42 protein-coding genes (2 of these 42 cut by a window edge) are annotated in these 57671 nt (G+C 32.7%); 20 read left to right on the top strand and 22 right to left on the bottom strand.

Going from position 1 to position 57671, the window contains the following annotated elements; genetic code table 11:
* Positions 1 to 179, top strand: partial view of a membrane protein insertase YidC gene (gene yidC / locus JE46_RS08955; RefSeq protein ID WP_031454933.1) — the final stretch only. The gene continues 1732 nt to the left of window position 1, outside the view; only the last 179 of its 1911 coding nucleotides appear in the window; its start codon lies beyond the left edge, outside the window; its stop codon occupies positions 177 to 179.
* 81 nt (positions 180 to 260) lie between these two features.
* Here the strand turns inward: yidC and JE46_RS08950 are convergent, their stop codons facing one another.
* Together JE46_RS08950 and JE46_RS08945 are read right to left on the bottom strand one after the other, a co-directional pair.
* The gene (locus JE46_RS08950; RefSeq protein ID WP_031454932.1) at positions 261 to 1391 is read right to left on the bottom strand and encodes a GNAT family N-acetyltransferase; all 1131 of its coding nucleotides are present in this window, start codon (positions 1389 to 1391) and stop codon (positions 261 to 263) included.
* Between the two features lie 47 nt (positions 1392 to 1438).
* Positions 1439 to 2482, bottom strand: a complete 1044-nt coding sequence (locus JE46_RS08945) for a transporter (protein WP_031454931.1) — start codon at positions 2480 to 2482, stop codon at positions 1439 to 1441.
* 123 nt (positions 2483 to 2605) lie between these two features.
* On the opposite strand from JE46_RS08945, the gene JE46_RS08940 reads away from it, so the two are divergent.
* From JE46_RS08940 to JE46_RS08920, 5 genes are all read left to right on the top strand, one after another.
* Positions 2606 to 2890, top strand: coding sequence for a DUF4834 family protein (locus JE46_RS08940; protein ID WP_031454930.1), 285 nt, complete (start codon positions 2606 to 2608; stop codon positions 2888 to 2890).
* A gap of 51 nt (positions 2891 to 2941) precedes the next feature.
* A complete protein-coding gene (locus tag JE46_RS08935; RefSeq protein WP_031454929.1) occupies positions 2942 to 5401 on the top strand; it encodes a YfhO family protein in 2460 nt (819 codons plus the stop codon).
* Between the two features lie 56 nt (positions 5402 to 5457).
* Complete coding sequence (locus JE46_RS08930; RefSeq protein ID WP_031454928.1) at positions 5458 to 6741, top strand: glycosyltransferase family 4 protein; 1284 nt, start codon at positions 5458 to 5460, stop codon at positions 6739 to 6741.
* Between the two features lie 94 nt (positions 6742 to 6835).
* On the top strand, positions 6836 to 8305 hold the full coding sequence (locus tag JE46_RS08925) for an oligosaccharide flippase family protein (RefSeq protein WP_031454927.1): 1470 nt from the start codon (positions 6836 to 6838) through the stop codon (positions 8303 to 8305).
* Between the two features lie 425 nt (positions 8306 to 8730).
* Positions 8731 to 9030 carry a hypothetical protein gene (locus tag JE46_RS08920; protein WP_031454926.1) on the top strand — a complete coding sequence of 100 codons (300 nt, stop codon included), beginning with the start codon at positions 8731 to 8733 and terminating at the stop codon, positions 9028 to 9030.
* A gap of 80 nt (positions 9031 to 9110) precedes the next feature.
* Here JE46_RS08920 and uvrA read toward each other — a convergent pair whose 3' ends face one another.
* Positions 9111 to 11909: an excinuclease ABC subunit UvrA gene (gene uvrA, locus JE46_RS08915; protein WP_031454925.1), complete on the bottom strand. Its 2799-nt coding sequence runs from the start codon at positions 11907 to 11909 to the stop codon at positions 9111 to 9113.
* A gap of 187 nt (positions 11910 to 12096) precedes the next feature.
* On the opposite strand from uvrA, the gene JE46_RS08910 reads away from it, so the two are divergent.
* From JE46_RS08910 to JE46_RS08870, 10 genes are all read left to right on the top strand, one after another.
* Positions 12097 to 14898: a triple tyrosine motif-containing protein gene (locus tag JE46_RS08910; protein WP_244881874.1), complete on the top strand. Its 2802-nt coding sequence runs from the start codon at positions 12097 to 12099 to the stop codon at positions 14896 to 14898.
* A gap of 241 nt (positions 14899 to 15139) precedes the next feature.
* On the top strand, positions 15140 to 18175 hold the full coding sequence (locus JE46_RS08905; protein ID WP_031454923.1) for a SusC/RagA family TonB-linked outer membrane protein: 3036 nt from the start codon (positions 15140 to 15142) through the stop codon (positions 18173 to 18175).
* 11 nt (positions 18176 to 18186) lie between these two features.
* Positions 18187 to 19674 (top strand): RagB/SusD family nutrient uptake outer membrane protein, encoded by a 1488-nt coding sequence (locus JE46_RS08900; RefSeq protein ID WP_031454922.1) that lies wholly within the window; start codon positions 18187 to 18189, stop codon positions 19672 to 19674.
* Between the two features lie 8 nt (positions 19675 to 19682).
* Positions 19683 to 21308: a PKD domain-containing protein gene (locus JE46_RS08895; RefSeq protein ID WP_031454921.1), complete on the top strand. Its 1626-nt coding sequence runs from the start codon at positions 19683 to 19685 to the stop codon at positions 21306 to 21308.
* An 11-nt stretch (positions 21309 to 21319) separates the two neighbouring features.
* On the top strand, positions 21320 to 22987 hold the full coding sequence (locus JE46_RS08890) for a glycoside hydrolase family 16 protein (protein ID WP_031454920.1): 1668 nt from the start codon (positions 21320 to 21322) through the stop codon (positions 22985 to 22987).
* A gap of 78 nt (positions 22988 to 23065) precedes the next feature.
* Positions 23066 to 23821 (top strand): glycoside hydrolase family 16 protein, encoded by a 756-nt coding sequence (locus JE46_RS08885; protein WP_031454919.1) that lies wholly within the window; start codon positions 23066 to 23068, stop codon positions 23819 to 23821.
* A gap of 315 nt (positions 23822 to 24136) precedes the next feature.
* Entirely contained in the window at positions 24137 to 24721 is a 585-nt protein-coding gene (locus JE46_RS08880) for an RNA polymerase sigma factor (protein WP_031454918.1), read from the top strand.
* A 50-nt stretch (positions 24722 to 24771) separates the two neighbouring features.
* The gene (locus JE46_RS24260) at positions 24772 to 24915 is read left to right on the top strand and encodes a hypothetical protein (protein ID WP_167343425.1); all 144 of its coding nucleotides are present in this window, start codon (positions 24772 to 24774) and stop codon (positions 24913 to 24915) included.
* Between the two features lie 508 nt (positions 24916 to 25423).
* On the top strand, positions 25424 to 26488 hold the full coding sequence (locus JE46_RS08875; protein WP_031454917.1) for a hypothetical protein: 1065 nt from the start codon (positions 25424 to 25426) through the stop codon (positions 26486 to 26488).
* 569 nt (positions 26489 to 27057) lie between these two features.
* Positions 27058 to 28119 (top strand): tetratricopeptide repeat protein, encoded by a 1062-nt coding sequence (locus tag JE46_RS08870; protein WP_031454916.1) that lies wholly within the window; start codon positions 27058 to 27060, stop codon positions 28117 to 28119.
* A gap of 20 nt (positions 28120 to 28139) precedes the next feature.
* On the opposite strand, the gene JE46_RS08865 is transcribed toward JE46_RS08870, so the two are convergent.
* Complete coding sequence (locus tag JE46_RS08865; RefSeq protein WP_031454915.1) at positions 28140 to 28796, bottom strand: endonuclease III domain-containing protein; 657 nt, start codon at positions 28794 to 28796, stop codon at positions 28140 to 28142.
* A gap of 225 nt (positions 28797 to 29021) precedes the next feature.
* Between JE46_RS08865 and bcp the strand changes: the two genes are divergently transcribed.
* On the top strand, positions 29022 to 29474 hold the full coding sequence (gene bcp, locus JE46_RS08860; protein WP_031454914.1) for a thioredoxin-dependent thiol peroxidase: 453 nt from the start codon (positions 29022 to 29024) through the stop codon (positions 29472 to 29474).
* A gap of 70 nt (positions 29475 to 29544) precedes the next feature.
* Here the strand turns inward: bcp and JE46_RS08855 are convergent, their stop codons facing one another.
* From JE46_RS08855 to JE46_RS08825, 7 genes are all read right to left on the bottom strand, one after another.
* Positions 29545 to 32265, bottom strand: coding sequence for a DNA gyrase/topoisomerase IV subunit A (locus JE46_RS08855; RefSeq protein WP_031454913.1), 2721 nt, complete (start codon positions 32263 to 32265; stop codon positions 29545 to 29547).
* Positions 32266 to 32344: 79 nt separating this feature from the next.
* On the bottom strand, positions 32345 to 33526 hold the full coding sequence (locus JE46_RS08850; RefSeq protein ID WP_031454912.1) for an RsiV family protein: 1182 nt from the start codon (positions 33524 to 33526) through the stop codon (positions 32345 to 32347).
* A 36-nt stretch (positions 33527 to 33562) separates the two neighbouring features.
* A complete protein-coding gene (locus JE46_RS08845) occupies positions 33563 to 35431 on the bottom strand; it encodes a DNA topoisomerase IV subunit B (RefSeq protein ID WP_031454911.1) in 1869 nt (622 codons plus the stop codon).
* 165 nt (positions 35432 to 35596) lie between these two features.
* On the bottom strand, positions 35597 to 36769 hold the full coding sequence (gene pncB, locus JE46_RS08840; protein WP_031454910.1) for a nicotinate phosphoribosyltransferase: 1173 nt from the start codon (positions 36767 to 36769) through the stop codon (positions 35597 to 35599).
* Between the two features lie 90 nt (positions 36770 to 36859).
* A complete protein-coding gene (locus tag JE46_RS08835; protein WP_031454909.1) occupies positions 36860 to 37840 on the bottom strand; it encodes a transglutaminase domain-containing protein in 981 nt (326 codons plus the stop codon).
* Positions 37840 to 38367: an NADPH-dependent FMN reductase gene (locus JE46_RS08830; protein ID WP_031454908.1), complete on the bottom strand. Its 528-nt coding sequence runs from the start codon at positions 38365 to 38367 to the stop codon at positions 37840 to 37842. Before JE46_RS08830 ends, JE46_RS08835 begins: the two co-directional genes overlap by 1 nt.
* Before the next feature lie 143 nt (positions 38368 to 38510).
* Entirely contained in the window at positions 38511 to 39968 is a 1458-nt protein-coding gene (locus JE46_RS08825; protein ID WP_031454907.1) for a nicotinate-nucleotide adenylyltransferase, read from the bottom strand.
* A 91-nt stretch (positions 39969 to 40059) separates the two neighbouring features.
* Here JE46_RS08825 and JE46_RS08820 point away from each other — a divergent pair, with 91 nt between their 5' ends.
* Both JE46_RS08820 and JE46_RS08815 read left to right on the top strand, forming a co-directional pair.
* Complete coding sequence (locus JE46_RS08820; RefSeq protein WP_031454906.1) at positions 40060 to 40824, top strand: MBL fold metallo-hydrolase; 765 nt, start codon at positions 40060 to 40062, stop codon at positions 40822 to 40824.
* Positions 40825 to 40837: 13 nt separating this feature from the next.
* Entirely contained in the window at positions 40838 to 41341 is a 504-nt protein-coding gene (locus JE46_RS08815) for a hypothetical protein (protein ID WP_031454905.1), read from the top strand.
* A 47-nt stretch (positions 41342 to 41388) separates the two neighbouring features.
* On the opposite strand, the gene JE46_RS08810 is transcribed toward JE46_RS08815, so the two are convergent.
* The 5 genes from JE46_RS08810 to JE46_RS08790 form a co-directional block, all read right to left on the bottom strand.
* The gene (locus tag JE46_RS08810; RefSeq protein ID WP_031454904.1) at positions 41389 to 41955 is read right to left on the bottom strand and encodes a hypothetical protein; all 567 of its coding nucleotides are present in this window, start codon (positions 41953 to 41955) and stop codon (positions 41389 to 41391) included.
* Between the two features lie 30 nt (positions 41956 to 41985).
* Positions 41986 to 42630 (bottom strand): alpha/beta hydrolase, encoded by a 645-nt coding sequence (locus JE46_RS08805; protein WP_031454903.1) that lies wholly within the window; start codon positions 42628 to 42630, stop codon positions 41986 to 41988.
* 70 nt (positions 42631 to 42700) lie between these two features.
* A complete protein-coding gene (locus tag JE46_RS08800; protein ID WP_031454902.1) occupies positions 42701 to 43027 on the bottom strand; it encodes a membrane protein in 327 nt (108 codons plus the stop codon).
* Positions 43028 to 43030: 3 nt separating this feature from the next.
* On the bottom strand, positions 43031 to 44284 hold the full coding sequence (locus tag JE46_RS08795; RefSeq protein WP_031454901.1) for a dihydroorotase: 1254 nt from the start codon (positions 44282 to 44284) through the stop codon (positions 43031 to 43033).
* Between the two features lie 65 nt (positions 44285 to 44349).
* Complete coding sequence (locus JE46_RS08790) at positions 44350 to 46278, bottom strand: vWA domain-containing protein (RefSeq protein WP_031454900.1); 1929 nt, start codon at positions 46276 to 46278, stop codon at positions 44350 to 44352.
* 210 nt (positions 46279 to 46488) lie between these two features.
* Here JE46_RS08790 and JE46_RS08785 point away from each other — a divergent pair, with 210 nt between their 5' ends.
* The gene (locus JE46_RS08785; protein ID WP_031454899.1) at positions 46489 to 47601 is read left to right on the top strand and encodes a lactonase family protein; all 1113 of its coding nucleotides are present in this window, start codon (positions 46489 to 46491) and stop codon (positions 47599 to 47601) included.
* A 75-nt stretch (positions 47602 to 47676) separates the two neighbouring features.
* On the opposite strand, the gene JE46_RS08780 is transcribed toward JE46_RS08785, so the two are convergent.
* From JE46_RS08780 to JE46_RS08755, 6 genes are all read right to left on the bottom strand, one after another.
* Positions 47677 to 49029 (bottom strand): DEAD/DEAH box helicase, encoded by a 1353-nt coding sequence (locus JE46_RS08780; protein WP_031454898.1) that lies wholly within the window; start codon positions 49027 to 49029, stop codon positions 47677 to 47679.
* A 226-nt stretch (positions 49030 to 49255) separates the two neighbouring features.
* Positions 49256 to 51421, bottom strand: coding sequence for a DUF4838 domain-containing protein (locus tag JE46_RS08775; protein ID WP_051872860.1), 2166 nt, complete (start codon positions 51419 to 51421; stop codon positions 49256 to 49258).
* A gap of 185 nt (positions 51422 to 51606) precedes the next feature.
* Complete coding sequence (locus JE46_RS08770) at positions 51607 to 52812, bottom strand: YaiO family outer membrane beta-barrel protein (protein ID WP_051872854.1); 1206 nt, start codon at positions 52810 to 52812, stop codon at positions 51607 to 51609.
* Between the two features lie 80 nt (positions 52813 to 52892).
* The gene (locus JE46_RS08765; RefSeq protein WP_083480862.1) at positions 52893 to 55262 is read right to left on the bottom strand and encodes an alkaline phosphatase family protein; all 2370 of its coding nucleotides are present in this window, start codon (positions 55260 to 55262) and stop codon (positions 52893 to 52895) included.
* Between the two features lie 23 nt (positions 55263 to 55285).
* On the bottom strand, positions 55286 to 56689 hold the full coding sequence (locus tag JE46_RS08760; RefSeq protein ID WP_031454894.1) for a glycosyltransferase family 2 protein: 1404 nt from the start codon (positions 56687 to 56689) through the stop codon (positions 55286 to 55288).
* A gap of 35 nt (positions 56690 to 56724) precedes the next feature.
* Positions 56725 to 57671: the 3' portion of a HEAT repeat domain-containing protein gene (locus tag JE46_RS08755; protein ID WP_035136466.1), read on the bottom strand. The gene runs 127 nt beyond the window's last position; only the last 947 of its 1074 coding nucleotides appear in the window; the start codon falls outside the window, past its right edge — the gene reads right to left on this strand; its stop codon occupies positions 56725 to 56727.

Below are 57671 nucleotides of genomic sequence, written 5' to 3'. Positions count from 1 at the left end.
TTACAATAGGGATCATGTTTGTAATTAAAAACTATATTGTTGACACTGATAAAATTCACGCTCAGATTCAGGAAAATAAACAAAAAGAGCCTAAAAAGCCAAGCAAGTTTCAACAGCGTCTCCAGGAAGTTATGGAACAGCAGGAAGCAGCTAAAAAAACTCAAAATAAAAAGAAATAATCTTTTACAGAATTAAAAAAGGTCGAAATTATCTAATTTCGACCTTTTTTAATATATAAATCTTTGTAATAAGAATTACCGTTATGCCCATTGGGACAAATCTTTTCGATATGTTTTTCTTTGGCAGTGAATTTTTGGATCAAAGTTTTTCCATAGTAAATGGATAGCATTGTTTTCTAATAGTTCAGGTGTTCTGATACAATTTTGAATTCCTTTTTCGGAGAAAGTTTTATAATATTCATCAAAAATAATTGCTGTAACTCCTTTGTTTTGATAGTCCGGATGTACTCCGATAAGATAAAAAACAACGTCTTTACTATGTTTTCGTGCTTTTAATAAATGAAGAAATCCAAATGGAAAAAGCTTACCTTTTATCTTTTGTAGTGCTTCTGTAAAACTAGGCATTACGATGCTGAAAGCAATTAATTTATCATCTTTATCAACAACAAATTTGATATATTCCGGGTTAATGAAACTAATATATTTTTTTTTGAAATATTCTTTTTGAACGTCAGATATCGCTACAAATGAAGCTAGCTTTTCGTAAGATTCATTAAATAAATCAAACATTTTGTCAACGTGTGGCATAATGTCTTTTGTCTTTGTAAAAGTTAACGATCTTAAGCCATATCTTTTTTTGATGAGTTCTTGTGCTTTCAGGAAAAATTCTGGTTTTACATTTGAAAACGGAAAAATACTTTCAATGTATTCTTTCTCGATCTGAAAACCTAACTGTTCAAAATGGGTGACATAATAAGGATTGTTATACCACGTAATCATTGTTCCAATTTGATCAAAACCTTCTGTTAGAACGCCTACTTTATCTAAATTTGAAAATCCCATTGGGCCTTCCATGTGTTCCAGGTTGTTTTGTTTGCCCAGTTCATACACTTTTTCCAGTAAAGCTTTAGTTACTTCGATGTCATCTATAACATCAAACCATCCAAAGCGAACTTTCTTTTTTTGCTGGTTGTTGACTTCTGCCCAATTAATAATGGCTGTAATTCGTCCTGCAATTTCATTGTTTTTATAGGCGATATAAAAATAGGCCTCCGCATTATCGAAAGCCGGGTTTTTCGTCTTGTCAAAGGACTCTAATTCATCTGCAATAATAGGAGGTACCCAATATGGGTTATCCTTGTATAAAGCAAAAGGAAATTTAATGTATTCGGTTAGTTCCTTTTTTGTTTTGGCTTCTTTAATTGTAATCATTAAACTTGTTTTTATTATTTTAAGAAATTAAAAGGATTTGAAAAAAGCTATTTTTTTTTCTTCTCATATTTTGCTTTTCTTTTGCGCTCTTTTTCCTGATAGTCTTCTTCTTTTTGCGTTTTTTCGAGTGCCTCTTGTTCTTCTTTTGTAAGTTTATCTTTCTTATCCTTTTTAGGCTTTTTGGGTTTACCTACTCTTGTTAGTTCTTCTTTATGTTTGTCATCATAGCGTATAGAAAAACCAATTCCGCCGTAAAGTAATGAAGGAGTATTTTTTAAATTTTTGCTTATTGATGCATCAACCTGTACGTTTCTTGATAATAAATAAGCTGCTCCGCCTCTTACGATTAGATCACTATATAAATCGCTTTTATAAGCCTGATTTTCTACAAAACCGGACCATTTACTGTTGAAACCTCTTGTTAAAGTTAAAATGTATCCATATCCGGAGTTATCAGTACCTATATAATCTGCAATAATATTAGATACTAATACCCATCTTCCATCACCAAAATGATTTTGGGTCATCAACATTATTTTTGGAGAAAAGCCGGATTCATTTGAATAAAAATTGAGTGTATTTGAATTGTATGCATATGGATTATTTTTATAAACAAAATTAGCTCCTGCAAAGATTGAAACTGCAGGAATTAATTGACGCCATTTAAATTTTTTACTTGGGCCGTAGCTGTAAATATTAACATCACCTTTGTAGTTTTTGAAAGGATCATAAATTAAATATTTAGCACCTAAATTAGTCTGCTTAAAGTTGCTTTTTTTAAAACTGGTTACCGGTGTAGTAAAGGTTTCATTTTGATACTGAATATCTGCGATAAATTCCAGCTGTTCTAGAAAAAGACCCCAGCGAAGTGTGAAATCAGTTCCAAAACCTGTAGCTTCATAATTCTGTACATCATGTTTTTCATTTATGCCATACAGACCAACTTCTGCCTGAATTACGGATTTTCCAACAGAGAAAGCCGACATGGTTTCTCCCGGGCGATTTGAATTTATAACATCTGTATATTGTGCAAAAAAGTATTGTGGGAATAAAAATAGGCAAGCTATCAAAAAGTTTTTAATTTTTAACATATATGTATTTTTTGATTAAAAAGTAATAACGTTTTCAAATGTACTATATTTTATTATTTATTTAAGATTGATATTTTAATTTTGAACAATGGTTTTATTAATTTTGAAAAAAATTATACGATTATGCAAGAAGCATCATTTTCAGGGTTATTAAAGACCATTATGTGGGTTATAGCTTTTTATTATATTTTTAAATTTTTAGCCAAAATATTTTTGCCTGTTCTGGTAAAGAAAGCGGTAGAAAAAGCAGGTGAGAATTTTCAGAGGCAACAAACATACAGTCAGAACAATACCTGGCAAAAAACGCAAGTCAATAATGATGAAATAATCATTAATACGGCTAATGCTAAAAATCCACGCGAAACCAAAAAAGTGGGCGATTATGTTGATTACGAAGAAATAGATTAAGTTTGTACCCTGAAATAATCAGGATTCATCATTTAACCAAACCAACCTAAATTGAAAATAGTAAATAAGTTCTATCCGCATGCCCTTGTTATATTGGGTTTTATTTTAGTTTCCCTAATTTATTTTTACCCGGTTTTACAGGGAAAACAAATTTTCCAATCCGATATTGCTCAATATACCGGAATGGCAAAAGAACAAAATGACTTTAGAGCTGCTGAAAAATCAGAGCCGTATTGGACAAACTCTGCTTTTGGAGGAATGCCGACTTATCAGTTAGGAGCAAATTATCCAAATGACTTTATAGGTAAGTTAGATGATGTTTTGCGTTTTTTACCACGTCCTGCTGATTATTTATTTTTATATTTCTTAGGTTTTTACGGTTTACTTTTGGTTTTAAAAACAGATCCTTTAAAAGCATTTATTGGTGCAATAGCGTTTGGTTTTTCAACCTATTTAATTATAATTCTTGGAGTTGGTCATAATGCAAAGGCGCATGCAATTGCATATATGCCGTTGGTTATCGCAGGTTTTATATTAGTTTTTCAAAAAAAATACATTTGGGGAGGACTGCTTACTATGTTTGCAGTTGCATTAGAAGTGAATGCAAACCATTTTCAAATGACTTATTATTTATTAATTTTCCTTCTTATACTTTCAGGGTACTATACTTTTCAATTCATTAAAGAAAAAGAATATAAAGGATTTTTAACCTCAATTGGTGTTTTGGCTATTGCCGGAGTTTTAGCAATTGGAGCAAATGCTACTAATTTATTAGCTACAAGTGAATATGCTAAGTTTAGCACGCGTAGCAATAGTGAGTTAACTTTTAATCCTGATGGATCTAAGAAGACCAATGAAAATGCATTAAGCCGCGAATATATTACAGAATACAGCTACGGAATTGCTGAAAGTTTTAATCTTATTGCACCAAGACTTTTTGGTGGTTCAAATCATGAAAATGTAGGAACTGACAGCCGTATGTACTCATTTATGACCGAGCAGGGTGTTCCTTCTACACAAGCACAGGATTTTGTGTCAGGAATGCCTACTTATTGGGGCGACCAGCCTATTGTAGCAGCTCCGGCTTACATTGGTGTCGTGGTTTTCTTTTTAGGTGTTTTAGCATTGTTTATTGATGACAGAAAAATAAAATATGTGTTTTTAGGCGGAGCATTATTTTCATTAGTGCTTTCCTGGGGAAAAAACTTCTCATTATTAACTGACTTTTTTATTGATTACGTTCCGATGTACGATAAGTTTAGAGCAGTTTCTTCGATTCAGGTTATCTTGGAATTATGTTTTCCTGTTTTGGCAATTATGGGATTGCAATCGTTTTTTAAATCAAAAGAAGAGCCTAAATTGCAGCAAAAAGCACTTATCCAAACTGGTGTTTTTGGTTTGGGAATCATTATAATTTTAGTATTTGCAAAAGGATTTTTCCATTTTTCAGGAAGCAGTGACAGTTACTTTTTAGAAAGTTACGGCCCTGGATTTGTTGATGCTTTAAAAGAAGACAGAATGACTTTGTATTCTGCAGATTTATTACGTTCAGGATTTTTTATTGTAGTGACTTTTGGAATTTTATGGCTCTTTATCAAAAATAAACTGGCTCAGAATACCACTTTAATTATCGTTGGCCTTTTAATGGTTTTTGATTTGTTTTTTGTAGATAAAAAATATGTTTCAGCAAAAGATTTTGTGAGTCCGGTTGAAATTGCGGCTCCATTTCAGGAAACCCCTTCAGATGCTCAGATTTTAAAAGATACTACGCATTATAGAGTTTTCGAAGTAAACGGAAATATGTCAAGTGCCCGGGCATCTTATTTTCATAATTCATTAGGAGGATATCATGCTGCTAAACCAAGAAGAATCCAACAGTTATTTGATTATCAGATTGCAAAAAATAACATGGAAGTTTTGGATATGTTAAACGTAAAATACATTATTCAGACAGATAAGGAAGGAAAAGAATTTCCAACAGTAAACCCAAATACAAATGGAAATGCTTGGTTTGTGAGTACTGTAAAACTTGTTAATAAACCAGATGATGTGATGAAGGCGTTAGATCATATTGATACCAAAAAAGTTGCGGTTTTTAATGTTCATGAGTATGAAGCTAAATTTAGAAGTGCCCGATTAAAAAAACAATGGGATACAACCGGAACTATAAAAGTAATTCAATACAAACCAAATTATATCAAATATCAATCGGATAACGGAAAAGACGGTTTAGCTGTTTTCTCTGAAATGTATTATAAAAATGGATGGAATGCTTATATCGACGGTCAATTAACAGATCATTTTCCTGTTGATTATGTTTTAAGAGCTATGGAAATTCCGGGTGGGAAACATACTATCGAATTTAAATTCGAACCTCAGGTTGTTAAAACGGGTAGCAGCATTACACTGGCAAGTTCAATTGGAATGTTGTTGCTTTTAATTGGAGGAGTTTATTTTGAAAAATTTTTTCGCAAAGATTCACAAAGAAATCACGGAGATACTCAAAAATAATTTAAAATCTTTGTGATACTTAGTAGATACTTTGTGAATTTCTGTGGAATTGGAATATGGAACAAAAAAAGCTCTTAATAATAACTTATTACTTCCCGCCAGCTGGAGGGCCTGGTGTACAACGCTGGCTCAAATTTGTAAAATACCTTCCGGAATTTGATGTGCAGCCAATCGTTTATGTTCCGGAAAACCCAACTTATCCAATTGTTGATGAAGGTTTGGTAAGTGAAATTTCAGATAAAGTAATTATTCTTAAAAATAAAATCTGGGAACCTTATCAATTGGCTTCAATCTTTTCAAAGAAAAAAACAAAAAAAATCAGTTCCGGAATTTTTCCTCATAAAAAGAAACAGACTTTTTTAGACAAAACTTTTCTTTGGGTACGAGGTAATCTTTTTATTCCGGATGCACGTGTTTTTTGGGTAAAACCTTCAGTGTCTTATCTTGAGAAATATATTAAGGAGAACAATATCGATACAATTGTTACTTCCGGACCGCCACACAGTTTGCATTTGATTGGTTTAGAATTAAAAGAAAAACTAAATGTAAAGTGGTTTGCAGATTTCCGTGATCCCTGGACCACCATTGGTTATCACAAGGCATTGCGTCTGTCAAGTTATGCATCTAAAAAACACAAGCAATTAGAACATAAAGTTCTCAATTCAGCAGATACTGTTATTGTAACCAGTAAAACCACTAAAACAGAATTTCAGGCAATAACCAATAAGCCTATCTCAGTGATTACAAATGGTTATGATGTTGAAAGTGTAGAGAAGCAGGTTTTGGATACCAAATTTACTCTCGCTCATATTGGTTCCTTTTTATCAGATCGAAACCCAAAGTTTTTATGGGAATGCCTTGTTGAATTGTTAAATGAAATTCCTGATTTTAAATCGAACTTAGAGATTAAGTTAATTGGTGCAGTAAGTCAGGAAGTACTTGATTCAATCGTAGAATTTAAACTAAATGATTATTTGAATCTTCTGGGGTATGTATCACATCATGAAGCAATTGCACATCAAAAAAAATCACAGGTTTTGCTTTTAATCGAAATTAATTCTGAAGATACCAAGAGCATTATTCCGGGGAAATTATTTGAATATATGGTATCTAACCGTCCAATAATTGCAATTGGTCCTCAAGGGTCAGATTTTGCTGATATCATAAAAGAAACGAATACAGGAGTATTTTTTGATTATTCTGAAAAAGCGAAATTAAAAAGTGTAATTTTGGACCTTTATAATCAATTTTTGGAAGGAAACCTAAAGGCTAATGGAGTTGGTTTACAGCAGTATTCAAGAAAAAATCTAACCAGGCAATTAGCACAATTGATTCGTTAAAATATCAATTTTAAAAAGAAATAACAATTTCAAATATTATAAGAAAGTAGAATAGCAAATCAAAAATCTACAATCTAAATCCTGCAGTCAAAAAATGGGTATTGTCTTAAATCAGTCTTTCAAAAACACTATAATCACTTATATAGGTTTCGGTATTGGAGCCATTAATACACTTTATTTGTATCCCATTTATTTGGGTGCAACTTATTATGCATTAACAAATTATATTCTTTCGGCAGCAAATGTTATTATGCCCCTGTTTGCCATCGGGATGCAGAATACCTTAGTTAAATTTTACTCGCAATATAATACTGAAGAAGAAAGAGAACAATTTTTATCTTTTACAGCTTTGTTTCCGGTATTGATGTGTATTCCTTTGGGAATCATAGGAATCTTTTTCTTTGATGATATTACGATTTTTGTTTCTAAAGAAAATCCCGTAGTCAAAGAATTTATGCTCTTAATTCCATTTATTGGAATTTGTATGGCTTATTTTGAAATATTTTATGCCTGGGCAAGAGTTCATATGCATTCTGTTTTTGGAAACTTTATCAAAGAAGTAGGTTTGAGGCTGTTTTCCAGTTTTGCCTTAGTTGGATTGTATTTTAAATGGATTTCATTGGTTGAGTTTGTTTATTTAACTGCTGCGATTTATTTTGTAGCCTTTTTGATAACGATGTTTTATGCCTTTTATATCAAAAGACCAAATTTTCAAATTACAATTCCCGAAAACGTAAAAAGCGTAATGGAATATACTTTTTATATTATTTTGTCAGGAAGTGTTGCCAATCTGCTTTTAGATGGAGATAAACTCATGCTAAATCAATACATGGAAATCAAGAATATTGCTTATTATTCTGTTGCAACCTATATTGCTTTGGTTATTTCGGTTCCAAGTCGGGCCATGCATCAAATTGTATATCCGATTACGGCTAAATTAATGCACGAAAACAAACATGACGAATTGAATATTTTGTATAAAAAAACATCAATAAACCTGCAGATTGTGGGAGGTTTTGTAATGTTGTGCATTTTTGTGAATATTAATCAGTTGTATGAAATAGTTCCTGACGAATATAGAGGCGGAATTCCGGTAGTTTTTATGATAGGTTTGTCTAAATATTTTGATTTGATTTTAGGAAATAATAATGCTATCATTTTTAATACAAAATATTACAAAACTGTATTGTTTTTAGGATTAGGTTTAGTGGTGCTGACATTTATTTTAAATGTAATTTTCATACCGCTTTATGGCATTATGGGTTCTGCATTTGCAACCTTGTTGTCTATTACTTTTTATAGTCTGGCCAAACTGCTGTTTGTTGTAAAAAAACTTCATTTGTATCCTTTTACAAAACAAAATTTATATTCATTGGCTGTAACAACAGCTTTGTTTTTAACCTTTTATTTTTGGGAATTTCAGGTTTATCCTTTAATTGGAATTGCTTTGAAATCCATTTTTGTGACGATTTTATATCTTTATCTAAATTATAAATTTAGTATCTCACCAGATATCAATAAGGTTATGGATAGTCTTTTAAGAAAAGTTGGTGTTAAGATTTAGTAACGTTATTTAAAAACTGATAATTAACTAATGTATTTTAGAGTTTTTTTTCTATTGAAACAAATCAGGCGATTTAGAAAATAAAATTACTTTATTTCGCCTCATATATTAAAAAGTGCTCTTTAGATAAAATTTTGGATATTGATTATAAATAATAATTTCAAATCATCATTTTAATATATTTAAAAAATATTCATGATCTTTTAAATATAATTAATGAAAGATGTTAAAATAAATAGTTGTTTATTTTCTATTTTATTGAATAAAAACTAGCATTATGTTTTTAAATTAATAACGATTCTTCTTTTCTGTTGAAAAATTATTTGTAAATCACTAAAAGTGGGTATTGTTAAGCGGGTTTTGATTGTGTATTTTTGTTACAGTAAGTTTAGAAATTAAGTCAGATTAATTTTAATTTAATGATTATGAAGAGCAATCAATTCACCCAGGAAGAAAGTTTACGAGTATTTTCCAATATGATTTCGAAAAAAGTTCATAAAGGATTTGTGCTTGAAGAGCGTAACGACAAAATGCTATTTGCCGTACTTTCAAAAGGAGGAAAAGCTGTAAATCATGGATTCAATTTTATAATTTTTTGTTTAACATTAGGTTTGTGGTCTGTTGCATGGTTATATCTTACAATAGAAGCATCAAAACAAAAAAAGATTTTAGTTGCTATAGATGAAGATGGTGTCCCTTTTGAAGAAAGATGTTTAGTTGCTTAGCAATTAAAAATGATTAAAAATTTTAGCCACGAATTATTTCATTACGATCAAGTAAAAGAAGTAATTCGTGGCTGATTTTTTTAGTTTAGTTTATCCTTGAGGTAAATCCCTGTTATTGATTCTTTTATTTTTACTATATCTTCGGGTATTCCGGTTGCTAACAAATAACCACCATTTTCTCCTCCTTCCGGACCTAAATCAATAATCCAGTCAGCGCATTTTATAAGGTCAAGATTGTGTTCAATTACAATAATCGAATGTCCTTTTTCGATTAGGGCATCAAATGAAGCCAATAATTTTTTGATGTCGTGAAAATGTAATCCTGTTGTTGGTTCATCAAAAACAAATAAAGCTTTATCTTTTGTAGCCCCTTTTACTAAAAAAGAGGCGAGTTTAATACGCTGTGCTTCACCACCGGAAAGGGTAGAAGAAGATTGGCCCAACTGAACATATCCTAAACCTACATCCTGTAGCGGTTGCAGTTTTTGAGTGATTTTGGTTTGTTTATTTTTTTCAAAAAAAGCAATAGCATCATCGATAGTCATGGTCAGAATATCATTGATGTTTTTTTCGTCGAAATTAATTTCCAGAATTTCTTTTTTGAATCGTTTTCCTCCACAGGTTTCGCATGGTAAAGAAACATCGGCCATAAATACCATTTCGACATTAATAGAGCCTTCTCCCTTGCAGGTTTCGCATCGGCCACCATCAACATTAAAAGAAAAATGTTTGGCCTGATAACCTCTTATTTTGGATAGTTTTTCTTTAGCATACAAATCACGGATATCATCATAAGCTTTGATATAAGTAACAGGATTAGATCTCGAACTTCTTCCAATAGGGTTCTGATCCACATATTCAATATGCTTAATTTGAGAAAAAGAGCCTGTTATGTCGCTAAACTGACCTGCTTTTTCGGCAGCGCTTTCCAGCTTTTTTTGCATGGCCGGAAATAAAATCTTTTTGATTAGTGTACTTTTTCCACTTCCTGAAACTCCCGTAATTACTGTTAAAACATCTAAAGGGAAAGTAACATCAATATTTTTTAAATTGTTTTCTCTTGCGCCAATGATATCAATATGATTTTTGAATTTTCTTCTTTTTTTCGGAACAGAAATTTCTAAATCACCATTCAGATATTTAGCGGTAAGAGATTCAGATTTCAAAATTTCATCATAAGTTCCCTGAGCAACCAAATTCCCTCCATAAGTTCCGGCTTCTGGACCAATATCAATAATCATATCTGCTGCTTTCATAATATCTTCATCGTGTTCGACCACAATTACGGTATTGCCTAAATCACGAAGCGAAAGTAAAACTTTGATCAGTCGTTCTGAATCTTTTGGGTGCAAACCAATACTTGGTTCATCGAGGATATACATCGAACCAACTAAACTGCTTCCCAGAGAGGTGGCTAGATTAATTCTTTGTGACTCTCCTCCGGAAAGACTTGCCGAGTTTCGGTTTAAAGTAAGATAATCCAAACCAACTTCCGTCAAAAAGGATAGACGATTATTGATTTCGACCATTAAACGTTTGGCAATTTGCTGTTCGTAAATATCTAAATCAATGTTTTTGAAAAAAGTAACCAGATGTTTAATTGGTAAATCGACTAATTCTGAAACTGTTTTACCATTTATTTTTACATACGAAGCTTCCTCACGTAATCGTTTCCCGCGACAAGCATAACACTTAGTTTTTCCTCGGTAGCGCGACAACATGACACGATTTTGAATCTTGTAGTTTTTCTCTTCGAGTTCTTTAAAAAAATCGTTTAATCCCTGAAAATACTGATTTCCTTTCCATATCAAATCTTTCTGATCTTCTGTAAGTTCGAAATAGGGTTTATGAACAGGAAAATCAAATTTATAAGCATGTTTCACAAATTCATCTTTATACCAGCTCATGCTTTCTCCCCTCCAGGGATAAATAGCGCTTTCAAAAACAGATAATGAGGTATTGGGTACAACCAAATCAGCATCAATTCCAATGATATTTCCGTAACCTTCACAGACAGGGCATGCACCATAAGGATTATTGAAGCTAAATAAATGGACATTTGGTTCAAGGAACGTAATGCCGTCTAATTCAAAATTGTTTGAATAGGTAAATCTTTTATCGGAGCTTAATTCCTGAAGATAACAAATTCCCTTTCCTTCAAAAAAAGCAGTCTGAACAGCATCTGCCAGTCGATTATAGAATTCTTCTTCTTCTTTTACGACAATTCTGTCAATGACCAATAAAATATCTTTATTGTCTAATTTGTGGATATCCGTTGGTGTAAATTCATCCAGACGGACCATTTCGTTGTCGACTAATATACGGGCAAATCCTTGTTGCAAAAGAACTTTAAGCTTGTCTTCGAGCTGACGTCCTTCTTCAAGATGAATAGGAGAAAGCAATAGCCATTTGCTGTCGGGATCGAAATTTTTAACATCTGAAACGACATCAGTTACGGTATTTTTTTTTACTTCTCTCCCTGATATTGGTGAATAAGTGCGGCCAATTCGAGCATATAAAAGTTTGATATAATCATAAATTTCAGTAGAAGTTCCTACAGTAGAACGAGCATTTGTAGTGTTTACTTTTTGCTCAATAGCAATTGCCGGAGCAATTCCTTTTATGTATTCTACTTTTGGTTTATCTAATCGGCCTAAAAATTGTCGTGCGTATGATGATAAACTCTCCACATAACGTCGTTGTCCTTCGGCGTATAAAGTATCAAATGCCAGACTTGATTTTCCTGATCCGGAAAGACCTGTAATAACCACAAGTTTATTTCGCGGGATTGCAACATCTACATTTTTTAAATTATGTACCTGAGCTCCTTTAATGATAATATTATGTTTTGGGTCGAGTGTAGAAAGATCAATTTGCATAAAAAAAGTCAATTTGTACAAAAGTAATCAATTTAGAATTGAGTTTTGTTAAGGTCGTTGTTCCAAATTTTAACTAATTATTCCAAAATTATCATGTTTTGTTAAGGAGATTTTTTATTAAAATTTGTTGGTTTGATTTAATAAGCTATTTTAGAACTGCTTTATAACAAACTAAACCACAATGCATTTGAAAACTAAACTTTCTATACTTTGTTTTTTGATAGCTTTTGCCCTGTTTTCGCAGGAATTACCGCCAATTGTAAAATATCCTTCAACATTGTATGGTGCTGGAAATCAAAGCTGGATGATTTCGCAGGATGAACAAAATAGAATTTATTTTGCGAATAATGAGGGGCTTTTAGAATACAATGGAACCAATTGGGAGTTATATCCAACTCCAAACGAAACCATAATGCGATCTGTAAAAGTAATAGACAATAAAATTTATACAGGTTGTTATATGAACTTTGGTTACTGGATCAGACAATCAAATGGTAAATTAATATATATTTCTCTAAGTGATACCATTAAAAATAAAATTCTCGATGATGAACAGTTTTGGAATATTTTAAAATATGATCAATGGATTTTATTTCAGTCTCTTAACAGAATTTATATTTATGATACAAAAACAAAAAGCTTCAAAATTATTTCGCCTCAAAATGGGGTTGTAAAATCTTTCAGTACCAAAAATTCGATTTATTATCAAACCATTAATGAAGGTCTTTTTGAAATAGAAGGAGGAAAAGGAAAATTGATTTCCAATAATCCTATTCTGAAAAAATACACCATTGTCAATGTTTTTACTCTTGATGATTGTTTGTTGATTCAGACACAATTAGGCGGATTTTATAAGCTTACCAGAACAGCTTTAACACCCTTTTCAACAGAAGTTGATGCACAATTAAAATCTGGTTTTGTTTACAGTAGCCAGAAACTTCACGATGGGAGTTATGCATTAGGAACGGTTTCTAAAGGAATCTTCATTTTATCAGATACCGGAAAACTAAAATATCATATTCCGCAAAACAAAGGATTGAGTAATAATACCGTTTTGTCTTTGTTTGAAGATAAAGATCAGAATGTTTGGGTAGGCCTTGATAACGGAATTAACTGCATCAATCTGCAAACGCCTGTGCATAGTTTTACAGATGATACCGGAGTCCTGGGTACTGTGTATACTTCAATTACATATGACGGGATGTTGTATGTGGGAACAAATCAGGGGTTGTTTTGTAAAAAATATCAAAGTGCAGATGATTTTCAGTTCATAAGCGGAACTAAGGGGCAGGTATGGTCTTTGTTTGAATATGATAATGCACTTTTCTGCGGCCATGATTCGGGAACTTTTATTATAGAGAAAGCATCGGCAAGAAATATCTTTTCTGGTTCAGGAACATGGAAATTCGAACAGGCACCAAATAACAAAAATGTGTTACTTCAGGGGAATTATTATGGAATTTCGGTTATAGAGAAAATTAATAATCAATGGATATTTAAAAATAAAATTGAGGACTTTAATTATTCATCGCGTTATTTTGAAATTACTCAAAATCTGGAAGTCTATGTAAGTCATGAGTACAAAGGGATTTTTAGATTTAAACCTGATAATTCTTTTTCAAAAGCAAAAGATTTTTACGCCTATTCCTCTCCTAAGAAAGGAAAGAATGCAAGTTTAACCAAGTTTAACAATGCAATTTACTATGCTTATAAAGATGGAATTTTTAAATTAAATTCAGTTACAAGAAAATTTGAAAAAGACAAATTGCTGAGCTCTATTTTTGAAAAGGATGAATATACTTCGGGAAAACTAATAGTGGACCAGTCTAATAAAATCTGGCTGTTTTCTAAAAATTACATTCATTATTTTTCTGCCAGTAAATTAAGTAATCAGTTAAAGCAAAATATAATTCCAATTCCATCCTCTTTGACCAATTCTATGTCAGGATTTGAAAATATTACTCAAGTTTCAAAATCAACCTATTTAATTGGGACCACAGATGGTTATTATACGCTTAATATCGATGATTTAAGTTTTAAAAACTATACGGTTTTTATTTCGGATATTTTGATTAATAAGCAAAATCAAATTTTAAAAAATGTTGCTTTAAATGATGAAGGAAGTTTTAAGGCGAATGAAAATAATATCACCTTGAATTACACGGTGCCAGAATATAACAAATACATCAATTCTGAGTACCAGTATTTATTGGAAGGTTTTCAGAATGAATGGAGTGAATGGAGCACAAAATCTTCAGTGAATTTTAAAAATCTGTCTCCTGGCAAATATACTTTTAAATTGCGTGCTAAATTTGCAAATACACTTTTGCAGAATACAGCAACATATACTTTTATAGTTTTAAAGCCTTGGTATCTAACTAATCTGGCTTGTTTTATTTATTTATTATTATTTGTTGTTATTGGGTATTTTATCAATAAAGCCTATCGCAATTTTTATCAAAAGCAAAAAGAGAAACTTATTGAAGAAAATAATCTTTTATTAGAGATAAAGGAGCTTGAAAACGAGCAGCAATTAATGAAGCTCAGAAACGAACAATTGTCTCAGGATGTTGATAATAAAAATAGAGAATTGGCGGTTTCTACAATGAGTTTAAATAGTAAAAATGAACTTTTGGCTTTTATTAAAGAAGATCTGAAGAAGACTACGCAGAATGATGATAAAAATATCAAATCGGTAATTAGAACAATTAATGACAATATTACCGAAGAAGATTCATGGAAAGTTTTTAAAGAGGCTTTTGATAATGCTGATAAGGACTTTTTAAAAAGAATTAAACTGATTCATCCCTTACTTACTCCCAATGATTTGCGTCTTTGTGCTTACTTGCGATTGAACCTCTCATCAAAAGAAATTGCGCCCTTATTTAATATTTCGGTTCGAAGTGTTGAAATAAAAAGATACCGTTTACGTAAAAAAATGGATTTACAACATGAAGTTGGTTTAGTCGAATATATTATGGCTGTATAGTAAAGCCAGATTTTCTTTAAAACAACTATACATTACCTCAACATTAACCTTTTCTTGTGTTTTTTACACTTATTTTGTTAAATAAATTAACATTTAAAGGTTGTTAGTAAATAAAGGTGTTTGTTGAGGTATGTGTATTTTATTGTTTATTTTTTTGTAATGTATGTTTTTTGTTGAGGTTAATTTTGTCATTTTCGTAAAGAGAACGAATAAATTAGCTTTCAATAAAAACTAACTAATTATGAGACCAAAATTATTATTAATGGCATTGTTGCTGTTTACATCTTTTGCGTTTTCGCAGGCTTTAGATGTAAATGGTACTGTGTTGGATGGCTCAGGTATGGCACTGCCTGGAGTGAATGTAAAAGTTAAAAACTCGTCACAAAGTACTACTACAGATTTTGACGGATCTTTTAAATTATCAGGCCTCTCAAAAGGAACCGTAATTGTTTTAAGTTACATCGGTTTTCGAACTCAGGAGGTTTCTGTATCGGGTAACAAAATAACTGTCAAAATGAGCGATGATGCAAAATCATTGGAAGAAGTTGTTGTTATTGGTTATGGTACACAAAAAAAGAGAGATCTTACAGGATCAGTAGGTTTAGTTGACAGCAAAACAATTGAAGCTTTAAAGCCTGTAAAAGTAGAGCAAGCTCTGCAAGGAACTGTTTCAGGAGTAAATGTAACGAGTCAATCGGGTGCCCCTGGTGCGGGATTAGATATTCGTATTCGTGGTATTGCTACTAATGGCGAAAACAAACCGGCTGCTATTATTGATGGTTACATAGGAGATTTAAGCTTGCTGAACCCTAATGATGTTGAAACGATTACGGTATTGAAAGATTCGCAGGCAGCTATCTACGGAACGATTGGTGCAAACGGTATCATTCTGATCACCACTAAAATGGGGAAAAGAAATACAAAAGCTAAACTTGCATACAATACTTATACTGGATTTCAGGAAACATCAAAAAAGCTACACACTTTAGATGCTACAGAATACGTTCTTTTACTAAATGAAAGTTATGCTAACGGTGGAAAACCACTTCCTTATCCAAACGTGACTGGTTTAGGAAAAGGTACAGACTGGCAGGATGAAGTTTTTGGTAAAGGAGTACCCATTATCAGTCATGACCTAACTATTTCAGGAGGATCAGAAAAAATAAACTATTCTGTTAGCGGATCGCATCTTGATCAGGAAGGAATCGTTGGAGCAGATAAATCAGGATTTTTAAGAAATACTGCAAGAGTAGCTGTAGGTGGTGATGTAACCGATAAATTAAAATTTAAGACTAACGTAATTTACACTCATTTTACAAGAAAAACATTAAATGAAAACGGATTAGGATCTGTTTTATTTAATGCTTTGAATATTCCTGCTACAATTAAACCGTATGATGCAGATGGAAACTTTACAGTTATACCGCTTAACGGTTTAGGAAACGAAATTATCAACCCTTTAGCACAAATTGCGAATACTTATAACGATTATAATTATAAAAAAATTAATGGAAGCTTTGGTATAGATTATAAAATTTTTAAAGATTTTGTGATAACAAGCACAATTGGTTTCAATACTTCAAACAGTGAATCAAAAACTTTTGGAAAAGAAATTAGTTATGGAGGTAAAGTATTTGATGTAAAACAAAGCTCAGTAACTCAGGGAGCTGTAAATGATAATGATTATTCATTTGATCTTTACGGTACTTATACAAAAAAAATAGGTGAAAGTCACAATGTAGCCGGAGTGATAGGGACAACAATTTACAAAACCTGGGGTAACGGACTTTTTGCAACGGGTTATGATGTGCCTTATAATTCATGGGAATTTGCTGATCTTAAATTAATATCAACCATATCAAAAGTTTTAAATAACAGTTCTTATAATTATGATGTAAGAAGATTATCTTATTTTGGAAGATTACAATACGATTTTAAAGGTAAATATTTACTTTCTGCTATTATCAGACGTGATGCTTCTTCGAGATTTGGTCCGGCAAATAAGGTGGCATATTTTCCTTCAGTTACAGGAGGTTGGGTCGTTTCTGATGAAAAATTCTTTGGAGAACAAAAAATGATTAATTTCTTAAAATTCAGGGCCAGTTATGGTAATTTAGGAAATGATCAAATTGGAGATTTTACTTATTTAGGTCAACTTACAGGAGAAGCAACTTATGTTTTTAATGACGAATTGGTTAGCGGCAGGGCGGAAGGTATCTTGCCAAATCCGAATGTGAAATGGGAAACAGCTAAGAAATTTGATGTTGGTGTTGATATGAAATTATTAGATAATAAAGTTTCGCTGGTAGCAGATTATTTTATAGATACCAGAAAAGATTTATTAATCCCTGGTATTGCAGTTACCGGTACTAGTGGAATAGGTGCTCCGGGTGCTGGTGCTCCAACAATAAATGCCGGTACAGTAAGAAATTCAGGTTTTGAATTTGCTGTAGATTACAAAGAGAAATTTTCTGATACTTTTTCTATGAGCGTTGGATACAATGTCACTTTTCTTAAAAATGAAGTGCTTGAAGTAAATAATGCCACTCATTATATAGAAAGAGGCTCGTTTTCTGTGGGTCAGCTTGCACCAACCAGAATGGAGGAAGGGAAGCCAATTGGATATTTTTATGGATATAAAACAGATGGTATTTTTCAAAACCAGGCAGAAGTAGATGCACATCCGTCTCAGCTTGCTTTAGGAGCAAATGCTGCTCCCGGTGACTTGAGATTTGTAGATGTTAATGAGGATGGTGTGATAGACAGCAAAGACAGAACAAATATTGGAGATCAGATTCCTACAGCTACGATGGGATTTAATTTACAACTGAATTATAAAAATCTGGATTTTGCAGTTTACACTTATGCATCTTTAGGTAATGACTTGATAAGAAACTACGAGAGAAATCTTTCTGATGTCAATCATTTAGATTACGTTTTAGACAGATGGACAGGTGAAGGAACCTCTAATTCTACGCCAAGAGTTACAACAGGAGCTACATCAAATAGCGTTTTTTCTGATTATTATGTAGACGATGCTTCTTATTTGAGAATACAAAATGTACAGTTAGGGTATACCTTAGATCCTAAAATTGTACAAAAAGCAGGTATTACAAAACTTAGACTATATGTAGGGGCAAACAATCTTTACACTTTTACAAAGTATAAAGGTTTTGATCCCGGAGCATCTACCGGAGATCCAATTGCCGGAGGAATTGATTACGGGTTTTATCCAATACCAAGAACTTATCTTTTGGGATTAAATCTTAACTTTTAATTGTTATCAAAATGAAAAAATATACACACATATTTCTTTTAACAGGAATACTGTTTTCTACAGTTTTTATTTCTTGTTCGGATGACTTTGTAGAAACTACACCACAGTATTCTATAGATTCAGAAAACTATTTTAACTCAAAAAGCGATTATGACCAGGCATTAGTGGCCGCTTATGATATACTTCAATCTACATATGTAAATGTTTTATTAGGAGAAATTGCATCCGATAATACTTTGGCCGGAGGTGAAAGCCCTACAGACGTAGTGGGTTTTCAACAAATAGATGATATGATTCATACACCGGTCAACAGCAATTTGCGCGACATATGGAATTGGATGTTTGCCGGAGTGCAAAGAACTAATTATATTCTTGAGTTTAAGGATAAAACTGATTTTGAAGGGAAAGCACAACTTCTTGCAGAAACCCGTTTTCTTAGAGCATACTATCAATTTGAATTAGTTAAGTGGTTTGGAGGTATACCAATGAAGGGAGATGCAAGGTTTAAATTAGGAGATGAAACGAAAATTCCACGCTCGTCAGTAGCAGAAGTATATGCTTCAATAGAAGCTGATTTAACTTATGCTATTGCTAATCTGGCTCCAACAACTACTCAAAAAGGCAGGATTACAAAAGGTGCGGCTCAGGCATTATTAGGGAAGGCTTATTTGTATCAAAATAAATTTGCACAGGCAGCAACTACCCTAGAAAGTTTAATAAGTTCTTCTCCTTATTCTTTAGTAACAAATTATAATTCATTGTTCGAAATGGAAGGTGAAAATGGACCGGAATCTATTTTTGAAGTGCAATATACAGATGTTGAAGGTGCAGGGTTTGGATGTTTGCAATGTAGTGAAGGAAATGTAGCTGTAGGTTTTAGCGGAATACGTGGTTATGAGGGACCTTTGTTTTCGCCGGGTTTTAGTTTTAATGTTCCAACTCAGGAAAGTGCCGACGCTTTTGAAGTTGGTGACAGACGTAAAGATGTTGCTATATTAGATATTGCAGCCTGGGCAGCAGCAAATTCAGGTGTTAAATATAGTAAAGGAAACGAGGACACAGGATTTTTTAACAGAAAATATTTGCCAAGAAAGAGAAGTGCCAATGCAGCCGGAGATTTGAATTTGACGAATCCGAATAATTACAGAGCGATTCGTTATGCAGATGTTCTTTTAATGGCAGCTGAAGCTTATAACCGTGGAGGAATTGATGATGGTAAAGCGAGAGGATATCTAAATGAAGTTAGAAAACGTGCTTTTGGTGATACAAATCACAATATTTCTGCTTCAGGAGCCGCATTAACCGATTTTATTCTGGCAGAAAGAAGACTGGAGCTTTTTGGAGAAGGACATCGTTTTTTCGATTTAGTGAGAACAGGAAAAGCAGTAGGGAAGATCCCCGGCTTTCAGGCTAATAAAAATGAATTATTCCCAATTCCAATTGAAGAAATTCAGTTCTCAAATGGAAACTGGCAACAAAATCCCGGATATATTAAATAACATCAATTATGAAAAAAATATATTTTATTATAAGTTTTTTCGTTTTGACGATCCTGATGGGTTGTGCAAACGATGACAGCAATATTGATCTGAATGGTATAGCCGCACCTGAAAACATATCGGCTTTGACCACGGTAACACAAGATAATTCAGGTAAGGTTACTTTTTTGCCTAAAGGCGAAGGAGTAACACAATATAAAATTGATTTTGGTGACGGAAGTGGACAGTCAGATTATTTTTCTTCTGGTGCAAATGCATCACATGTTTATAAAGAAGGGGTTTATACTGCTAAAATCATAGCGATGGGATTAAATGGTAAAACCACTGAAGTAGCTCAACAGGTAATAGTTTCTTTTAAGGCTCCTGAAAATTTAGTAGTTGTGGTAACGAATGATTTGTCAGTTTCGAAAAAAGTAACGGTTAAGGCAAGTGCAGATTATGCTTTGTTTTATGATGTTTATTTTGGAGAGACAGGAAAACCGGATCCGGTTTCGGCTAATAATGGCGAATCGGTTTCTTATACCTACAAAGATGCGGGCGTGTATACAATTCGTGTTGTTTCAAAAAGTGCTGCAATTAAAACCACTGAATATAGTACTCAGGTTACTGCAAAACTTGTTCTTAACCCAACAACTGCTGCGCCAACTCCGCCAAACAGGCAGGCGGGAGATGTAATTTCTATTTATGGTTCAAAATATACTAATGTTGCAGGAACTAATTATTTCCCTGATTGGGGTCAGGCAGGACAAGGCAGCAGCTGGGCAGAATTTGATCTGAACGGAGATAAAATGCTGAATTATATAAAGCTAAGCTATCAGGGAATTGCTTTAGCAGATGGTGCATCAATAGATGTTTCCGGTATGGAATATTTGCATATGGATGTCTGGACAGCAGATTTACAGAAATTAGAAACATCCTTGATTAATGTTGGGCCTTCTGAGAAGCCTGTTACAAAGGATCTTACGGCAAATCAATGGACAAGCATTGATATTCCAATTTCGGCATTTACAAATCAGGGATTGTCAGTTGATAAAATTTTTCAGTTGAAATTGGTTGGAACCCCTTGGGCTGGCGGAACAGTATTTATCGATAATATTTATTTTTACAAAACAGCTGCTCAGTCTGTGCAATTGCCTTTGGATTTTGAATCTGCTGCCTTAACGTATGCCTGGGGTGGTTTTGGAGATGCAGGTTTTGGACCAATTCCTGTTTCTGTAGTAACAAACCCTGATAAAACGGGCGCGAACATTTCTAACAAAGTAGTTAAAATTGAGAAAACATCCGGAGCTCAGGTTTGGGCTGGCGCGAGTCTGAACTTAGAAAATACAATTGATTTTACTAAAGGGACTACTGTAAAAGTAAATGCGTGGTCTCCTAAAGTTGGTGCAGATATTTTATACAAAATGGAAGTGTCAACATCTCCAAAAGATGGAAATGGAAATCCAACGGTATTTTTTGAAGCACATGCAACAACCACAACAGCAAATGCATGGCAGGTATTGACGTTTGATCTGACTACAGCTCCAAATTTTAGTACAGCCAATAAATACGACAGGATAATTTTATTCCCGGACTTCGGACAAATGGGAACGGGTTCTGTGTATTACTTCGATGACATAAAACAATCCAATTAAAAAAAGAAATCATGAGTAAAAAAATAATCATAAAAATAGTATTCTTATTTGCGATTCTCCTGATGACGGGTTGTCAGAAAGATGATTACGCATTTGGAGATATTAATGCTCCAACAAACATACAGATAACTGCTGAAATTGTTGGAAAAACAGCCGCAGAACCTTATGGGGATGGATCAGGAATCGTAAAATTTGTAGCCACTGGAGAAGATGTTATTTCGTATAAATATGTATTTAGTGATGGAACTTCAGAAAATTCACCAAGTGGTCATTTTGATAAACGATTTACCAAAACGGGCGTAAATAAATATATCGTTACAGCTATTGCTTACGGAAAAGGAGGTATAGCTACTAATACTACAATTGAAGTTGAGGTTCTAAGTAACTTTAGCGATCCGGATGCAGTTAATTTCCTGACTGGAGGAACGTCAAAAAAATGGTATTGGTCAGCTTCTGAGCCTGGGCATTTAGGAGTGGGACAAAATGATGGTGATGCAACGAAAAATTATTATGCGAACTATTATCAGGCAGCTGTTTTTGAAAAAGCAGGATCTCCGGCCAGTAGTTGTTTGTATGAAAACGTATTGACTTTTTCTTTGGATGGAGAACAATTAAAATACGAGTTGGATAATGGCGGTTCAACCTTCTTTAATGCTGCTTTTGCAAGTGTGGCAGGAGGAAGTTCACCAGATGATGCTTGTCTGACATATAATGCAGGTGGGGTAAAAAATGTATCCCTGAGTCCGTCAGAATCTGTAGTAACTAAAAATCCTAATCACGCTACCCAAACAAGAGGCACCATGTTAAATTTCTCAGATGGTGGTTTTATGGGCTATTACATTGGTCAGAGCTCTTACGAGATCTTATCTATTACGGCTAACAGGATGGTAGTGAGAGCTGTTATGGGAGGCAATCCTGCTTTGGCATGGTATCATGTTTTTACAACAACAAAACCAACTCAGGTTCCTGATACAAATGTAGATTACACTAATTTAGTCTGGTCTGATGAGTTTAATACAGATGGTGCTCCTGATGCAGCAAAATGGGGATATAATTTAGGAACCGGAGATAATGGCTGGGGGAATAATGAAAAACAAAATTATACTAATTCTGCTACGAATGTAATTGTGCAGGGTGGAAACCTTAAAATTACTGCCAAGAAAGAATCTTCGGGAGGTGTAGCTTATTCATCTGCAAGATTAGTAAGTGACAATAAATTCAAATTTACTTACGGAAAAGTAGAAATCAGGGCTAAACTTCCAATAGGTGCCGGAACCTGGCCTGCAATTTGGATGTTAGGTCAAAATTATGCAACGAAGCCATGGCCTGCCTGTGGAGAAATTGACATCATGGAGCATGTAGGGAACAATCAAAATGTTGTACTTGGGACATTGCATTATCCTGGTCGTTTTGGCGGCAGTGCTGACTCAGGAAGTAAAACAATAGCAAATGTTTCTACTGAATTCCATGTATACAAAGCCGTTTGGAGTCCAGCCTCCATAAAAATATACGCAGATGAAACACTCATACATTCAGTTGCGAATACGGCTTCATTACCATTTAATAGCGATTTCTTTTTAATATTAAACGTTGCAATGGGAGGAAACCTGGGAGGAAACATTGATCCCGCTTTTACACAGTCTTCTATGGAGATTGATTATGTAAGGGTTTATCAATAAATAATTAATTAGTAAAAATGAAAATTGGAAGGTCAGTTTTGCTGGCCTTCTTAATTTCTTAATTTAAAAAATATTGAGATGAAAAAAGTAATGTTGCTTTTTATGATTAGTAGTTTTTGCATGGCGCAGCAAGTAAAAAGAAAACTGATTTGGGAAGAAAATTTTAATAAGAAGATAAATGAATCTGTCTGGAATTTTGAAGTCGGTGACGGATGCCCAAATCTATGTGGTTGGGGAAATAATGAGAAACAAATTTATACCAAAACGAATCATCAAATAAAAGAAGGTAATCTGATTATTCAAGCCCGAAAAGAAGGAGAAAAATATACTTCGACAAAAATCACAACTAAAGGAAAGAAAGAGTTTCTGTATGGACGGATTGAAGCAAGAGCTAAACTACCAGTTGGTCATGGCTTGTGGCCTGCATTTTGGATGTTAGGTGCTAACATTGATGAGGTAAAATGGCCTAAAACAGGTGAAATTGATATTTTAGAATATATTGGCAGAGATCCGCATATGGTTTACACAACCCTGCATACTCAGGACAGTCACGGAAATACAATTAATACCAAAAGGACAGAGTTCCCAAATATAGAAGAAGGCTTTCATGTTTATGCTATTGAGTGGAATAAAGATAAAATTGATTTTTTCGTTGATGAAGGTTTAGTTTATACATTTCAGCCTGAACTTAAAAATGAAGATACATGGCCTTTTAATAAACCGTTTTACATCATTATTAATTTAGCCATTGGGGGAAATTTTGGAGGACCAGCAGTTGATGATACAGTTTTACCTCAAAAATTTTATATTGATTATGTTCGTGTTTATGAATAATATAAAATAATTACTATTAAAAAAAAGAAGTGTAATTTGTTCATAATAAATATTTTAGATAGTTATGCTTCTTTTTTTAACTGTTAAAACATTCCAATTATTTAAGATTTGGAAGCACTTTGTCGATAAAATTTAAAATTAATTGATATTATTTCGAATTTTACTATTAATTATTATTCTATTCATTTGCTTTATAAAATAAAAATTTGTTAAATTTGGACACATATTAACAAACAAAAAAAGACAAGCCTATACAATAAAATTACTTTTTAGAAAATTACTCCAAATTTTAAACAAAACTAAAAAAGTAGTATTATGGCTGATCTGCATATTCCTGACGCTCTATTGGTTAAAAATTATGTTGAAGGCAATGAAAATGCTTTAGCAACATTAATAAAAAGGCACGAGTCTAAAATATATGGATTCATATATTCTAAGATTGCCGATAGAGATATTTCAAATGATATTTTTCAGGACACTTTTATTAAGGTTATTAAAACTTTAAAATCCAATTCATATAATGAAGAAGGTAAATTTTTGCCTTGGGTTATGCGTATTTCCCACAATTTAATTGTAGATCATTTTCGTAAAACCAAAAAAATGCCAATGTACAGAGAAACGGAAGAATTTTCGATATTTTCGATTATGTCTGATGATTCTTTAACTATTGAAGGTAAAATGATTGTTGATCAGGTTGAAGTTGATCTAAAAAAACTAATTCAGGAACTTCCGGAAGATCAAAAAGAAGTATTGGTAATGCGAATGTATCAGGATATGAGTTTCAAGGAAATCTCTGAACTCACAGGTGTGAGCATTAATACCGCTTTAGGCAGGATGCGTTATGCGCTAATGAATTTAAGAAAAATTATAGATAAGCATCAAATTATTTTAACCAACTAATACTATTTTAGATATTGCCGCGTTATACTGGTATAAAACATTTTCATAGTATGGCGAAAATTTACTCTAAGAAAGCATTAGCTTCTAAAGACTTAAAACCAAAAAAGGAAGTCGTTTCTTTTTTATTAAGTTATTCACAAGCTTTAAAAGTTGTGAAAATCGATAATAAAAGTTTTGAGATCATAGCTAATTAAACAGCCCACTACTTTGTCGGATGTTTATTCGAAAGAAAAACCAAATGGTCGTTTTGGTTGAAAGCTCACTATTCGTATACAATACAAATAGTGAGTTTTTTTTTATTTTTATCTCTGAGTTATCTCATTTATAGATCGTTGTAAATATTTGTAATACAGAATGTCTTAAAACTGGTTGTTCTTGTAAGGAATTATTTCTTTTAAAGAGACTTATGGAAAATAATTTGTATTTTATTTGTGTATTCATTTTTTAATTCTATTTTTAGATAAAAAATAAATTGTCTTTAAAAAAAGTTATATAAAAAAACATTTATAATTTTAATTCAGTTAAAAAATGATTTTTTTTATAATCTAGTGTTTAACCTTATAAAATTTGTTGATATGATAAAAAACTACCCTAATTTTTCTATCTAGTTTGATAAAGCTTTTAAATCCCATCAGATTTAAAATCCTACAGTTTGCATCTAAATGCAGCCCAAAATCTATTAACCATCAAACTAATCTAAACATGAAATTAAAATTTATAATGTTATCAATAGTATTGATAAATGTTGGAGTGTATTCTCAAAAGCCTCAAATAAAAGATGCCCAATCTTTGTTTGAAAAAGGAAAATCAGAAGAGGCGCTTGTAATTTTAAAAAAGTCAGAATACCTAATTCTGAATGCACCGGATGAAGAAAAGTCAGATTTTTATTTTTTAAAAGGGAATGTTTTAAAGGATTTGGCTATCAAAAATATTGATGCGGCTAATAATTTTTCATCTGCATCAGAATCTTACCAGGATGTGATTTTATACGAAAATGAAGCGGGTAAATACAAACTTTCCGTAAAAGCTAATATAGCTTTAAAAGATATGAAATCTAAACTTGTCAATGGTGCTGTAGCTGATTTCAAGGCAGGTAACTTCAAAGAAAGTGCTGAAAAGAGTTATAAAGTGTATTTATTTGATAAAAAAGATACATTAAACTTGTTTAATGCTGCTGCTGCCTATTTAAATGCAAAGGAATATGGTCTGGCGATCCAGTATTATGAGCAGTTAAAAAAAATGAACTTTTCAGGAAATGGCATTCTCTATTACGCGACTAATAAGAAAACAAAAGAAGAAGATGCTTTTATCTCTCCAAAAGCAAGGGATTCCTATATTCAGGAAGGACTTTATGAAAAACCAAGAAATGAAGCTATTCCTTCCAGGAAGTTCGAGGTAAATAAACACTTAGCCTATGCTTATTTGGAGAGAAAAGATTTAGTCAAAGCAGAGGCAACCTACAATTATCTTTTAGAATTAAATCCTAATTATATTGATTCGTACATCAATCTGGCTTATTTAAAGCTAGAATCAAAAAAAGAAATAGTAGATAAAATAGATGCTTTAGGAAATTCAAAAAAAGAAATGCTGGAATATGATAAATTGACCGCAAAAAAAGATGATATTACAAGAAGCGTGATTCCATATCTTACCAAAGCGCTTATAATTGAACCTAAAAATCCAGACGTTACAAAGATGCTTTTAGGAATTTACAGATCCCTGGATATGACAAAAGAGTATAATTCTCTAAAGGCAATGAGTAATTAATGACAATGAGTTTTATTAGGTATTAATTGTTCAAAAAAGGCTTAGGAGTTTAAATTTTAAACTTCAAGGCTTTCGTTTAATCAGGATTTTTTATTTCGAAAGAAAAACCAAAGGGTCGTTTTGGTTCAAAGCTCACTATTCGTATGGAAATACGAATAGTGAGCTTTTTTTATGCAATAATTTTATTTTTTTTGATAAAAATGGATAATCAATCTTAAATTTTCGGTGCAATAAATAACAGGATTTTCGGTTTAAATTTTTAATTAATTAAAAGAATTATACTTTAATTATGATTTTTATTATTAAGGTGTTAAAGTTTAGTGCTTTGTTAGGTTGCCTGATTTTTATCTTTAGTTTATTAAAAAAAAGCCCTTATTTTGTGCAAAATCAGCGAATGTGATTTTGTTCGCCTGAAAAGTTGTCAGTATAAAATAAAATAATACAATAAATAAATATTTTAACCAGCTATGAAGAAAAACTACACTACTTTATTTTGTTCTGTTTGTATTTCTTAAATGTGTTTAACACTTTAATTGTCCAATTTATTTAACAATCAAACTAAACAAAAAATGAAAAATAACATTAAAATACTTTCCTTTCTGTTATTGATTAATATCAGTGTATTTGCACAAAAAGATCAAATAAAAGAAGCTCAATCCTTTTATGATAAAGGAAAAATTGAGGAGTCAATAACAATTTTGAAAAAAATAGAATACCTTATCGTCAATGCACCGGATGTAACCAAATCAGATTTTTTTTATTTAAAAGGAAATAACTACAAAGATTTAGCTACTAAGAATATAGATCCGAAAAACAATTTTACAATAGCTTCAGGTGCCTATCAGGATGTGCTTTTATATGAAAATGATTCACGTCATTACAAATATGCTTTTAAGGCAGATTTAGCTTTAAAAGATATTAAATCTAAACTCGTTAAGGGGGCAATTAGTGATTTCAAAGAAGGAAAATACAAAGAAAGTGCTGATAAGAGTTATGAAGTTTACTTATTTGATAAAAAAGATACCTTAAACTTATACAATGCAGCAGCTGCTTCTTTAACAGGTAAAGATTATGTTTCATCTATTAAATATTACGAGGAACTTAAAAAAAGGAACTATACAGGAACAGGGACTATTTTTTATGCAACTCATAAAAAGACAAAAGTAGAAGATGCTTTCGTTTCTTTAGGTGCACGTGATTTGGCGGTTAGTGAAGGTGTATACGAGAAACCCAGAAATTTTTCCCCTACTTCCAAAAGAGAAGAAGTTTTGACTAATCTGGCTTTTTCATATTTAGAAAGAAATGATTTTGCTAATGCAGAAAAAAACTATCAGGATGCTTTGCAGATAAATCCTAATTGTATTAATTGTTGCATTAACCTTGTTTTTGTTAAAATGGAATTGAAAAAAGCATTGTTGGATCAGATGAATGCATTAGGCAATACTCCGAAAGAAGTAAAGCAATATGATCAGTTAAATGCTCAAAAAGATGAAATTGTAAAAAGTGCAATTCCGTACCTCAAAAAAGCGTTAATTATCGAACCAGGCAATGAAGAAGCTAAAAAATCACTTTTGGGTATATACAGAGCTTTGGAAATGACTAATGAATATAATGCTTTGAAAAATAAGTAAATAATATATTAAAGAAGCTGCTAAATTTTCTTTTTGGCAGCTTCTTCTATTACAGATTTTTTTCCAATTGTACTCGTAATAATATCTTTTTCCAGGCTCCATCCACGTGCAGGTGAATATTCCCGTCCGTACCAAATAATCTGCAAATGCAGGTCATTCCATAATTCTCTTGGAAACAATCTTTTTGCATCTTTTTCTGTCTGAACCACATTTTTACCGTTTGATAGATTCCATCTGTACATGAGTCTGTGAATATGGGTATCCACAGGAAAAGCCGGAACCCCAAATGCCTGTGACATCACAACACTTGCCGTTTTATGCCCAACAGCCGGTAAAGCTTCAAGAGCCTCAAAACTCTGTGGAACTTCTCCGTTGTGCTTGTCAATCAAAATATGTGACAAACCATGAATTCCTTTCGATTTCATTGGCGATAACCCGCAGGGGCGAATAATTTCCTTAATTTCTTCAATCGACATTTTAATCATATCATACGGATTATCAGCCTTTGCAAAAAGCAGCGGTGTAATCTGGTTCACACGTACATCCGTACATTGTGCTGAAAGCAATACGGCAATTAATAAAGTGTAGGGATCTTTATGATCAAGTGGTACAGGTATAGTAGGGTAGAGGTCTTTTAACGTATTTATAACAAATTGTACGCGGGCTTCTTTATTCATTTCCGTATTTTTAATCCCGTAAAAATAGCATAATTTTGATGATGTGCCTAATCCGGCTTTCTGTTTCAACTCCTCATTGTTAAAGTAACATTTTTAACCATTAACAAGAGCTTCCTCCGGTCGCTTTCTTAATGCAAAAAATGTAAACTTTCACAATTCCGGGGTTTTCACTTTAATCCGGGGCAGAAAAAACAATTAACAATTGATAATTAACAATTATAAAAGATGACAACATTACAAAAAGGAGATAAAGCACCAAATTTTTCAGGAACAGATCAGGATGGGAAAGTTCATACACTGGCAGATTATGCCGGAAAAAAATTAGTGGTTTTCTTTTATCCAAAAGCAAGCACACCGGGCTGTACTGCAGAAGCATGCGATTTAAGAGATAATTTTGAGCGTTTTAAAGCCAATAATTACGAACTTTTGGGAGTAAGTGCAGACAGTCAGAAAGCACAATTGAAGTTCAAAGACAAATACGAATTTCCTTTTCCCCTTTTGGCAGATGAGGATAAATCAGTAATCAATGCATTTGGCGTTTGGGGACCAAAGAAATTCATGGGAAAAGAATATGACGGAATCCACAGAACGACTTTCATAATCGATGAAAATGGAATTATTGATGAGGTTATTTCTCAGGTTAAAACGAAAGAACATGCCGCACAAATTTTAAAATAATAAAAGTAAAGTCCAATAAAAATGCCCTTTCATAAAGGGCATTTTTATTTTATATTTCTATTTGAAAATATTATTCTAAAACCAAACCAATCTGACCATCGTCGTCTAACTCTGTTTCAACCGGATCATCTTCTGATATTTCAGGTTTTTCAGGAACTTCTTCAACTGGTTCTTCGTATGGAAGCGGTTCTAATAAATTAACTTGTCTTAATTTATCGGTTGTTAATTGATTTCCTAAGGCTTTAAATCCTTTTACGGCTATAAAATCTTCAATATCAATATGAAGATCTTCTTTTTGAACACCTTTTACTTTTGCAAAGACCAATTGTGCTACCGGACGATAATCTGTAGACACAATTTCTAATTGTGAGTTCGGGTGATCGGTAATAAAACTTTCTTCTTTGCCTTCATTTTCTACAAGGAAACGTTTTAAGAAGTAGCGCTCTTTTTCACCATCATAATAAATGGCAGAAATTGGTTTCTTAGGTTTCCATTTTTCAAGAACAATCATATCCTCTTCAAAATGAGTCGACAATTCGGGAATAATAACTTTTAATTTTCCTGATTGACTTATAACTAAAATCTTGTCGCTTGGTTTAAACTCGCCAAGCAATTCTCCTCTGGCATCAACATTCAAACGTTTTACAGTATCATCAAACCAAACTTTTCTTGGCAGTAAAGTCGAAATTCCTTTTTCTTTTAATTCGATTTTCTTGATCGGATATTTTGTAACCAAATTTCCTTTTGAAGCACGGCCTTTAATTGCCAGGCCTGCAAAATCTATATCGAATTTTAATTTTTTAATAGTTCCTATTTGTCTTAGTAAGATGGTGACAACTTCAGCTTCTCCGTTCGGATTATGTGAAAAATAAACTACCTGTGAACCTTTGGTTCCATTCGTTAAATCGTAGGCTTTGTCTCTGGTTACTCCCGACACATTAAAACGTTTGATATAAGAAGGACCTGATTTTCCGTCACGGTAAATCATATTGTAAATGGTACGTTTATCGCTTTTATCAAATACCGCAATATGTATAATATCTTTGCCTACAAACGTTTTTGCATCAACTTTCGTAATCATCATCGTACCATCGCGCAAAAACACAATTACGTCGTCAATATCAGAGCAGTCTGCTACATATTCGTCTTTCTTTAAGCTGGTACCTACGAATCCTTCTTCTCTGTTTACGAATAATTTTGTATTTCTTAAAACAACTTTTGTTGCTTCAACATTGTCAAAAATTCGCAACTCCGTCTGACGCTCGCGGCCTTTTCCGTATTTCTCTTTTAATTTGGTAAAATAGGCAATTGCAAAATCGGTAAGATGTTCCAGATTGTATTGTACCTCTTTCATTTCTTCCTCTAATCTCGAGATTAATTCATCGGCTTTATCAGAGTCAAAACGAGTGATACGAATCATCGGAATCTGAGTTAGTCTTTGCAAATCTTCATCTGTAATTTCTCTTACGAATGATTTTTTGAAAGGCTCAAATCGATCGTACAAATATTTGTAAAGTGATTCTCTGTCTCCGTACAATTTGAAATCAATGTACATTTCTTCACGAATGAAGATTTTTTCTAAAGTAGAAAAATGCCATTTATTTTTTAATTCTTCTAATTGAATTTCTAATTCCTGACGAAGTAAATCAACAGTTCTTTCTGTCGAAATTTTCAACATTTGAGAAACCCCGATAAACAATGGTTTATTGTCTTCAATTACACAACCTAAAGGCGCTACAGATGTTTCACAGGCTGTAAACGCAAATAAAGCGTCGATTGTTTTATCCGGAGAAACACCCGGGAAAAGATGAATTAAAATCTCAACATCTGCCGCCGTGTTGTCTTCAATTTTCTTGATTTTGATTTTGCCTTTTTCATTGGCTTTCAAAATACTGTCAATCAAAGTTGTGGTATTAGTTGAAAACGGAATTTGCGTAATTACTAATGTATTTTTGTCTAATTGAGCAATTTTAGCACGCACACGCACACGTCCGCCACGAAGTCCATCATTATAATTAGACACATCGGCAATACCTTGTGTCATAAAATCAGGATAAAGTGTAAACGGTTTTCCTTTTAAGATTTTAATAGAAGCATCAATTAACTCATTGAAGTTGTGAGGCAAAACTTTAGTCGAAAGTCCCACCGCAATACCTTCTGCTCCCTGTGCCAAAAGCAATGGGAATTTAACGGGAAGATTGTTTGGTTCTGCACGACGACCATCGTATGAAACGCCCCAATCGGTAATTTTTGGAGAATATAAAACCTCCAAAGCAAATTTAGATAAACGTGCTTCGATGTAACGCGAAGCTGCTGCTCCGTCGCCCGTTAATATATTTCCCCAGTTTCCCTGGCAGTCAATTAGTAAATCTTTTTGACCAATTTGCACCATGGCATCACCAATACTCGCATCTCCGTGTGGGTGATACTGCATGGTGTGACCTACTACATTGGCAACTTTATTATAACGCCCATCATCCAGCTCTTTCAAAGAGTGCATAATACGACGCTGAACCGGTTTAAAACCATCTTCAATAGCGGGAACTGCACGTTCCAGAATTACGTAAGATGCATAATCGAGGAACCAGTCTTTGTACATTCCGGTTACTTTGGTAATAACGTCTTCGCCTTCTTCTTCCTGATTTTCGTAAAAATGCTGTCCTTCAAAATTTTTCGCATCTATGTCGATAATCTCATCATCATCTCCATTTTGATTGTCATCAATCTGGTTTTCATCCTGAGTATTCTCGTCGTCGTTTGGAATTATGTTATCGTCTTCTTCGTCTTTCATTATTTATATTCGAAATTATAAATTTGATTTTTTATTCTGAAAATTTTGAGCCGAATAATAGCTTAAATTCTGTATATTCTTAATTCGAATTGTATTTGTCCAGAATTGTATTTTTTAAAATATATGGTTTTAATTCTTCATAACTAAAAAAGATACGAGGTTCTCCGGCAGCAAAACCAAGCAGCTCATAAGGTGCATAAGAAAAAGTAATTCCTGTTGGTAAAATGTAATAATTATGGGTAATAGGTACTTCATTAGACAATATACCGTCACTATATTCATTTCTTATTTTTTCTTCATAAAAAGCGATGAATTTTTCATCAGAAAAATTTAAAAGCTGTTCTATAGCAATGTTTTTTCCTGTTTTCAGATCATAGTTTGTATATCCTGTACGTAGCATACCGTGTGCTCCTCCCATATAGCTATATGAAAAATCAGAAACGACATAAACATTAGAATCTATAAAAACCGGAGCGACAACAGACAGGCTCTCAGAACTATAATTTTCTTCCTCTCCTTTACTTTTTTCAACTTTAAAACTATGCTTCCAGTTTTTGTAATTTTTAGTGTTTAAAGAATCTGTATACAAATACTTTAATTTTTCTTTTAAGACATTAAAATCCAAATCGTCTGAAATAATTTCAGCCAGAAAATTATAATCTCTGGAAGGAGTAAATTCTCTCATAGCTTCTTCCTTTTTAAAAGCAGCTCTGGAATCAAAAAGGGTATAATCTATTATGTCAAAAGATTTGTAAGAAGGAAACTTTTTACTTGGATAAATTTTATATATTTTTTTATCCAGTGTAAGTTCGATATACATTTCTTCTGTTGAAAGATTGTGTAGTTTAAGTTTTAACGGTTTGCTTCCATCAAATTCCTCAATACCGGCTGTATAATAATCCTGTTTTTTATCTTTATCAAAATAGAAATATAAAAGATTCTCTCCGCCTTCGACATAAAGAGAACCTGTTTTTCCATAACCTCCATATTCAGTTGATAACTGATTCGTAAGATGTAATTGAATTTTTTTATTTCCGTTAATTGTTCCTTCAAAAGAATATATAAAAGGACTTTCTATTTCTAATGTGTCCTGATTTATTATAACTGTATTTTTATTTATCTTATAAATTAAGCTATCCTTGTTTGTCGCAATTTTTACTTCGCTTATAGGCTTTACATTTACAACAGATTTTTTCTCATCGTTTTTAGACTGACAAGAAACTAGCATTAAAACTAATAAGACCAAAAAAAAATTTTTCATGAATTTAACGGAGTGCTACTAATTATAAAAATTATTTTAAGCTTCTTCAAGCTCATCAATTTCAACCTTCAAATTTTTGATAATAAAATCTTGTCTGTCCGGCGTATTTTTCCCCATGTAGAAAGACAACAACTGCTCAATCGAAGTGTTTTTATCCATCATAATTGGATCAAGGCGAATCGTTTCTCCAATGAAATTTTTAAACTCATCCGGAGAAATCTCTCCCAAACCTTTAAATCGGGTAATTTCAGGTTTTGGTTTTAATTTTTCGATGGCATCTTTTCTCTCTTCTTCAGAATAACAATAAATCGTTTCTTTTTTGTTTCGAACCCTAAAAAGCGGTGTTTGTAAAATATACAAATGCCCTTCTTTGATTAATTCAGGAAAAAACTGTAAAAAGAAAGTAATTAATAATAAACGAATGTGCATTCCGTCGACATCGGCATCGGTTGCGATTACGATGTTGTTGTAACGTAGTTTTTCTAATCCGTCTTCGATATCAAGTGCCGCCTGAAGCAAGTTGAATTCTTCATTTTCATACACGATTTTTTTACTCATTCCATATGAATTCAAAGGCTTACCACGCAAACTGAAAACCGCCTGTGTATTCACATCACGTGATTTGGTAATTGATCCTGAAGCTGAGTCTCCCTCGGTAATAAAAAGTGTGCTTTCTAAGTTACGGGGATTTTTAGTATCCGGAAGATGTGCACGGCAATCTCTTAGTTTTTTATTATGAAGATTGGCCTTTTTCGCACGGTCTGTTGCCAGTTTTCTAATGCCTGATAATTCTTTTCTTTCGCGTTCAGCCTGTAGAATCTTGCGTAATAATGCTTCTGCTGTTGGCGGATTTTTGTGTAAGTAATTGTCTAATTTGTTTTTAACAAAATCATTTACAAAAGTACGAACAGAAACTGCAGGTGTTCCGTCATCAGAACCCATATCAGTTGAACCTAATTTTGTTTTGGTCTGAGACTCAAAAACAGGTTCCATAACCTTTATACTAATGGCACTTACAATCGATTTACGAACATCTGATGCTTCGAAGTTTTTGTTGTAAAACTCACGAATGGTTTTTACAATCGCTTCTCTGTAAGCGGCTAAGTGAGTTCCTCCCTGTGTGGTGTTCTGACCGTTTACGAAAGAGTGATATTCTTCGCTGTATTGTGTTTTACTGTGTGTTAGAGCGATTTCGATATCATGATCTTTCAAATGAATGATTGGATATTCTAAATCTTCTTCGTTAATGGTTTCTTCTAATAAATCACGAAGACCATTCTCAGAAATATATTTTTCGCCATTAAAAATAATCGTCAGACCATTGTTTAGATAACAATAGTTTTTGACCATTTTTATAACATATTCTAAACGAAACTTATAGTTTTTGAAAATTGTTTCATCTGGTGTAAAAGTAACTTTCGTTCCTTTTCGTTTCGTAGTATCGATAATATCTTCTTCCTGAACTAAATTTCCGGCAGAGAATTCAGCTGCTTTTTGTTTGTCGTCACGAACTGATTCTACCCGAAAATAGTTGGACAATGCATTAACTGCCTTTGTTCCGACACCGTTCAGACCAACTGATTTCTGGAAAGCTTTAGAATCATACTTTCCACCCGTATTCATTTTCGAAACCACATCAACCACTTTACCCAACGGAATTCCACGTCCGTAATCACGAACTGAAACCGTTTTGTCTTTGATACTCACTTCAATAGTTTTTCCTGAGCCCATTACGAACTCATCGATACAGTTGTCTAAAACCTCTTTTAAAAGAATATATATACCATCATCCGGTGATGATCCGTCTCCCAATTTTCCGATATACATTCCGGGGCGCATACGAATATGCTCTTTCCAATCGAGTGATCTAATATTATCTTCGTTATATTGATTTTGCTCTAGCATAAATGAATTTGGATTTTTGGCTAATGTACCATTTCTGCATAAAAAATGAAAGCGTATTATTTTAAAGTTATCAATAAAATGCCTAAAAAAAGTAATTTATTGATTCTGAAAAAGAGGAACCGTTAAAAATATGAAAAATTGGTTTTGAAACCAAAAAAATCAAAGTCAGATGCCGAGAACTTGTTTTGCCAAAGCAATCATTTCAGGTGTTCCCGTGTTTTTGTTTTTTTCGTCAGAGAGTTTTACAACGCCTTGCCAGCTTGCATGATCCGGTTTTGTTTCAACTAATTTTATAACCATATTCATAGATGGCAAACCAACATCATTGGTAAAATTGGTTCCAATTCCAAAAGACATTTTGATTTTGTCTTTACAGAAGTCCGATATAATTTTTACCTTATCAAAATTCAATGAATCTGAGAAAACAATCGCTTTCGATTTTGGATCAATTCCCATTTTTGTATAATGCGAAATCACTTTTTGGGCAAACTCAACCGGGTCGCCGCTATCATGTCGTACTCCATCAAAAAGTTTGGAGTATTTTTTATCAAATTGGCTGAAAAATATATTTGTTGTGTATGTGTCGGTGAGCGCAATTCCGAGGTCACCTCCGTAAACTTGTGTCCAATGTTCCAGACTAATTGAATTAGCCATTTTAAAGCCGTATTGTGCAGCATGAAACATAAACCATTCATGTGCGTGCGTTCCTAAAGGTCTGCGGTTGTTGATCATTGCAAAGTGCACATTGCTGGTTCCCATGAAGCTTTGCCCGCCATAAGTCCTCAGCGTTTCATTAACTAATTCATGTACTTGATAAGAATGACGGCGTCTTGTACCAAATTCTAAAATTGAAACTCCGAGTTTATTGTAATTGTCAATTTTGTTTTTGGTAACTTCTTTTATGGCATCATCATTTAAGCGAATTAAATGATTTGATTTATAAAAAAGCTCTGAGATTAAAGACATCAAAGGCACTTCCCATAAAATTGTCCGGTACCAAAAACCTTCTATTGTAATTTTTATATCAGAACCTTCTTGTGTAATATGCACTTCAGACGGATCAAAACTATATCCTTGCAGAAAATCTAAATAAGTTGGATCAAGGTAAGGGCAATAATGTGTCAGATAACTTTTTTCTTCTTTCGTTAAACGAAGATCTGCCATTGCATCTACAGAACGACGAATTAAATCTGCAAAACCAGCAGGAAAAACATGCTTGCCACGATTGATAAAACCATAACGGACTTTTGCTTTTGGAAAAAGCCTGATTACGGCATGCTGCATTGTAAATTTATAGAAATCATTATCTAAGATTGATTTTAAAAAAGTCGTTTCCATAATTCAGGCCGTTAATGTTTTATCACTAATTGCTAAGTTACGCTAATTCCGTAAAATAAGAAAGAGATATAGTTAGCGATGAAACAATAACTACTTAGAAATTACTTTAAAGGAAGCAATACTATTTGTATCCAGATAAAATGTAATATAATCCCCGATAGTTTTATCAAAAGTAATCTGAAATTCTAAGCCACCTCTTTTTTCTTTTGAATTTACTACCCGAACGGGTTGGTTCTTTTTGTTTAAATAATAAAAGGGATCAGATTTTGAAATATTTTTGATCAGAAAAGTTATTTTATCACCACTATTGACTTCAATTATTCCGGATTTCGGTGCGATTATTTTATTATCCCCGGCAATTGCTCTGTTGTAAATTAAAGGTCCGTTTAAAAAGTCATCTTTGTTTAATTTTTCACCAAGAAAAGATCCGGAGTCGGGAAAATGTTTTGCGAAAAAGTAATCGGGTTCTGTATCAAAATAAACAGGGTCAAAATCTTTTACCATTTTACCTTTATTATTGTCATAATATCCTTGTCCCCAGGTCACATCAATTAAACGCCATTTTCCATCAATTAAAGCTGTATTCCAGGCGTGATTTGAAGAGGTATTTTTTCGGCCTATATCAACTAATCTTGTTTTCGAATCCCCTTTAATGATTTGTGATTTAATTCCAACTAATGAAGCTAAATGCTGAAATAAAAGTGTAAAACCTTCGCAAACTGCTTTTTCAGATTTGAATGCTTTTTGAAGTATTTGAGTATTAAATTCTTGTATTTTTCGTTGTTTTTCGTCTTCCGTGCGATAAGAGAAACTTTGTGTTTTTGACGGATTTAAAAAAGCATTAAAATCATATTTTATATTAAAAGCCATCCAGCTGTAAATAGCTCGTGCTTTGTCATAATCTGATTTGAAATCTTTTTCGATTCTTTCAGCTAATTCTTGTGTACTGCTAAAGTTTTTAGGATATTTTAAAACGATATTATCAACAGCACTATATTTTTGAGAATAGGAGGTGTGCAGGAAAATGGCATTAAAAAAAATAAACGCTAAAACTATTTGTTTTATTTTCATTAATTGAAACTGTTTTTTACAATTGTTTTTAGTTCATGATCAAATTCCGGATTTGAGATTTCATTTTTTTCTAAATCAAAATTTGAATTGAAAGAAGGAAGTGAAAAAAGACCTTTTACCTGAGCGCCATATCTTGGGAAAGCGGTTTTTGCAATTTCTAAAACCGAAGCGCCGCCTCTTGCTCCCGGAGAAGTTGCCATCAAAAGCATTGGTTTTTGCTGAAAAACATCCTTGACAACTCTGGAGCTCCAATCGAATACGTTTTTAAAGGCAGCAGAATAATTGCCATTATTTTCAGCCAGAGAAACAACCAAAATGTCAGCGCTTTCGATTTTTTTCAGAAATGATTTTGCAATTTCATGCTGGCCAATTTCTTTTTCTAAATCAACACTGAATACAGGCATTGCGAAATCATTCAAATCTAAAACTTCTACTTCGGCATTTTCAAATTGATTTGCAGCATAACTTGCTAAATGTTTATTGATCGACTGCTGGCTGTTGCTTCCTGCAAAGGCTATAATTTTCATGTTTTTTTAATTTTTTATTAAAAGTAATGAAATTAAATTATAATCAAAAACGGCTTAAAGGAAATAAGTTCGGTAAAATAAAAGTCCAAAAAAGAATCGCTCTTTTTTAGACTTTTTAGGATTTTGAATCAATATAATTTGGCTTAATTCTGCTCTAATTCTTTTTGTGGATGATACCCAAAAAGGTGATGCTCTTTGATAATTTCAGCAACTCCTGATGGAAGCATAGGTTCCCAGCCGGATGTTCCATGACTAATCATTTTTAAAACTTCGCGAGAGAATACATTTAAAATATTAGGATTATAATCTACAATATCGACTACTTTTCCGTTGAATTTAAAGAATTTATATAATTCCTTCATTCTAGGATGTACTTTTAAGTTTTCAGAAGTGATAATTTCTCCATTTTCACCCAACATCGGATATAAAAATACTTTCATATCACGATAGAATAATTTTCCAAAAGCTTCAAGGATTCCGCCACTTAAATGACGGTAATACTTCTCATCAAATATATCAACCAAATTATTCACGCCCATTGCAAGTCCCATACGTGCTTTGGTATAATTAGAAAAGTATTCAACCACCTTATAATATTCCTGAAAATTAGAAATCATAACGGTTTGACCTAATGAACAAAGTAATTCAGCTCTGTCCATAAAATCACGCTCATCAATTTCACCATCTGATCGTAAATTTGAAAGTGTAATTTCAAAAACTACTAAAGTATTATCTTTTTCAACCTTATTTTCTTCGAGAAACATTTTTAATGATTTCTCATACATATCAAGATTTACATTGGTAACCGGACGGAAACTTCCTCTAAAGGCAAGAAGATTTTTTTTGTATAAAACGGCGGCCGGTAAAACGTTTTTTCCTTCAGGATTAAACATTACGGCATCTGTCATACCATTTTTAACCAGTTGCAAACTCATCAAACGATTATCAACATCTGCAAAACGAGGTCCTGAGAAATTAATAGTGTCTATTTCCAGCTGATCTTTATCTAAGTGATCATATAAATAACGAAGTAATCGTTTGGGATCATTGTATTTGTAGAATGCGCCGTAAATTAAATTAACGCCTAAGATTCCAAGTGTTTCCTGTTGTAATCGGGCGTCAGTTTCTTTAAAACGAATATGCAGAATAATTTCGTTGTAAGCCTCGTCTGGTTCAATCTGATATCGTATTCCAACCCAGCCGTGACCTTTAAATTGTTTGGCAAAATCTATAGTAGCAACAGTGTTGGCGTAACTAAAAAAAAGTTTATTTGGGTGTTTTTCTCTACTTAAACGTTCTTCAATCAGTTCCCCTTCAAAGGTTAACATTTTTTTGAGTCGGTTTTCAGTTACGTAGCGTCCGTCACTTTCAGTTCCGTAAACAGCATCACTAAAATCTTTATCATAAGCAGACATTGCTTTTGCAATTGTTCCCGATGAACCTCCGGATCTGAAAAAATGTCTAACTGTTTCTTGTCCAGCGCCAATTTCAGCAAAAGTTCCGTAAATATTCTCGTTTAAATTAATGCGTAGCGCTTTGTCTTTTATGGAAGGAATCTGAGCGATGACCTTGTCACCTTTGAGTTTTATTTCTGTACCCATTTTATTTTAAATAGATTTGTTACAAAGTTAGTAAATTAGCGTTCTAATGAAAGAGAAATAATCCCTATTTTTGTAAAAAAAACAAGTTCAATTGAAGATCTATTTTTTAGGTACCGGTACTTCTCAAGGTATTCCCATTATTGGGATTGATCACCCTGTTTGCAAAAGCACAGATGCTAAAGATAAAAGGCTTCGTGTGTCTATTTGGATCACATGGGACGAACATTCGTATGTTGTAGATTGCGGTCCTGATTTCAGACAGCAAATGCTTTCCTGCGGCTGTCGAAAACTTGATGCCATTTTATTTACACATGAGCATGCTGATCATACCGCTGGATTGGATGACATTCGTCCGTATAATTTCAGACAAGGCGAAATTCCTGTTTATGCACATCAGCGTGTGATTGATAATCTTAAACGCCGTTTTGATTATGTTTTTGAAACTGTAAATAAATATCCAGGAGCACCAAGTGTAAAAACTATTGAAGTAATCAATGACAAACCTTTTGCAATTGGTGATAAAATGGCTGTCCCGATAAATGTAATGCACGGAGATTTGCAGGTTTTTGGCTACAGAATAGATGATTTTGCTTATTTGACAGATGTAAAAACCATCGAAAAGGCTGAAATTGAGAAATTAAAAAACCTGAAAGTTTTGGTTGTAAATGCTTTACGCGTAGAACCCCATGACACCCATTTTAATTTGCAGGAAGCACTTGATTTTATCAATTTAGTAAAACCTGAAAAAGCTTATTTGACGCATATTAGCCATGTTTTGGGATTTCATGAAGAAGTCCAGAATCAACTTCCTGAGAATGTTTTCCTGGCTTATGATAACTTAGAAATTACAATTTAATTATACTTACAAAATGAAGAAATCCTTAATGCTTTATCTTTTTTTATTAGCAATCCTAATGAATATTTTTACTTACATGTTTTACAGCAGAGAAATAAAATTTGAGAAGGACAGATATGATAAAACGACGAAAAAGCTTAGAGACAGCATAACTACAGTTTCTACAAAAATGGCAGAATCAAATTATTTTTCGTTGGAAAACAATGAAAACGCCCAAAATTATTTTGATAACAGTGCAACAGGTGGGAAAGTAATTTTATATGAAAAATTAATTCCGGTCGTTACTGAAAAATTACTTGACTTAAATGCAAATCCAAATGGTAATCCTTATACAGGACAGGATAAAATTGGTTCGAACAAATTTATTATTAATAAGGTTAAAATATTAAATCACAGATGGATAATCGCTGATTATAGCAACGGCGAATTATGGGGAGAGGTATTGCTGAAATACTTTGTTGATGATAAGGAAAATGTAACTTTTGAGGTAAATCAGAACTGGTTATATCAAAAATAGGATTTTTTAATCCTATTTTTTTTTTTGACAACAAAATTCTGTTTGAATTAGAAAACATGATGAGTCATAAAAATGATGGCATAAATCCAGAAGTTATACAGTATAGTAAAACTAAAGCCATATAAAATACTTTTTGAAAAATTACTTTTACAAACAGATGATTTTTTAAAAACGAGTCTCAATGCCCTGAAAAAAATCCAATACAGTATTCCGATAAAATTTAAGATTGTAATCCATAATATAGTTTCAAAAGCCCAAAGTAAATAGCTGGCTACCATAGAAACAATCAGCCATAAAATTATACTAAATATAATTTCAATAATTCCATCTCCAACCTCCGGAATGTCAGTTTCAACTGCCATGTTTTTTTGAAAAAATATATTTTCCTGTTCGAGTTCTCCTAAATTATGTTTGATTTTAATTCCTTTATATAATCCGATTGAGATAAACAAAAAGAAAGAAAGAGATAAAATCGAGGTAGAGATTAATGAATTTTTGAAGAGTGAATTATCAAATCCTAAACCTAAAATCCAAACGGATAAAATAGTTAACGGGATGACAATAAGAGTAATTATAAAAATATTTCTGGAATTAATAATGTTATAATTACTCATAATGTATTTCTTGCAAATTGCTTATTAGGGCTAATTTTTCAGCCAATTCTTAAAATCAAAGAAATTTTGCGGAGCCACGCCATGTCCAACAGGATATTCCTTATAAGTAACAGGAATATTTAAATTTTCTAAAATAGCCGGTGTTTTTCTGGCCCAATCTATTGGAATGACCTGATCGACAGTTCCATGCGAAGCGAATATTGTCAGGTTTTTAAAATCGTTTTTCTCGAAATCTTCCTTAATAATTTCTGCATTAAAATAACCACTCATTGCTACCACTCTCTGAATTTTTTCAGGATAAGAAAGTGCTACTGAATAACTTAAAATCGAACCCTGACTGAATCCTACTAAAGTCACATTATTTGGATCAATAGGATAATTCGCAATTAATTCATCTATAAAATTTGCAATTATATCACGTGAGGTTTTGGCTTGTTCATTGTCTGAAAATTTATTCTGATCAGCGTCAAAATTAATGGCATACCAGGCATAGGCACCATATTGTAAATCATAAGGTGCTCTTGCTGAAATAATGTAATAATTATCAGGAAGTTCAGTAGCAAACGAAAACAGATCGGCTTCGTTACTGCCGTATCCGTGTAATAATAGCAATACAGGGTTTTTGTCCAGGATTACTTTTGGGGTTTGTATTTTATATTCTAAAGATAGATTCATTTTTTTGTAAGTATTATAGTTTTATGCTTCAGTTGGGTTCGAAATCCGGTTTTTAATTTTGATATTCTGTTTACCCGATACTTTTAAGCCATTTCTGGAAAAGTCCGCCAACCAAAGGCATTGGTCTTGTGTGGCCCTGAATAGCACTGAAAATTCCGTAAGCCCATAAAACAGATACAAAAATCCACATGGGGAAAGTGATAAAAAAACTGTCGAAAGGACTGATAATTAAGGCCAGGGAAATAAAAGTAATTGATAAACCTGCGGCCTGGCGGATATGAAAAGAAGCAAAGCTGTTTTTATTTTCAGAATTCATACTCATGGCAATCAAAACGCCAATAATTAGAATATAACTTGTAATAGCAATTGGTTTTCCTTCTTCGACTGTATTATTCATTTTTTATTTTGTAATAAGTTGATTTTGATTTAATATTCCATAAACAGAACCTGTGATTTCAGTTCCTAAAAAAGCAGAATTTTTAGATTTTGAAAGGATGTTTTCTTTTGTAAAAGTCGATTTTCTTTCCGGAGTAAAAAATGTGAAATTAGCTTTTCCACCCTCTTTGATTGTATTACTTTCTAAACCGAACACTTCTCTTCCTGAAGTTAATTTTGAAATTACAGTTTCTAAAGGCAAAACCGTCAATAAAGCTCCAAAAGAACTTTCTAAGCCAATAGTTCCGTTTTTGGCAGTATCAAATTCCATTTTTTTAAATTCAATATCAATTGGATTGTGGTCAGATGTAATTAAATCAATTGTTCCATCTGCGATTCCGTTAAGTAATGCTTGTCTGTCAAGTTCGGTTCTTAGTGGCGGAGTGACTTTAAAACGTGTATCAAAACCGTCCAGTTTTTCATCGGTTAAAACCAAATGATGGACAGATGCACTGCAGGTTATGTTTAAGCCTTTCGCTTTTGCTTCTCTAATCAATTGAACTGATTTTGCTGTAGAAATGGTTGGAATGTGAAGTTTGCCTCCCGTGTATTCCAGTAAAAATAAATTTCGGGCGATTTGCAATTCTTCGGCCAGATTTGGAATTCCTTTTAAACCTAATCTGGTTGAAACAATTCCTTCATTTGCTACTCCATTTCCTTTTATATTAGCATCCTGGGAATATGCAATTACCAGACCATCAAAATCCTGAACATATTGTAAGGCGATTTTTAGCAGATTGGCATTGTCAAGACTTTTATTGTAATCTCCAAAAGCGATGGCTCCCGATTTTTTCATATCAAACAATTCGGCCATATCTTTTCCTTCACTGGCTTTGGTTAAAGCACCAATAGGAAAGAGTTCTGTGGCAAAACCATTTGCTTTATTTTTTACAAAATTCACCTGTGATTGATTATCAATTACAGGAAAGGAGTTGGGTTGTAAAGCAATAGCTGTAAATCCGCTTTTTGCTGCAACATTCAACCCATTTGCTATAGTTTCTCTGTCTTCGTAACCCGGTTCTCCAAACGAAACACTGCTGTCAAACCAACCTTGGGAAAGATGTAAATTATCAAACTTAACTTCTGTTGTGTCATCAATGTCAAGAATGGATGTTCCTATTTTTTCAATTAAACCATCTGCAATTAAAAGATCAACAGTCTGGTTGTGAAACGGACTTTTTGAATCGATAATTTTGGCGCTTCTGATGATTATTTTCATATGTAGATATTTTTTTGTCGTAAAATGATTTTGTAAAAAGTAAGTCCTTTTAGAAAAAATGGAATCTATTTTACAAATTTTATAATGGCCATTTCTAATGCTAAAAATAACAGTGCAAAGATAACAAACCATTTCCAAATTTGGCTGTCTGTGCGTTCAGTTTGTAAGGTGTTGAAAATGGTTGAAATTGTATCAGCAGTTTTAAAATCTGAAACTACATTTGTGTTTACCTGACTCAGGTCGCTTTCACTTCGGTTGTAATTGAAACTCAGGTTTTCAACTGATTCTTTTTTATCAAAAACGCTGTAATTTCCAGCTGTGTCCGGAAAATCATTGAAAGTTAGTTTAACCTTATTATTCAATATTTGCTGAATTGGAATAAATGAATCTTCTGTTCCTTTAACTTCTAAGATGACATCTTTGCTTAGTAAAACATCCACAAAATAAGGCTGATTATTACCAATTGTCAGGGCGTTTACACCTGTTTTTTGATTGTTTTGCCCCATTTTATAAAATAAGGGAACTATTAGCGGAGATTGCTGAAAATTAGAATTCTCTGAATTTACAGGAGCTGAAAAAACAGTAATTCCTGCAACCGGATTCTGAATCATGGTTACAAAAGGACTTTGGTCTTCATAATATAAAACCGCCGGGTAAGGGCTTGAAATATCAAAAGAGGAATTTATTTTTGGATACTGGAAATTCGTGATTTTATTTTCAAAAACACCGGAAAAAAGAGGATGATCGAAATTGATTTTCGTAATTTGTTTACTTTCTGTTTTTAGATTGTTGAATTGAATTTTTCCAAAATTTGCTAAAAAAGTATTCAGATTTGAAACTGAACTTTTTTCAGAAGGAATAACAACCAGATTACCGCCTTTTGAAACAAAAGCTTTTAAAGTCGTCTGCAAGGCCTGTGGAATTTCAGTTAATTCATTCAGAATTATAGTGTTTTGCTTTTCTAAGCTATTGTAATCTAAAGAATTGATGGAGTAATTGTTGTAATTGAATTCTGCAGGAGTATAAATCCTGGATAAGAAATTGCTTTTTTCTGGTTCTCCGATGCTAATAACATTTGTTTTTTTAGCTTTCGAAATACTGAAAAAAAGTGTATTGTCATAAGAAAGACCGTTATCTTCAATCACTACATAACCATGAAAAGCTTCTTTTGGAATCGTGAAATTGACTTTCTTTTTCTTCGAATCAAAATTAATAATCGTTTTGGCAATAAGCTTTTTCTGATTGTACAATGCCATCGAAACGGGTTTAAAATCTTCGCCGTATGCTGATAAATTAATTCCTATTTCGTAGAAATTTTCTAAAGTCTGGTTGATAAAAACACTGTCGATTGAAATGTTGTTTTTTTGTTCTGCTTCCGGAATTATAAAATAGGGTTCCTCGTCAAAATCGATATTTTTCACATCTTTTTCGGCTAAACCAACAGCATCCGTAATAATGACAATATCTTTTTTATTTGCCGATTTGTGTGCTTTTATCTTTGCAGTTATTGCTGAAAGTTCAAATGGAGTTGCACTGTATTTTAGATTCTGCAGTGAACTTTTAGCCGATTTAATATCTGTGTTCCAGAAGTTGTCGGTATTGGTTAGCAGTGAAAATTTAGCAGTTTCTGGTGTATTTTCTAAAAGTTCCTGAACAGCACGTTTTAATAATTCACCTTTTTTTCCTTTGGCCTGCATGCTAAAGGAATTATCAAGGACAATGTACATTTCGTTTGCTGAATTTTTACTGTCAATGGCTTCAAAAAAAGGCTGGGCAAAAGCCAGAATAACACAAGTTAGTAAAAGTAAACGTGTTGCTAATAATAGTCTTTTCTTTATTTTAGAACTTTTACGGGTTTGAATGGCAAGTTCTTTTAAAAACCGGACATTGGTAAAATAAGAAGTTTTAAATCGTCGTAATTGAAACAAATGAACCAAAATTGGAACAATCAATAAGAACAGAAAGTATAGAATTTCGGGATTTTTAAAATGCATTCAGGCTTTGATTTATTTCACTATGTTATTTGTATGCAAATGTGCCTGCCAAAAATACAAATTTGTTGAGAGTTAAAGCCTGCAAAGCAAAACTTTTTATTGAAAAGATATTTGAATAATATAACTTTTCAAAATTCATTTATAACGGAAAAATCTGTCGAAAAAGATATTATTGCCTATTTTAGCTAATTCAAAAAACCACTTTATAATATGAAAAGAATGTATCTAATATTATTTTCAGCTTTGGCAGTTATTTCTTCAAAAGCTCAGAATAAGTTTAATTTATTGGTAGGAACCTATACCAATACTTGCGAGAGCAAAGGAATTTATGTTTATGAATTCAATGCTGACTCAGGGGATTTTCAATTAAAAAATTCTTCAGAAAACGCTGTAAGTCCAAGTTATTTATCAGTTTCTGCAGATAATAAATTTGTTTATGCCGTAAATGAGAATGGTAATCAAAGTACTGTCAGTGCTTTTAGTTACGATTCTAAAACAGGTAAAATAAAATTAATAAATAAAAATGATGCTTTAGGTGCAGATCCCTGTCATTTGATCAATGATAGTAAAAATGTAATTGCAGCTAATTATTCAGGTGGAAACATTGCTGTATTTAAGAAAAATGCAGACGGTAGTATTACAGAAGTACAGCAATTAATTCAGCATGAAGGCAAAGGACCAAATGAGGCGCGTCAGGAAAAAGCGCATGTACATATGGTTGCCTTTTCTCCGGATAAAAAGTTTGTATTTGCAAATGATTTGGGTCAGGATAAAGTTTTTATCTATAAATATAATCCTGCTTCGGCACATGAAATTTTAAAATTAAAAGGAAGTGTTGATGTCAAAAAAGGAAGTGGTCCAAGACATTTGACTTTTAGTAAAGACGGTAAATATGTTTATTTATTGCAGGAATTAGACGGTACCCTCACAACTTTTGGTTACAATAAAAATGGGACTCTCAAACTTTTAAAAGAAACCAACATTATTCCGAAAGATTTTAAAGGAGCAAACAGTTCTGCAGCAATTAAAATCTCTCCTGACGGCAAATTTTTATATGTTTCAGATCGTGGAGATGTAAATTCGATTACGGTTTATACTATTTTAAAAGATGGAAGTATCACCAAAATAGGACAAGTGAGTACTCAGGGAAAAGGACCAAGAGATTTTGCGATTGATCCGTCCGGAAAGTTTCTTTTGGTTGGGCATCAATATACCAATGATATTATTATTTTTAAAAGAGATAAAATCACAGGAAAACTTACATACACGGGTAAAAAAATTGAATTATGTTCACCAGTGGGGTTGGTTTTTACAAAAATATAAAATATCCAAATTCCAATAAAAAAATTCCAAATTCCAATGTTATACTTAGGATTTGGAATTTGGAATTTTATTTTTTTATTTATCCTTGTCTTTTCTCTTCTTGTCTCTGGTTTTCAGCATATTTCGATTAACAGAGCCATGTGTTTTCTTTTTTGTTTTTGAAGGCCCGCCCAAATTAACTTTCTTGTTCTTTTTGCTTTTTTCATGAAAAGCACCATCACCATCAAGTTTTACTTTTTTCATTAAAAACTTAATCGGCTGTTTGTCTTTTTCAGGTTCGATCAGTTTGGTTGAAATTTCAACTTCTTCAGGAAAATCGGTAATTTTAAGTTCCTGATTCATTAAAAGTTCTGTTTCGATTTTAAATTCTTCTTCTCTTGGAGCAACAAAACTGATGGCTGTTCCTGTTGCGTCTGCACGACCCGTACGACCAATTCTGTGCATATACAATTCAGGCTCTTCAGGAAGTTCAAAGTTGATTACGTGAGTGATGTCAGAAATATCCAAACCTCTAGCCATAATATCGGTTGTAATCAGGCCGCGAAGATTTCCTTCCTGAAATTCGGCCATCGTACTCAAACGATAATTTTGAGATTTATTAGAGTGAATTACTCCAAACTGACCTTCAAAATCTTCTTCGATTCGGGTATGAAGCATATCTGAAATCTTTTTATTGTTTACGAAAACCAAAACGCGGTTCATACTTTCGTCAGTTTCCAATAAATGTTTCAAAAGATTTACTTTCGTATTGAAATTCGGAACGTTATAGGTAATTTGAGTGATTTTTTCAAGTGGGGTTCCTGAAGCTGCAAGCGTAACTTCTTCCGGGAAATCAAAAAAGTCATTTAAAACTGCATCCACTTCATCTGTCATGGTTGCAGAGAATAAAATGTTTTGGCGTTTGGTTTTCATCATAGCCAAAAGAGCCGTCAATTGTGTACGGAAACCTAAGTTCAGCATTTCGTCAAACTCATCAATAACAAGCTTTTGAGTTTCATCAAAACGAATCACAGCGTCAAGCGCCAAATCCATTGTTCTACCCGGTGTTCCAACTAAAATATCGACTCCTTCGTAAACCGCTTTCTTTTGTGTATTGATATTTACTCCTCCAAAAATTCCTAATGTTTTAACCGACATGTATTTGGTCAGTTTTTCAACTTCTTCTACCACCTGAACCACTAATTCACGGGTTGGAACCAGAATCACGATTTTTGGTGTATTGGTATTGGTGAATTTATATAATTTTAAGAGAGGTAATAAGTAAGCAAATGTTTTACCAGTACCGGTTTGCGCAATCCCCATCATATCGCGACCTGACATAATCACAGCAAAGGATTTTTCCTGAATAGGAGTAGGAGTAACAAATCCTAATTCATCGATTGCTTTTTGTACTGATTTTGGAAGATTGAATTTTTCGAACGTGCTCATTTGCCTTATTTTTTTGCAAAGATAGTATTAAATCCCCTTATAACAGACAAATACTGTAGACATCGTTAATCAATTGTAAGTTTAAATATTAAAATCTTAATTTTAAACAGCTTTTACACGTAACAACTAGCATCAGGCAACTTTAATTTCTTCTTCACTGAAAGAAGGCAAAGCTTTGCATAATTATTTTTTATTAAAACAATGATTTCAGGATTTTTAGTATTTATTATTTTTGTGTGAGTACTATTTCATCTAACATAAGCATTGGCTTTTTATTTTTTCTTTCTCGCCAGACAGGAAGTTTCTGTTCCGGAATTAAAATGATTTTTATTTTATCAAAAACATGAAAATTAATATTGAGAAACTTGTATTCTTTGATATTAGTGATTTGATTTTCTCTTGATTGTTGGTTTTTTTGTTCTTTGATGACTTCCCATTTTTGATTTCGAAAGCCCTTCAAAATAATTTTTTTCGGCAAAAATATCCAGTGTCTCTGATCTTCTAAACATTGAAATTCTAAAGAGTTAAAATCTACGTTATTACAATCAATACTTATTTCGGCATTTTCGCCGTACCAGCCTGTCCAGTTAAGATTAATATCTTTATAACCTTTTATTCCATCATTGAGACCTCTTTCTTTTTTAGCATTAAAATCTGAGGAAGGCTGGGTTTCAAATTTGTATTTTAGGGTTTCTCCTAAATGCTCTGTGACATTATTTTTAGCAATATAGTTCCATTGAATGCTATATTCTTCAGGGCTTAAGCCGTCTTCACTGAGTTCGTAAATACCGAAATCTGAACAGTTTTTTACAAAATCCTGAACCCTGTTTTCCAGATTATCTTTCACAGAAAATGAGTCTCCGTTTTTTTGATACATTCCGTGAGGTTCTTTTCCATAGAACTTTGCCTGCTCAAAATAAACATACTCTAATGGTAATCTCAGTTTTAAAATTCTCCTGGCTATTACAGGCTCATCTTTGGAAATCATTTCAGCCTGACTTATTAACTGATCGTATTGATCCATTGCTTCTGGAGAGAGAAATGTGTTCCTGCTTTCTATTGGATTGGTATAAATATTCAGATAGCGGTTACTTTTTTTCTGATTTTGAATAAGTAAATCAAGATATTTTTTGACAAACGGAGAAGCATTGCCATAAAAACCATTTAGGAAGTCATTTGTTACAGCTTCAACATCAGTATTGGTATCCCAAATTATTTTTGCTAAAAGATATTGTCTCAACTCATATAAATCTCCTGCAATATCTGCATAACCCTGTACAAAGAGACCTTTGACCTTATTTTGTTCGTATAATTTATAGTTTTCCGAAAAAGTATGAAAGTTTGGAAAAGGAGAAAGATAATTGGTGAATTCAACCGTGTAGTCCCATAAATATAAATGGTCTGTAGCAGCACTCCATTTGTGGAGCGTATTCAAAAAGTCATTATTGCCTGGTGTTTCTTGGATAGCTTTTCCACGATTCATTTCAATTGGGCAAAAAAGCGTATAAATATTAGGTTTAATTTTAATGTTTTTTGGAGCCTGATAGGTGTGAAGATAAGCTAAAGTTGTTATTTTAGTTTTTGGAAATTGTACAGCAATTTTATTTAGAAAGTAATACAACGATCCTTGCGGTCCTCCATGTTTTTCATTTAAAATTTTACATTTATCACATTCACAATACACAACATCATCATTCTGGCTTATTGAAAAGAAACGAGCATTAGGATTTTGGCTAATAATGTCAGCCATTTTTTTTGAAACAATTTTGACTACACCATCATTGCTCATGCATAATGATTCTGGATTTCGCTTACCTTCGTATAGAGCAAAAAAGGCCGGATTTTTTTTAAAATATTCTTTGGCACTTAATAATTTATAGAAGGAATGTCCCCAAATACCAAAATCATCGATTTGCCAATCCAGTTTGTGCCAGTCCCTAAAATTTTCATCGTAACAATCCGGATAAAACAAAGCGCGATATTCAAAAGAAGGGGCATAGGTTTTATTGAAGTTCTTTGGGAATGTTACTTCTTTCAGTTTCGGAATAAAACTGTCCTTTGCAGTATATTTTCTAAAACCCAATGCTTCCAGTAAGGTATAAATGGCATATCGCAATGTTTTTTCATTCGAACCAATTAGACAGATGTTTTTTTCATCGCTTTTGATGATAAATGAATCATTTTTATTTACACTTTTGGGATTAATTTCAAGAATAATTTTTGAACTATCAACGTTTTCTGATTTGTTGTTTTGAATAAAAATTGGATTCTCAAAAGCCTGGTCTAAATAGCTTTTTAAAAGAACGGATGCTTTTTTTGTATAATCATTAGAAGAAACAATACTAATTTCCTGCCCTTTCGTATTTGCTAAATGTAAGGAGTTTTGAGCCATAATTTTGCAGTTTAGAAAAGATAAGAAAACAACAATGCAGAAAATAGGACGTTGTTTAATTTGCATTATTTAGAATTGATATTGGAACTTCAAATAAGCTCTGGTTTCATTTTTTTCTTACCACAAAATTAACTTCAAAGCAGGATAAAATATTGATTGATTTTCTTTTAATTTTTGCCAATTTATTACCTAAATCTAATTTCCCAGGACAATGCAAGGGTTGAAATCCAGAAATAATTGCCCTGGTCAAAAGGAATTTCCTGATGAATGATTCCGAGTTGTGCTCCCCAGGCATTTTGTTTGTTATTGGTAGAAAAATAATAAGAAACATTTAGTTTTTGGGATTGCAGATTTACAATTCGGTCATCATTTGTAAAAAAATAATTCTGATTGAGTTCCGGCGAAATTCCGGCTCCAACATTGATGCCGAAATAATTATCAGCATCACTTCTGTATTTTCGATATGTTAAAGTACCTGAGGAACTTAATCCATTGTCTCCCGGAGTAAAATAAGGACGGAAAGACCAGTAATTATTTCCGTTGTACCAGGTTACAGAACCAGTATAAATCATGGTTGTTGTATCGTATTGCAAACCTCTGAGCCCTAGCGAAACTTCAAAACTTCTGGGCAGTGATTTAAAAATTTCTGCACCGTATCTATAATCAGGAAATAAAGAAGAACCAGATACACCAAAGTTTAAGTAAGCATACATTCCTTTGGCAATTTTAGGATATAAATCAACCTCATACTGAGTTCCGTATTCACCAAGTCTTCTGTCGATATTAACTCTCCCAATAATGCTGCCGTAACTGGTTTGGCGGGCATATTTTACAGCATTATAAAACATAGGATCAAAGACATCAGAGTAAATATTGATTTCTGAAGTCACACCAATCGTATTGTTTCGGACTGTTTTTCTCAAAGCCGAATCAGATTCTTTAGTTATAGAATCATTTGGGATCTTACTGGATATCGTTTGGACCCCACCGGCAGTAGCAGTTGGGATCATTGTACTTTCCTGAGCGCTTTTCTGCAAGTCCAGTATTTCAGTATCATTTGGAAATTTTTTCAGCGCTTTCTTGCATAATTTCAATGCAAGAAAGGGAAAGTCAGCCCACATTTCATTCTTAATGGCTGCTATCCATGTGGTTTTCCTGTGTGTATCTTTTCCTAAAATTTTTTGAAATTCGGTTCTTGCTTTTTTATAATCTCCATCCCAGGCATAGGTCGAAGCCAAAAATTCACGAACATCATGATAATCGGGATATTTAGTCAGGATGTGTAATAAAGTATCTTGTGCCTGCTTTCTGTTATTGTTGAAAGCCAGGTCACGAGCTGTTTTAAAAGAGATATCAGGGTCGCCAGAATATGTTTTTTCCTGTCCAGTCATTTGAAATGAAACTGAAAATAACGTTATAATGAGAAAAATATAGATTTTATGAAAAATTTCTTTTTGTATAACAGTGCCCATTACTTATGTTGTTTTGAATTGTTGATTGATTTTTGAGATCTTTCGATCTTTATTTTGATTTCTGGATTTTTTATGCCGTTTGACAATGCTAATTCCCCTGTTTCTATAACTTTTTTATTCTGTTCAGACCACCAATAGACATCCATCAGTGCCAAATAGGCATCATCATACAAAGGCATTCTTTTGATCACAATCAGCAACTCATGTTCTGCTTTTTTATATTCACCGTCCCAACCCAATATTCGGCCTTTTAAAGTCCGTACATCTGAATAATTGGGTAATTCATTTAATATAAAATCGCATAATAAAATCGCTGTTTTGTGCTTTTTATTGAAAGCTAACTCCCTTGCTTTGAAAAACATCTGGTCGGGATTTAATCCTTTGGTTAGTTTGTCGATCTCGATTTGCTCTTCCTTAGTAAAATGAACTCCCTGCTCTTTGTTTAAATTCAATGATTTTGGAATAATTTTATCCTTCTGTGTCAAATATGCATTCAGATGTTTAAAGGTATTAAATTCACTGTTAACCTTATCCAAAATAGAATCGTCACTGATTCTTTCTACATCAAAATTATCTTTTATTTTGTACAATTCACCACTCGAATACAAATATTCTTTATACACATAATCATCAATAGTTCCCTTATTTCGGGTCAAAGGAATACCCTGATTATTCCTGAATTCTTTTGCAGTGTCAAGTCCTTTACCCATCCAGGCGGTTTGATCCAGTTTGTTGAATTTGTAATTATTAAACAAAAAGGAAACCAAACTTGGTGTCACATCCCAGTGCGAAGAAACTGATTTAAACGATTCCGTTCTTTTTAGCATTGGACTAAAAATATACAAAGGCACATGAAAACGGCATAATTTGTCTTTTTGAGGAATAGGAATCAAACGGTGGTCGCCTGTAATTATAAAGATGGTATTTTTATAATCAGGTCTTTTTGCATACGCTTCCATGTAATTTTTAATTGCATTATCAGTGTAATTCAAACAGGCAAAAATATCTTTATAAGAGCCAATGTTTCCTTTTTGCGATTTTAGATTTTCATGGGTATCAATAATAGTATCAATCTTTTTTAAGTATTCATTTTTTTCCGGAAAGTCAAAAGGTTCATGATTGGTAAGGGTTTGAATGATATCCAATCGGGGAAGTTTCATTTTGTTAGTCTCGACCAGTGCTTTCCTGAAAATTTCAGCATCAGGATAACCCCAGGAAAAGCCTCTTGCATTAGCTTTTGTTTGAGTATATTCTGAACCATAATTATTTTTGTCGATTGTATTATCAATGCCGTTTTGATCCAGAAAGTTGATTTTTCTATCAAAATTTGCATCATCTCCAGAATAGAAAGATGTGGTGTACCCATTAGCTTTTAGCACATTTATAAGGGAAAGATGTCTCGGAAACGGATTTAATTCTAAAAAACCTTTCTCACCATAAGTTAATGAACCCAATAATGAAGAAAGTACGGCAAAAGTTCTTCCACCGTTACTTAAAAAATTTTCCCAATACAATGATTTTGGAATCATCGAATCTAAGTAGGGGGTAAATCCTGCATATTCGTTTTTACCAATAAATTCGGCCCCCAAACCTTCAACAACAATAACGACAATATTTGGTTTTTCATTGGTAATATTAAAATAAGGAGCTAAAACATCGGGAGTAGATTTAAAAGGTTTCAGCATCGGATATTCTGATTTGAATTTGATGTTTTGAATGTTTTTGGCTATGTTTTTATCTCTTTCAAACCGAATAATGTCTTTGGTTAAAAACGCCAGCTTATTTTCGTACTTTGAGTCAGAGAGGTCGGGAACAAATAATTTTATACATCCTGCGATAATTAAGAGTGTAAATATTGCTCCTAAAAGGATTTGCTTTTTGCCCAGTTTTGTAAAAGCAAAATAGATCCCCAAATACAATAAAGGAATTATTATAAAGGGAAGGAAATACATAAATGAAAGAGACTCAGATGCTGTTACGGTTGTGTATATGTCTGAAATAGAGTATCCTATTAGATCTGCTCCCAGGTTGACAAGGGTTGTAGAGCTATATTTTACCAATGCAAACTGAATAATTACAATCAAAGAGAAAGCTATTTTGATAAATAATACCCCAAGATGCTTTTTGATATAATTTAGTATGAAATAAAATGGACTAAATAGCAATCCTATAGATATTCCGGTGCAAAAATCATTTGATAATTTATAGATTAATGTAGTGCTGCTATTTTGATTTGCTGAACCATTAGTAGTTGATAAAGTTTCAAATAAACTTAATAAGCAAAATATAACAATTACAGAAAAAATTAAATTGATATAGGTATAAGTATAGCTATTATTTAAAATGTCTTTTAATTTTTTTATTATCATCTTTAGAAGTATAAAGTAAGTATTTATGCTTTAGTCATTCCCTTTCGCGTCATATGTCCCCATTCTATTTTTTTGTAAAAATAGTAATTTATGTTTCCTTTTATTGCTGAGTATAGAATTATTGGATGAATTACAAAAGGTTCTAAAAAGGCTATTATTATTAATTTAAAGCCTATTGATTTTTTTTTGTATTGATGGTAAGTAAGCTCTTCAGAGAAAATTGCAACAATTGAAAACATAACTGAAAACGTATAAGCCAGAATAATAAATGCTAATGCATAATCCCATCTTACTTCATTGAGAGCGATAAGAATCCCAAAATACAGGATACCTGCAACTTCAATAATTGGAGCCAATCTTTCAAAAATCAGCCAATACGGATAACTGACAAGTCCTAAGGATCTATATTTGGGATTAAATGCTATTTTACGGTGTTTTCTAAGTGTTTCGATAGTTCCACGGGTCCATCTGTTTCTTTGGGATATAAATGTTTTGTAATTGTCCGGAGCTTCTGTCCAGCATAATGGATCCGGAATATAAGCAACTTTGTATTTTTCTTTGAGTTCTTCCATGTGTCTTCTCATTCGAACAATAATTTCCATATCTTCTCCAACAGTATTTGTATCGTAACCACCAACATCGATAGCTATTTTTTTATCAAATAGACCAAAAGCGCCAGATATTACCAATAGTCCGTTTAGCCTGCTCCATGCCATTCTTCCTAATAAAAAAGCTCTTAGGTATTCTAAAATTTGTCCTTGTTCCAGCCATGTTTTAGGAAAATTTATATCCAGTAATTTACCATCGTTAACTATACACGAATTAGCAATTCTTATGACACCTCCCGAAGCAATTACTTTAGTATCGGTTGATTCCAGAAAAGGTTTAATCATTTTTTGAAGTGCGTCTTCTAATAACAAGCAATCTACATCTATACAGGCTACATATCTGTTTTTACTCATATTTAGTCCCATGTTCAAAGCATCAGCCTTTCCTCCGTTTTCTTTGTCAATTACAGTTAATTTGTCAAAAGCAGGATTTGTAGATTTATAAACACCTTTTCGTAATGGTTTTGTTTTAATATGTTCATTGATGAGATGATCAATTTGAACCAGGTCGTAGGCTTGAATAAGCTTGCTTAAACTGTCATCTTTGCTTCCGTCATTTACAATAATAACATCATAATTTACATAATGACTTGATAACAAAGACCGGACATTTTCTACAATATTCAAACTTTCATTGTAAGCAGGCGCTATAATTGAAATTGATGGAGAAAAAGTAGAGGATAATATTTCCTTGTAATTAACAAAGCTGTTTTTTTTAATGTATTCAATGGTTTCGACAGCTGAAATCATTGCCAATAGGATATAAGATGCAATAGCAAATACAGAAAATACAAGAAAAAAATAATGAATGATTGACATTAAAATTTAAACTTTACTGGATTGATACTATTCAATTAGGCTATTAATGCTTTTTTAAATTCGGCTTCATATAATGCATATTCTTCAAAATTAATGTTTTTTAAAATTTCCATTATTAACAGCCTTATTTCAGAATTTTCGTGATGTATTTGCTCTAATATAAAAGGTTTGTCACCAGCTTCATATACATTTGCCATCATTTTAATAAAAGCAATTTGTTCTTCATGACTGCGTTCATTAAAATTGTTTTTTAAAATGTTTTTAGCTTCAAATATGTTCAAATCACTCAAGGCAGAAATTGTATTGATTCTTACATCCTCACTCTTGTGGTGCAACAGCTCAATAAGTTCTTCTTTTGCCTCAAACTGATTATAAACTTTGGCAAGTTTTAGCGTAAAGACAACCACCGAATCATTTGATGATTTCAGCCATGGTCTAATATCTGCAATTTGTGTGTCATTATTAATTTGAAGAATTTCCAATAATTGAATCTGATCCCACTCGGATAAAGAGGTTTGTAAAACATTCAAAAAATCAAGTCCTTTAAAAGCATACAGGTAAACCAGATACAATTGCATTTCTTTACGAACTTCCTTCTTTGGATGATTGATGTTGTTCATTATTATTTTATGAACTGCCTTTATTTTGAATTGAGTAAGCTCTCTGATACCAATTGCAATAACTTCCCATTTTTTATTTCTTAGTTTTGCTAATGAGTAACGTAAAAGCCCCAGTTTTACAAAGAGTTTGTCAATTGATTCACCCATTTCACCGGATATTTCATTTCTTAATTTCAATAATATTGAAACTATTATTTTTCTTTTAAAAGGATTCGCAATGCTTTTTTTTAATTTGTCGATAATTTTTAGCTGCTCCGGACTAAATGCTTCGTTATCATTTCCGGCATATAAATAGGTCACAAGATAGGATTCGTACTTTGCCTGATATTTATCGACTATCTTTTCATTGGCTCTTAAATAAT

This window comes from Flavobacterium chungangense LMG 26729, assembly GCF_000735715.2.
In the GTDB taxonomy this organism is placed as follows: domain Bacteria; phylum Bacteroidota; class Bacteroidia; order Flavobacteriales; family Flavobacteriaceae; genus Flavobacterium; species Flavobacterium chungangense.
This window is presented reverse-complemented; position numbering and strand designations above follow the sequence as displayed.

What these genes read in the sequence shown, in the direction of transcription:
- JE46_RS08920 (WP_031454926.1), top strand. Translation starts at nt 8,731, where the DNA reads ATGAAGAGCAATCAATTCACCCAGGAAGAAAGTTTACGAGTATTTTCC.
- JE46_RS08760 (WP_031454894.1), bottom strand. Translation starts at nt 56,689, where the DNA reads ATGTCAATCATTCATTATTTTTTTCTTGTATTTTCTGTATTTGCTATT.
- JE46_RS08950 (WP_031454932.1), bottom strand. Translation starts at nt 1,391, where the DNA reads ATGATTACAATTAAAGAAGCCAAAACAAAAAAGGAACTAACCGAATAC.
- JE46_RS08830 (WP_031454908.1), bottom strand. Translation starts at nt 38,367, where the DNA reads ATGAAAATTATAGCCTTTGCAGGAAGCAACAGCCAGCAGTCGATCAAT.
- JE46_RS08815 (WP_031454905.1), top strand. Translation starts at nt 40,838, where the DNA reads ATGAAGAAATCCTTAATGCTTTATCTTTTTTTATTAGCAATCCTAATG.
- JE46_RS08805 (WP_031454903.1), bottom strand. Translation starts at nt 42,630, where the DNA reads ATGAATCTATCTTTAGAATATAAAATACAAACCCCAAAAGTAATCCTG.
- JE46_RS08895 (WP_031454921.1), top strand. Translation starts at nt 19,683, where the DNA reads ATGAAAAAAATATATTTTATTATAAGTTTTTTCGTTTTGACGATCCTG.
- JE46_RS08870 (WP_031454916.1), top strand. Translation starts at nt 27,058, where the DNA reads ATGAAAAATAACATTAAAATACTTTCCTTTCTGTTATTGATTAATATC.
- JE46_RS24260 (WP_167343425.1), top strand. Translation starts at nt 24,772, where the DNA reads ATGGCGAAAATTTACTCTAAGAAAGCATTAGCTTCTAAAGACTTAAAA.
- uvrA (WP_031454925.1), bottom strand. Translation starts at nt 11,909, where the DNA reads ATGCAAATTGATCTTTCTACACTCGACCCAAAACATAATATTATCATT.
- JE46_RS08880 (WP_031454918.1), top strand. Translation starts at nt 24,137, where the DNA reads ATGGCTGATCTGCATATTCCTGACGCTCTATTGGTTAAAAATTATGTT.
- JE46_RS08930 (WP_031454928.1), top strand. Translation starts at nt 5,458, where the DNA reads ATGGAACAAAAAAAGCTCTTAATAATAACTTATTACTTCCCGCCAGCT.
- JE46_RS08890 (WP_031454920.1), top strand. Translation starts at nt 21,320, where the DNA reads ATGAGTAAAAAAATAATCATAAAAATAGTATTCTTATTTGCGATTCTC.
- JE46_RS08885 (WP_031454919.1), top strand. Translation starts at nt 23,066, where the DNA reads ATGAAAAAAGTAATGTTGCTTTTTATGATTAGTAGTTTTTGCATGGCG.
- JE46_RS08765 (WP_083480862.1), bottom strand. Translation starts at nt 55,262, where the DNA reads ATGATAATAAAAAAATTAAAAGACATTTTAAATAATAGCTATACTTAT.
- JE46_RS08925 (WP_031454927.1), top strand. Translation starts at nt 6,836, where the DNA reads ATGGGTATTGTCTTAAATCAGTCTTTCAAAAACACTATAATCACTTAT.
- bcp (WP_031454914.1), top strand. Translation starts at nt 29,022, where the DNA reads ATGACAACATTACAAAAAGGAGATAAAGCACCAAATTTTTCAGGAACA.
- JE46_RS08875 (WP_031454917.1), top strand. Translation starts at nt 25,424, where the DNA reads ATGAAATTAAAATTTATAATGTTATCAATAGTATTGATAAATGTTGGA.
- JE46_RS08850 (WP_031454912.1), bottom strand. Translation starts at nt 33,526, where the DNA reads ATGAAAAATTTTTTTTTGGTCTTATTAGTTTTAATGCTAGTTTCTTGT.
- JE46_RS08940 (WP_031454930.1), top strand. Translation starts at nt 2,606, where the DNA reads ATGCAAGAAGCATCATTTTCAGGGTTATTAAAGACCATTATGTGGGTT.
- JE46_RS08855 (WP_031454913.1), bottom strand. Translation starts at nt 32,265, where the DNA reads ATGAAAGACGAAGAAGACGATAACATAATTCCAAACGACGACGAGAAT.
- JE46_RS08800 (WP_031454902.1), bottom strand. Translation starts at nt 43,027, where the DNA reads ATGAATAATACAGTCGAAGAAGGAAAACCAATTGCTATTACAAGTTAT.
- JE46_RS08775 (WP_051872860.1), bottom strand. Translation starts at nt 51,421, where the DNA reads ATGGCTCAAAACTCCTTACATTTAGCAAATACGAAAGGGCAGGAAATT.
- JE46_RS08780 (WP_031454898.1), bottom strand. Translation starts at nt 49,029, where the DNA reads ATGAGCACGTTCGAAAAATTCAATCTTCCAAAATCAGTACAAAAAGCA.
- JE46_RS08770 (WP_051872854.1), bottom strand. Translation starts at nt 52,812, where the DNA reads ATGACTGGACAGGAAAAAACATATTCTGGCGACCCTGATATCTCTTTT.
- JE46_RS08905 (WP_031454923.1), top strand. Translation starts at nt 15,140, where the DNA reads ATGAGACCAAAATTATTATTAATGGCATTGTTGCTGTTTACATCTTTT.
- JE46_RS08865 (WP_031454915.1), bottom strand. Translation starts at nt 28,796, where the DNA reads ATGAATAAAGAAGCCCGCGTACAATTTGTTATAAATACGTTAAAAGAC.
- JE46_RS08900 (WP_031454922.1), top strand. Translation starts at nt 18,187, where the DNA reads ATGAAAAAATATACACACATATTTCTTTTAACAGGAATACTGTTTTCT.
- JE46_RS08785 (WP_031454899.1), top strand. Translation starts at nt 46,489, where the DNA reads ATGAAAAGAATGTATCTAATATTATTTTCAGCTTTGGCAGTTATTTCT.
- pncB (WP_031454910.1), bottom strand. Translation starts at nt 36,769, where the DNA reads ATGGAAACGACTTTTTTAAAATCAATCTTAGATAATGATTTCTATAAA.
- JE46_RS08810 (WP_031454904.1), bottom strand. Translation starts at nt 41,955, where the DNA reads ATGAGTAATTATAACATTATTAATTCCAGAAATATTTTTATAATTACT.
- JE46_RS08825 (WP_031454907.1), bottom strand. Translation starts at nt 39,968, where the DNA reads ATGGGTACAGAAATAAAACTCAAAGGTGACAAGGTCATCGCTCAGATT.
- JE46_RS08790 (WP_031454900.1), bottom strand. Translation starts at nt 46,278, where the DNA reads ATGCATTTTAAAAATCCCGAAATTCTATACTTTCTGTTCTTATTGATT.
- JE46_RS08835 (WP_031454909.1), bottom strand. Translation starts at nt 37,840, where the DNA reads ATGAAAATAAAACAAATAGTTTTAGCGTTTATTTTTTTTAATGCCATT.
- JE46_RS08795 (WP_031454901.1), bottom strand. Translation starts at nt 44,284, where the DNA reads ATGAAAATAATCATCAGAAGCGCCAAAATTATCGATTCAAAAAGTCCG.
- JE46_RS08945 (WP_031454931.1), bottom strand. Translation starts at nt 2,482, where the DNA reads ATGTTAAAAATTAAAAACTTTTTGATAGCTTGCCTATTTTTATTCCCA.
- JE46_RS08845 (WP_031454911.1), bottom strand. Translation starts at nt 35,431, where the DNA reads ATGCTAGAGCAAAATCAATATAACGAAGATAATATTAGATCACTCGAT.